At 68.0% G+C, this 57671-nt stretch carries 46 protein-coding genes and 6 pseudogenes (1 of these 52 running past the window's edge); 33 read left to right on the plus strand and 19 right to left on the minus strand.

The window, feature by feature from the left end; translation table 11 throughout:
* Positions 1–517: 517 nt before the first annotated feature.
* Positions 518–685 carry a hypothetical protein gene (locus OHB56_RS00005; RefSeq protein ID WP_406350879.1) on the minus strand — a complete coding sequence of 56 codons (168 nt, stop codon included), beginning with the start codon at positions 683–685 and terminating at the stop codon, positions 518–520.
* Positions 686–876: 191 nt separating this feature from the next.
* On the opposite strand from OHB56_RS00005, the gene OHB56_RS00010 reads away from it, so the two are divergent.
* Positions 877–1740 carry a hypothetical protein gene (locus OHB56_RS00010; protein WP_406350881.1) on the plus strand — a complete coding sequence of 288 codons (864 nt, stop codon included), beginning with the start codon at positions 877–879 and terminating at the stop codon, positions 1738–1740.
* A gap of 204 nt (positions 1741–1944) precedes the next feature.
* Here the strand turns inward: OHB56_RS00010 and OHB56_RS00015 are convergent, their stop codons facing one another.
* Positions 1945–2538 carry a hypothetical protein gene (locus OHB56_RS00015; RefSeq protein WP_406350883.1) on the minus strand — a complete coding sequence of 198 codons (594 nt, stop codon included), beginning with the start codon at positions 2536–2538 and terminating at the stop codon, positions 1945–1947.
* Between the two features lie 348 nt (positions 2539–2886).
* Here OHB56_RS00015 and OHB56_RS00020 point away from each other — a divergent pair, with 348 nt between their 5' ends.
* From OHB56_RS00020 to OHB56_RS00060, 9 genes and pseudogenes are all read left to right on the plus strand, one after another.
* Entirely contained in the window at positions 2887–3024 is a 138-nt protein-coding gene (locus OHB56_RS00020) for a hypothetical protein (RefSeq protein ID WP_406350885.1), read from the plus strand.
* Between the two features lie 432 nt (positions 3025–3456).
* Positions 3457–5910 (plus strand): hypothetical protein, encoded by a 2454-nt coding sequence (locus tag OHB56_RS00025; protein ID WP_406350886.1) that lies wholly within the window; start codon positions 3457–3459, stop codon positions 5908–5910.
* Entirely contained in the window at positions 5907–6431 is a 525-nt protein-coding gene (locus OHB56_RS00030; protein ID WP_406350888.1) for a hypothetical protein, read from the plus strand. The genes OHB56_RS00025 and OHB56_RS00030 overlap by 4 nt, the downstream gene beginning before the upstream one ends.
* A gap of 185 nt (positions 6432–6616) precedes the next feature.
* Positions 6617–9178 (plus strand): DEAD/DEAH box helicase family protein, encoded by a 2562-nt coding sequence (locus tag OHB56_RS00035; RefSeq protein WP_406358858.1) that lies wholly within the window; start codon positions 6617–6619, stop codon positions 9176–9178.
* A gap of 190 nt (positions 9179–9368) precedes the next feature.
* Positions 9369–10555 (plus strand): IS3 family transposase gene (locus OHB56_RS00040; protein WP_406350890.1). Its coding sequence is split into 2 segments (ribosomal slippage): positions 9369–9615 and positions 9615–10555, totalling 1188 coding nucleotides; the frame shifts between segments, so codons are not numbered across the junction.
* A 42-nt stretch (positions 10556–10597) separates the two neighbouring features.
* Positions 10598–10934 (plus strand): annotated as a pseudogene (locus OHB56_RS00045) (cytidine deaminase family protein); the annotation flags it as partial.
* A 354-nt stretch (positions 10935–11288) separates the two neighbouring features.
* Positions 11289–14243, plus strand: coding sequence for a DUF4365 domain-containing protein (locus OHB56_RS00050; protein WP_406350892.1), 2955 nt, complete (start codon positions 11289–11291; stop codon positions 14241–14243).
* Positions 14240–15435, plus strand: a pseudogene (locus OHB56_RS00055) (helicase associated domain-containing protein); the annotation flags it as partial. The gene OHB56_RS00050 and the pseudogene OHB56_RS00055, both read left to right, overlap by 4 nt.
* Positions 15436–15485: 50 nt before the next feature.
* On the plus strand, positions 15486–16358 hold the full coding sequence (locus OHB56_RS00060; RefSeq protein ID WP_406350893.1) for a hypothetical protein: 873 nt from the start codon (positions 15486–15488) through the stop codon (positions 16356–16358).
* A gap of 75 nt (positions 16359–16433) precedes the next feature.
* Here OHB56_RS00060 and OHB56_RS00065 read toward each other — a convergent pair whose 3' ends face one another.
* From OHB56_RS00065 to OHB56_RS00085, 5 genes are all read right to left on the minus strand, one after another.
* Positions 16434–17606 (minus strand): serine/threonine-protein kinase, encoded by a 1173-nt coding sequence (locus OHB56_RS00065; protein ID WP_406350895.1) that lies wholly within the window; start codon positions 17604–17606, stop codon positions 16434–16436.
* A 34-nt stretch (positions 17607–17640) separates the two neighbouring features.
* Entirely contained in the window at positions 17641–17856 is a 216-nt protein-coding gene (locus OHB56_RS00070) for a helix-turn-helix domain-containing protein (protein ID WP_406350897.1), read from the minus strand.
* Positions 17857–18004: 148 nt separating this feature from the next.
* On the minus strand, positions 18005–20440 hold the full coding sequence (locus OHB56_RS00075) for a Helicase associated domain protein (RefSeq protein ID WP_406350899.1): 2436 nt from the start codon (positions 20438–20440) through the stop codon (positions 18005–18007).
* A gap of 269 nt (positions 20441–20709) precedes the next feature.
* Entirely contained in the window at positions 20710–23724 is a 3015-nt protein-coding gene (locus OHB56_RS00080) for an AAA family ATPase (protein ID WP_406350901.1), read from the minus strand.
* 2 nt (positions 23725–23726) lie between these two features.
* Complete coding sequence (locus OHB56_RS00085; protein WP_406350903.1) at positions 23727–24899, minus strand: exonuclease SbcCD subunit D; 1173 nt, start codon at positions 24897–24899, stop codon at positions 23727–23729.
* A gap of 323 nt (positions 24900–25222) precedes the next feature.
* On the opposite strand from OHB56_RS00085, the gene OHB56_RS00090 reads away from it, so the two are divergent.
* The 9 genes and pseudogenes from OHB56_RS00090 to OHB56_RS00130 all read left to right on the plus strand — a co-directional run.
* Positions 25223–25495, plus strand: a complete 273-nt coding sequence (locus OHB56_RS00090; RefSeq protein WP_406350904.1) for a hypothetical protein — start codon at positions 25223–25225, stop codon at positions 25493–25495.
* A gap of 240 nt (positions 25496–25735) precedes the next feature.
* Entirely contained in the window at positions 25736–26191 is a 456-nt protein-coding gene (locus OHB56_RS00095; protein WP_406350906.1) for a hypothetical protein, read from the plus strand.
* Positions 26192–26234: 43 nt separating this feature from the next.
* A complete protein-coding gene (locus OHB56_RS00100) occupies positions 26235–26897 on the plus strand; it encodes a Crp/Fnr family transcriptional regulator (protein ID WP_406350908.1) in 663 nt (220 codons plus the stop codon).
* 128 nt (positions 26898–27025) lie between these two features.
* Entirely contained in the window at positions 27026–27835 is an 810-nt protein-coding gene (locus OHB56_RS00105) for a hypothetical protein (RefSeq protein ID WP_406350910.1), read from the plus strand.
* A 322-nt stretch (positions 27836–28157) separates the two neighbouring features.
* Positions 28158–30122: a hypothetical protein gene (locus OHB56_RS00110; protein WP_406350912.1), complete on the plus strand. Its 1965-nt coding sequence runs from the start codon at positions 28158–28160 to the stop codon at positions 30120–30122.
* Positions 30119–30817 carry a hypothetical protein gene (locus OHB56_RS00115; protein WP_406350914.1) on the plus strand — a complete coding sequence of 233 codons (699 nt, stop codon included), beginning with the start codon at positions 30119–30121 and terminating at the stop codon, positions 30815–30817. The genes OHB56_RS00110 and OHB56_RS00115 overlap by 4 nt, the downstream gene beginning before the upstream one ends.
* Complete coding sequence (locus OHB56_RS00120; protein ID WP_406350916.1) at positions 30814–31044, plus strand: hypothetical protein; 231 nt, start codon at positions 30814–30816, stop codon at positions 31042–31044. Before OHB56_RS00115 ends, OHB56_RS00120 begins: the two co-directional genes overlap by 4 nt.
* A gap of 661 nt (positions 31045–31705) precedes the next feature.
* A complete protein-coding gene (locus OHB56_RS00125; protein ID WP_406350917.1) occupies positions 31706–32023 on the plus strand; it encodes a hypothetical protein in 318 nt (105 codons plus the stop codon).
* Positions 32024–32259: 236 nt separating this feature from the next.
* Positions 32260–33174 (plus strand): annotated as a pseudogene (locus OHB56_RS00130) (ISAs1 family transposase); the annotation flags it as partial.
* A 545-nt stretch (positions 33175–33719) separates the two neighbouring features.
* Here OHB56_RS00130 and OHB56_RS00135 read toward each other — a convergent pair.
* Positions 33720–33860 carry a hypothetical protein gene (locus OHB56_RS00135; RefSeq protein WP_406350919.1) on the minus strand — a complete coding sequence of 47 codons (141 nt, stop codon included), beginning with the start codon at positions 33858–33860 and terminating at the stop codon, positions 33720–33722.
* A 513-nt stretch (positions 33861–34373) separates the two neighbouring features.
* Between OHB56_RS00135 and OHB56_RS00140 the strand changes: the two genes are divergently transcribed.
* From OHB56_RS00140 to OHB56_RS00155, 4 genes are all read left to right on the plus strand, one after another.
* Complete coding sequence (locus OHB56_RS00140) at positions 34374–34634, plus strand: hypothetical protein (protein WP_406350920.1); 261 nt, start codon at positions 34374–34376, stop codon at positions 34632–34634.
* Positions 34635–34982: 348 nt separating this feature from the next.
* The gene (locus tag OHB56_RS00145; RefSeq protein WP_406350921.1) at positions 34983–35816 is read left to right on the plus strand and encodes a hypothetical protein; all 834 of its coding nucleotides are present in this window, start codon (positions 34983–34985) and stop codon (positions 35814–35816) included.
* A gap of 253 nt (positions 35817–36069) precedes the next feature.
* Positions 36070–36324: a hypothetical protein gene (locus tag OHB56_RS00150; RefSeq protein ID WP_406350922.1), complete on the plus strand. Its 255-nt coding sequence runs from the start codon at positions 36070–36072 to the stop codon at positions 36322–36324.
* A 224-nt stretch (positions 36325–36548) separates the two neighbouring features.
* Positions 36549–37331 carry an SAM-dependent methyltransferase gene (locus tag OHB56_RS00155; protein WP_406350924.1) on the plus strand — a complete coding sequence of 261 codons (783 nt, stop codon included), beginning with the start codon at positions 36549–36551 and terminating at the stop codon, positions 37329–37331.
* 1 nt (position 37332) lies between these two features.
* On the opposite strand, the gene OHB56_RS00160 is transcribed toward OHB56_RS00155, so the two are convergent.
* The 3 genes from OHB56_RS00160 to OHB56_RS00170 form a co-directional block, all read right to left on the minus strand.
* The gene (locus tag OHB56_RS00160) at positions 37333–38265 is read right to left on the minus strand and encodes a helix-turn-helix domain-containing protein (RefSeq protein ID WP_406350925.1); all 933 of its coding nucleotides are present in this window, start codon (positions 38263–38265) and stop codon (positions 37333–37335) included.
* Positions 38266–38352: 87 nt separating this feature from the next.
* Complete coding sequence (locus tag OHB56_RS00165; RefSeq protein ID WP_406358860.1) at positions 38353–38592, minus strand: DUF397 domain-containing protein; 240 nt, start codon at positions 38590–38592, stop codon at positions 38353–38355.
* 799 nt (positions 38593–39391) lie between these two features.
* Positions 39392–40477, minus strand: a complete 1086-nt coding sequence (locus tag OHB56_RS00170; RefSeq protein WP_406350926.1) for an integrase core domain-containing protein — start codon at positions 40475–40477, stop codon at positions 39392–39394.
* 654 nt (positions 40478–41131) lie between these two features.
* Between OHB56_RS00170 and OHB56_RS00175 the strand changes: the two genes are divergently transcribed.
* Complete coding sequence (locus tag OHB56_RS00175) at positions 41132–42613, plus strand: hypothetical protein (RefSeq protein WP_406350927.1); 1482 nt, start codon at positions 41132–41134, stop codon at positions 42611–42613.
* A 380-nt stretch (positions 42614–42993) separates the two neighbouring features.
* Here OHB56_RS00175 and OHB56_RS00180 read toward each other — a convergent pair whose 3' ends face one another.
* Complete coding sequence (locus tag OHB56_RS00180; RefSeq protein ID WP_406350928.1) at positions 42994–43593, minus strand: CGNR zinc finger domain-containing protein; 600 nt, start codon at positions 43591–43593, stop codon at positions 42994–42996.
* A 38-nt stretch (positions 43594–43631) separates the two neighbouring features.
* Here OHB56_RS00180 and OHB56_RS00185 point away from each other — a divergent pair, with 38 nt between their 5' ends.
* Both OHB56_RS00185 and OHB56_RS00190 read left to right on the plus strand, forming a co-directional pair.
* Positions 43632–44837 carry an MFS transporter gene (locus tag OHB56_RS00185; protein WP_406350930.1) on the plus strand — a complete coding sequence of 402 codons (1206 nt, stop codon included), beginning with the start codon at positions 43632–43634 and terminating at the stop codon, positions 44835–44837.
* Positions 44838–45123: 286 nt separating this feature from the next.
* Entirely contained in the window at positions 45124–45297 is a 174-nt protein-coding gene (locus tag OHB56_RS00190; protein WP_406358862.1) for a hypothetical protein, read from the plus strand.
* A gap of 8 nt (positions 45298–45305) precedes the next feature.
* Here the strand turns inward: OHB56_RS00190 and OHB56_RS00195 are convergent, their stop codons facing one another.
* On the minus strand, positions 45306–45878 hold the full coding sequence (locus tag OHB56_RS00195; protein ID WP_406350932.1) for a TetR-like C-terminal domain-containing protein: 573 nt from the start codon (positions 45876–45878) through the stop codon (positions 45306–45308).
* A gap of 181 nt (positions 45879–46059) precedes the next feature.
* Between OHB56_RS00195 and OHB56_RS00200 the strand changes: the two genes are divergently transcribed.
* A complete protein-coding gene (locus OHB56_RS00200; protein ID WP_331449507.1) occupies positions 46060–47232 on the plus strand; it encodes an MFS transporter in 1173 nt (390 codons plus the stop codon).
* Between the two features lie 89 nt (positions 47233–47321).
* Entirely contained in the window at positions 47322–48119 is a 798-nt protein-coding gene (locus OHB56_RS00205) for an alpha/beta fold hydrolase (protein WP_055573771.1), read from the plus strand.
* Between the two features lie 121 nt (positions 48120–48240).
* Here OHB56_RS00205 and OHB56_RS00210 read toward each other — a convergent pair whose 3' ends face one another.
* The 4 genes and pseudogenes from OHB56_RS00210 to OHB56_RS00225 form a co-directional block, all read right to left on the minus strand.
* On the minus strand, positions 48241–49203 hold the full coding sequence (locus OHB56_RS00210) for a hypothetical protein (RefSeq protein WP_406350934.1): 963 nt from the start codon (positions 49201–49203) through the stop codon (positions 48241–48243).
* Positions 49200–49739 (minus strand): hypothetical protein, encoded by a 540-nt coding sequence (locus tag OHB56_RS00215; RefSeq protein ID WP_406350935.1) that lies wholly within the window; start codon positions 49737–49739, stop codon positions 49200–49202. The genes OHB56_RS00210 and OHB56_RS00215 overlap by 4 nt, the downstream gene beginning before the upstream one ends.
* 222 nt (positions 49740–49961) lie before the next feature.
* Positions 49962–50711 carry a transposase family protein gene (locus OHB56_RS00220; protein ID WP_406350937.1) on the minus strand — a complete coding sequence of 250 codons (750 nt, stop codon included), beginning with the start codon at positions 50709–50711 and terminating at the stop codon, positions 49962–49964.
* 48 nt (positions 50712–50759) lie between these two features.
* Positions 50760–51185 (minus strand): annotated as a pseudogene (locus tag OHB56_RS00225) (transposase family protein); the annotation flags it as partial.
* A gap of 240 nt (positions 51186–51425) precedes the next feature.
* On the opposite strand from OHB56_RS00225, the gene OHB56_RS00230 reads away from it, so the two are divergent.
* On the plus strand, positions 51426–52235 hold the full coding sequence (locus tag OHB56_RS00230) for a transposase family protein (RefSeq protein ID WP_326757295.1): 810 nt from the start codon (positions 51426–51428) through the stop codon (positions 52233–52235).
* 396 nt (positions 52236–52631) lie between these two features.
* On the opposite strand, the gene OHB56_RS00235 is transcribed toward OHB56_RS00230, so the two are convergent.
* Together OHB56_RS00235 and OHB56_RS00240 are read right to left on the minus strand one after the other, a co-directional pair.
* Entirely contained in the window at positions 52632–53408 is a 777-nt protein-coding gene (locus OHB56_RS00235) for an SDR family oxidoreductase (protein ID WP_055609224.1), read from the minus strand.
* 44 nt (positions 53409–53452) lie between these two features.
* Positions 53453–54292 carry an SDR family NAD(P)-dependent oxidoreductase gene (locus OHB56_RS00240; RefSeq protein ID WP_406350939.1) on the minus strand — a complete coding sequence of 280 codons (840 nt, stop codon included), beginning with the start codon at positions 54290–54292 and terminating at the stop codon, positions 53453–53455.
* 184 nt (positions 54293–54476) lie between these two features.
* Between OHB56_RS00240 and OHB56_RS00245 the strand changes: the two genes are divergently transcribed.
* From OHB56_RS00245 to OHB56_RS00260, 4 genes and pseudogenes are all read left to right on the plus strand, one after another.
* A complete protein-coding gene (locus OHB56_RS00245) occupies positions 54477–55382 on the plus strand; it encodes a helix-turn-helix transcriptional regulator (RefSeq protein ID WP_406350941.1) in 906 nt (301 codons plus the stop codon).
* Positions 55339–55681, plus strand: a pseudogene (locus OHB56_RS00250) (VOC family protein). The gene OHB56_RS00245 and the pseudogene OHB56_RS00250 overlap by 44 nt, the downstream one beginning before the upstream one ends.
* Positions 55682–55745: 64 nt before the next feature.
* Positions 55746–55913: pseudogene (locus OHB56_RS00255) on the plus strand (class I SAM-dependent methyltransferase); the annotation flags it as partial.
* Positions 55914–57346: 1433 nt separating this feature from the next.
* Positions 57347–57671: the 5' portion of a DUF317 domain-containing protein gene (locus OHB56_RS00260; protein ID WP_406358864.1), read on the plus strand. It continues 92 nt past the right edge of the window; the window shows 325 of its 417 coding nt (coding positions 1–325); the start codon lies at positions 57347–57349; its stop codon lies beyond the right edge, outside the window.

Below are 57671 nucleotides of genomic sequence, written 5' to 3' on the forward strand. Positions count from 1 at the left end.
AAGAGCTCGCTGCGCAGGCTCACAGGGAACTTCCGTGCGGAGCACGGAAGTTGAGCGAAGCCCCGCGCTGCGCGCGGGTGATGGGAGTGGAACTCCTCGCGTTGCGAGGAGTTGGCTCTGCGCTGCGCTCCGAGCAGCGTTTCCGTCCGTCAGGACTTTTGCTGTATCCGGAGGTTGGGTTGGTGACCTTCCGGCTCCCTCGTCGCTCCCCTCGTCGCCCCCCTCGTCGCCCCCCTCGTCGCTGCGCTCCTAGAGGGGATCTTGAGGGTCCGTCCGCTGCGCTCCCGGACCTGGCCCGCTTTCGCGGGCAGCTGGCTACAGGGCAGGGCGGCTGGGGGCTGTTTCCTTAGTTACGGAACTTTTGGTGAATCCGGGTTCGGGGTGTCTGCCCCCCTGAGTTGGAGATTGCGGTGGGCGGTGTGGTGTGTTCCGGGGCGAGTGAGGTGATGTCAGTTGGACTTGGTTGCAAAGATATTGAGTTCTTCGTGCTCGGGCGTGTGTCACCGGGCGGCGGACGTCAATCATGCTGCCACCAGGTCACTGCGAGGCCGGCCAGAAGGCCCCCGATGTGGCGGACGGCTCCGGTGAGGAGCGCTACGGAGACGAGGCGCCGCCACGAGGCGGGGGTGGGCGCCACGTGGTTCTGGTGCGGGGTGGTGGAGGGAGTGCGGTTCTTCTTCGACATGGTGATGTCCTTCGTTCGGGCAGGGCGCGGCGGTGCACCGTGCAAGGTTGGTGAGGTGGTGCAGCGGGGCGGTCCGCGGGAGACGGCCGACCGGGTCGTTGTGCTGCTGAATTGATCGTGGCAGCCGGGCGGTGGGCACTGCATCCTCAACAGGGCCCTGGGTGGGGAGAGAACGATGTAATTTCCACCCCGTGTACACCTGGGAGAGCATCACCAAGCCCGGCACCATCGACGATCTCGTCGCGGACGCCCACGCCGCCAGCTATCCGGACATGACCGTTCGGCGGATCCACGACTGGATTACCAAAGGGCTGCTGGACCAGCCGCGTCTGCGTACCCCGCGGCGTGGCTCGGACAAGGCCGAGCGCAGCATCAACCAGCGTCGACTGCTGCTGCTCCTGCTGGACAAACGGCAGCAGGTGGCGCACCTGAACGCGCTCGCGCAGGTGCCGCTGCCCATGTGGCTGTGGTGGGACGGTTACGTTCCCACGCGGCAGGCGCAGCGGGCATGGGTGACATGGGTGGGGCGCGGCCGGCGCAGCCAGGAGGTGGCGCACGAAGGCGCCGTGGGTCTGCTGGAGCAGGTAGGGCATCAGCTGGCCACGACGACCGCGCGGGCCCGGTTCGTGCGGGTGGTCACCGAGCTGGGCAACGGAAAAGCGCTGACGGTGCGCGGGCGGGCCGAGCTGCTGGACGCCGTGCGGGACGTGATGGAGCCGGAGTCGGTGTTCGCTGTCAGCGGTCTCGTCCGCGCACTCGGGCCCGCGCAGACACCGCTGACCGTCGAGGCGGTCGTGCTCCACGTCGAGGCCCTGTGCGCCGCGCTGGGCCGCACCCTGGGCAAGAAGGTGGACGCCGCGCTGCTGGAGCGGGCCCGAGCCGTCCACCGTGCTTCCATGGCCGACTACCTCGCCCAGCGCGGTGACCTCGCCACCGAGGCCGGACAGCTGGCCAGCCTCTTTGATGAGCCCTCCCTCCAGGAGCAGTTCGACCAGGCTGGGCGGCAACTGCTGCTCGTCCTCGGCATAGACCTGATCCAGCGCCGGGCCCTTTGACGTCAGCAGTGATCGTCCCGGCAGGGGCCCGTGTGCTCCTGGTGGTCGGGGACGGTGGGGTGCGGGCGCGGTTCGATCGCCGCGTGGGGTGAAGAGCGCGGGGCGATGCCGGGGCCGGCCAGCCGGGGCGCCTGCGGGCCGTCCGGTCGCCAACCATCGCGGCTTCCGTGCATGAGCCTTTGATCTGCAACCACTGCTGACCCGCTAGGTGCACTCGTCGATAGGCTCACCGGTCCGGTCCAGGCGCCACTTGGCCCGCACCTGCACATCGATGAGCTGATGGCGGAGCCGGTAGTGGGGCGGCGTGCCGTCGACCAGCAGTGTGTACGACACCGTCTCCCCGGCGCCCAAGCGCCCAGGTCCGATGCGCAGCACACGGTCTTGCAGCGTGCACGTGGGTCCCTGGGCGTGCGGCGGCTCAGTCTCCAAAGAGACGATCTCCACGATCGGCAGGCCCAACGCCACCTCGATCGGTGTGCCGTTGTCGAACTGGGCGGTGGCGATGTCTTTCGTCCCCCGGCTCTCCAGCCGCAGGGTAACGAGGCGCGGATCGGCCAAGTTGCGGCCTCCCACGCTGACCCGAATCACATTGGAGCTGAGGTCTCGCTGGTGGCGCTGGATCAGCGGCGCGGAAGTGAAGGCGTACACCAGCCGACGGCGCGGATGGGCGGCGCGATAGGTGACGTACACACCGATGGCCGCCACAAGGACGGCGAGCACCACCCAGAGCTTGTCCGATTCCCAGAGGGTGTCTAAGCGGTCGAGCAGGCTGGCAGCAGCGGACTCGTTCGCGTTCATATCGGTGATCTAAGCAGAGTGCACCATGCGCTTGTGCCCTTCCTTCGGACCCCGTTCCGCACGAGCTTCGCGGCCACCCGCTACTTGTGGCCCGGATGCGGTGGGCTGCTCCAGCGGCACGCGGACGTGCTGGGGCCGGTACAGCGGGCGAGTGATGCGGAGCTGGTGCGGGCAGGACGGTTCTGGTCGGCCTGCGCTGGTTCTACGGGTTGTACGCGATGCACGGGCTCTTGCTGCCGGACACGCCGGCGCTCGCCGTGCTGCGGGAGCGGATCGACGAATGGGGGGATGGTACCTGGATCACGTTATCGTCCTGGGCCCCTCCTGGACGGGTTGTACAAGACGCTCATGGAGCAGCTCACCCGGGACCCGGATGTCTTCCGTGCCCCAGGCGACGACACCGGCGCGGTCGGCTTCATGAACACGTGGATTCGCACCCTGCGCGAACAGGCTGATGGTGGGACGGAGTTGCGTACGGAGGGATGAGGCGTGGGCGGTGAGAACGGTGCGAGCAGAACCCTTCCGGTATGTGATCTTGTCGTTCTACGCGCGTCTTCTATGCGACTTGTCTGATTTACTGGGTAACTGGCACTCTGTCAGGGCACGTCAGTGGTCTCGACGACCTGTCAGCCTCGTGCCGCCGTCGGCGGTGGAGGCGTGAGCCGTGCGCTGCGGAAGCCCGCTGTTGCGAGGGGAGATTTCCGGTGGCGTGCACAGTCTCCGGTGGTGGACTCGAAGGGGCAGACGGTCTTTGCCGGTACGCGCTCTGAGGTGCGTGGCGGTGATGGCGGCCTTCGCCGGTGCTCCCTGGAAGGGAGTGCCTGCGGTTCGGGTGCGTGCCGCATCCGGCGCCGCTGGATGCGCCAGGTCGCACCCGGGGCCATGAGGGCTTCCGGAGTTATGGACCGTCTGCTGCTCATGTCTGCCCGTAAGGCCCCCGAGGGGCCCTACTCGTACCCGACCCACCCGACCTGGGTGGAGCACTTCTACGAGGCCATCACCAACACCTGCAAGGACAAGGGCTTCGCGCCCCTTCCTCGGCAGGCCGTGCTCGACGGGCTCGCACCGGCCCTCGGCCAGAGCGAGGCCAAGCGCGTCATCGAGCGCCGGCGTGCAGGCCGCTTCCTGCGTGAAGCGGCCTGTCACGTCGAGCAGCCCGACACCGACGCGGCGTTGCTGCTGCTGAGGGTGGACCTGCACGGGGCGGCGACGCTGCCCTGGGCCACCAATGACCGCACGCGCAGCGACTGGCTCCACCCGTCTGCCGACAACCTGGAGGGGCTGGAGGAGCTCGTCGACCAGCAGCAGATGGTGGCCGCCTGGACCGTCGGCGTGGAGCGTACGAAGACGGCGCTGCGGATGCTGGCCCCGACCGCGGCGGAGGCTGAGAAGGACGCGGCGGAGGCCGCGGTGAAGATCGCCGAGGACGAGCTGGCCCGTGCCCGGCAGGAGCTCAAGGCGTGCGAGCAGGCGCTGGGCGGCCGGCGTCCGCTGCCCGTGGTGCGGGCCGTCACCGAGGACGGGGTGGCGCTCGCGGCGCTCACGGCGGAGAAGGCCCGCACGGACGTGGCCGCCGAGGTGCAGCGGTACGCCGTGGACAAGCTGCGGCAGCGGGCGCGGCAGCGCCCCTACGATCTGGCCGAGTCCCTCGTGCAAGAGGGTCAGCGGGATTCCACCGTGGTTGTGCTGCAGCGCACCCCGGTGGTCGACCGGGACGGGTCGCGGCGGGACATCTGGCGGGGGCAGCAGGCCACGGGCGCCAATCGTGCCGATGCTCGGCTGGCCGTCTTCGGTCTGTCGGCGCAGCAGCTTCTGACCGGCGTGCCGCAGTCCCTGCTGCGCCTTCCCGGGGAGGAGGAGAACCGGCGGCTGGTCGTGCGGGGGCTGGGCGAGATCCTGCGGCGGATCAGTATCCTGCTGAACACCGAGTGCGCCGCCCCCGAGCGGGACTTGGAGGGACGTGCGGAGCGGGCGCGGCGGATCGCGCAGGTTCCGGCCCGTGTGGTCGTCGGCGCCAGGAGGCCGGAGCGGCTGGAGGAGTCGCTGCGCCAGCTGAACGTGCACGAACACCTGCGCGGCCAGCTGGACTACGACGACATGGACCGCGCCCTGGGGCTGTGGTCGACGCTGGTCAAGGCCTACCAGGCCAAGGGGCTCCTGGGCGAGCTCCTCGCCCAGGAGGTCGCTCAGGGCCGTGTCGCGGCTGGCAAGCTGGACGAGGACGCGATCGCCGACGCCCTGGTCGGGGCCCGGGCACTCGACGAGCTGAAGGTGCTGCTGCCGCCCGGTGACCAGGTAAGTCCCCTGACGTTGCGGGACGTGGCAATCCGCTGCGCCACCGTGATGGTGTTCCCGCCGGTCCCGCCCCGCCCGCAGGAACTGGCGCCGCGCGCCCCCATGCCCACCGGCCGGTACTGGCCGGTGGTACGTACCGTCCTGCAGGAGGCTGCCTGGGCGCAGAGAAACGCCGCCAAGGCCGAGCGGCGGTCGGAAATGTGGGCGGCCGTGGTCGCCCAGCACTTCGTCCACCGCGGCCCCCTTGCCGCCGCCGAGGGCCTGTTCGGCAAGCTCGACGTGCAGTTCGGGGTGCGCCCCGATGCACGCAGCCTGGCCTCGCTGCTGACCGCCTGCCGGCAGGGAGATGCCACGGCCTGGGAAACCCTGGTGCGGCGGCACCTGGTGCCCGGCATGATCAGCGCTGCCAAGCCGTTCATCACGCCCAACCAGGGCTCGCTGAAGGGCGAGGACCGCAAGGGTGTGCGGCGTGCGCCGTCCAACGCGGTCCAGGCGCTGGTGAACGCCTACACCGACCCGCCCGAAGGCGTCACGCGTGAGCTGCTGGTCGCGTTCGCCGAGGCGGTGCTGCACGCCCCGGAATCCCCGACCGCAGGCGATCTGCCGGCAGGTGCCTTCTGGGCGCCCGACGCACACGGCAAGCCGCGTGAGGGGGTCCTCGCCGACAAGCAGTGGTTCGACACCCTGTTTCCCCTGACCTCGTTCCGCAGGAACAAGGTCAAGCAACAGCCCTCGAACGACATCACCGGCACCGAGGCCGAGGACAGCAGCGGAGCCACCGTAGAACTCGAAGAAGAGATCCCGGAGCCACCGCACGTCCGCATGATGCGCCTTCGCGCGGAGCTGGCCTCCACGGTGGCCAGCAACACGGTGAGCGTCACCGCCGTCGCCCAGCAGATCGTCCAGCTCCTGATGACCGTCCAGGAGGCCGTGCGTGCCCGTGAAGAGGCCGGCGAGGAGAAGGAGTCCGCCGAGGTGCGCGCGCTGTACGTCGAGGACTTCAACAAGATCAAAAAGGAGGCGGGGAAGATCGCGACCAAGCTGGACGAGGCCACCTTGGCGGTGATGTCGCTGTGAGCGTGGACTGCTGCGCGGAGCCGGTGGCCGGGCCGGCGGTCGATGCACGGGTGCTGCGCCATGCCTGGACGGCACTGGGTCCGCTGGTGCGCGGCAACTGGCCTGTCCCGTACAGCCTGGAGCCAGGTCGGCGGGAGGAGACTCTCGCGGTGCTGGACGAGGTGCTCGCCGGGCTGTATCTCGTGGTCGACGCCGATGGGCGGCTGCGGTGGCTGGGCAAGGCCCACCGCGACGGCGGTGTCGGCGCCCGGCTGCGAAACCACCTCGGTCACCAAGAGCGGGCCCGCATCTTCGCGAGGGTGTTCGTCATGGCGGCCGACCCGTTCAGCCCGCCCAGGGCGATCGAGGCCGCCGAGGGCCGGGCCGCCGACCTGCTCGGGCTGCGCGGCCGCATGGGGACACGCCGCTGGCCCACGGTCACCGAGGCACAGTGGCTCGCTCTGGTCACGTCCCGCGCCGCGGGTCGGCCGTTCCCGGCCGGAGGGGGTAGCGCCGGGGAGCGGTCGGCGGTGCCGTCCTGACGGACACCCTCGGTGGGTGGTTCCCGGTTGTCGTTGTCGGCGTGCCGGGAAGCGCCCGCCCGGGGCGGGGCGGTGTCAGACCCGCCGCCACGGCCCGGACTGGGCTGGTGTGCGGGAGCCCCGGGCGCAAGGGGCGGGCCGTCGGAGTGCGGCGGCATCGAAGACGAGGAAAGCGGGGCAGCTTGGTGCTGCCCGGCGAGGTGAGGGAGGACGGCGCGATGGCGCTGAATTGGGACCTGATCGGCACGGGGGGCAGCGAGGCGCTGCTGCGGCCCCGGGACATCTACGCGGGGCTGGCGGACCGCCCGTGGCCATACCTGCGGCATGAGCAGGGCGAGGTGCTGGACGAGTGGTTCGACCATCGGCGCGATGACCGCGATGTGGTGATCAAGCAGAACACTGGCGGGGGAAAGACGGCAGTCGGCCTGCTGATCGCGCAGAGCACCCTGAACGAGGGCATCGGCAAGGCCGTGTACCTGACGCCGGACAATTACTTGGTCAAGCAGGTCCGCGAGGAGGCCGCCAAGCTGGACATGGTCACCACGGAGGATCCGCGGGACCAGGCGTTCCTCACGGCTCAGGCTGTGCTGGTGACGAACTACCCGAAGCTGATCAACGGCATGTCGGTCTTCGGTGTCGTCGGTGACGGCAAGGAACCGGTCGATCTGGGCGTCGTTGTCGTCGACGACGCGCACGCCGCGCTGGCCCGGACCGAGGACCAGTTCCGACTGCGGGTGCCGGCCGGCCACGAGGCGTACGGGAAGCTGCTGGAACTGTTCGCCGAGGATCTGCAGCACCAGTCGGCGAACGCCTGGAAGGAGCTCGAGGACAAGGACCCCACGGCTTTGGCACCGATCCCGTTCTGGGCGTGGGCGGACAAGCATGACGAGGTACTGAAAATCCTGCGCCCGTACCGGCAGGATCGGGACTTCATGTTCGTGTGGCCGCTGATCGCCGATGTGCTGCACCTGTGCACCGCGACAGCGACGTCGAAGGCGATCGAGATCAGGCCTTCGTGCCCGCCGATCGACCGCCTCCCGTCGTTCGTGCGGGCCCGTCGCAGGGTCTACCTGACCGCGACGCTCGCCGACGACAGTGCACTGGTAACCGACTTCGGTGCCGACCCGGCGCTCGTCGCCAAGCCCGTCACGCCGGGCAGCGCGGCCGACCTCGGCGAGCGCATGATCCTGGCCCCGGTGGCGCTCAACCCGACCCTGGATTCCGAGGCCGTGCGGGTGCTGGCCCGCCAGTTCGCCGACGGGGACCGCGACGGAGACGGCATTGCCGAGACCGATCCGGTCAACGTGGTGGTGCTGGTGCCCAGCGACCCGGCCGCTGCGGCCTGGGCGTCCCACGCCGACCGCACCTGGCGGGTCGGCGACCTCGAGGCAGGCGTGAAGGAGCTGCAGGGCGGCCATGTCGGTCTGGTGGTGCTTGTTAACAAGTACGACGGTGTCAACCTCCCGGACGGCGCCTGCCGTCTGCTGATCCTGGACGGGGTCCCCAGGCCGCTGGACGGGGTGGAGCGGCGGGAGTCCGTCGCGCTGGCCGACAGCACCGTCCGCCTGGCGAGGGAGGTCCAGCGGATCGAGCAGGGCATGGGCCGTGGCGTGCGGGACAGCGAGGACTACTGCGCGGTCCTGCTGCTCGGGGCGAACCTCGCGGTCGCGATCCACGACCGCCGCCACCTGGCCCTCTTCTCGCCGGCAACGCAGGCCCAGCTCAAGCTGAGCCGGGAGATCGCCAACCAGATCAAGGGCGAAGGATTGGATTCAGTGCGGCAGGCGCTGCGGGCCTGCCTCGGACGGCAGCCCCAGTGGACGCAGCGCAGTCGGCGGGCGCTGGCGGAGGTCCGCTACGCCGAGCACGGAACGGTGCGGGGCGAGGCCGTCGCGCTGCGCGAGGCGTTCGATCTCGCGGTCACCGGCCGAGCTCTGGCCGCGGCCGACCGCGTGCAGCGGGCGGTGAACGAACTCGACGCCAGCGACAAGGCGTTGCGGGGCTGGCTGCGCGAGCAGAAGGCCGTCTACCTGCACCTGACCAATCGCGCCGACGCGCAGCGGGCCTTGGCCGGGGCACTGGATGACAACCCGTTCGTCCTGCGCCCCGTGGACGCTGCCCCGGTCCAGATCCGGGCGGCCGTGGCACAAGCCCGTGCCGCTGCGGAGTTCCTGGCTGGCCAGTACCACGACGGCGTCAGCCTCCGGCTCGGCGTGCAGAAGCTGTTCGAGGACGTGGTGTGGGGCGACGAGGAGCGCTCCGACGACGCCGAGCAGGCGTGGCAGAAGCTGGGACTGCATCTCGGGTTCGTCAGCTCGCGCCCGGAAAAGCAGCACGGCACGGGCCCGGACAACCTGTGGGCGCTGTCCCCGGCGCGGCAGGCGGTGACCGAGCTGAAGACAGGGTGCGGCACCGACACGACCACCATCGCGAAGAAGGACATGGACCAGCTCGGCGGCAGCGTCCGCTGGATGAACGGGCACGACCGGGAGGTGAAGGCCCTGCCAGTCATGCTGCATCCCAGCCGGGTCAGCGACACCAAGGCCACCCCTCTGCCAGGCATGCGCGTGGTCACACCGGAGGCGTTCAAGAAGCTGAAGAAGGCGGTGATGCAGTACGCGGCCGCGCTCACCAGCAGCCCCGACCGCTGGAGCGACGAGCAGGCCGTCGGTGAGCAGCTCGCGCACCACAAGCTGACCGGCGACCGGTTCTTCGACGCTTATGCCGAACCGGTACGCGCCTCCTGACCCCTGCCCGGCACCGCGAACCGGTGGAGGTCTGCCGCTGCTTGTGGCTGGCCGCTACCGGTTCCCCGGAGCGCGCAAGGATCCGCGCGCCGCTCGGGGAACGGCTGGCGGACAGGAGGCTTGAAGTTGCCCCGGTTTGATGGACAACCTTTTGCTTTGGGACACTGGGTCCCGCAAGGAGGAGTTCATCGTGCCAAGGACGCGTCCGGCCTACCCGCCGGAGTTCCGTCGCCAGATAGTCGAGCTGGTCCGGGCCGGCCGGTCGCCGGAGGAGCTGGCGAAGGAGTTCGAGCCGTCCGCCCAGACCATCCGGACCTGGGCCAACCAGGACCGGATGGACACCGGGGAACGCCCCGGCTTGACCAGCGACGAGAAGGAGGAACTCGCCCAGCTGCGCCGCGAGGTGAAGCAGTTGCGCGAGGAGAAGGAGATCCTCCGCAAGGCCACGGTTTTCTTCGTCCGGGAGACCAGCCGGTGATCTGCTACCGGCTGATTGACGAGAACACGGCACACCACGACGTCTCCCTGATGGCCCGGCTGCTGGGTGTGTCACGGCAGGGCTACTACGCCTGGAGGGACCGCGTCCCCTCCCGCCGCCGGCGGGAGGACGCCGAGCTCACGGAGAAGATCCGCGGGCACCACGAGCGGTCCCACGGAACCTACGGAGCCCCGCGCATCCATGCGGACCTGCGCGAGATCGACGGCCTGTCCGTCGGGCGCAAGCGCGTCGCCCGCCTGATGCGCAAGGCCGGGCTGACCGGCGTGCACCGCCGCACCGGCCGGGCCTCGCTCACCCGCCAGGACCGGCAGGCCACGGCCGCCCCCGACCTGATCGGCCGCGACTTCACCGCGAGCGCGCCGAACCTGCGCTGGAGTGCGGACATCGCCTACGTCCCCACCGATCAAGGCTGGCTCTACCTCGCCGTCGTCCTAGACCTGTTCTCCCGCCGTATCGTCGGCTGGGCGATGGCCGACCACATGAGAACCGAGCTGGTCACCGACGCCCTCGCCATGGCGGTCACGGCCCGCAGACCCTGCCCCGGTCTCGTGCATCACAGCGACAAGGGCTCCCAGTACACCAGCCTGACGTTCGGTCAGCGATGCGATGAGGCGGGGATCCGGCCTTCTACCGGCCGCACCGGCTCGTGTTACGACAATGCCGTCACCGAGAGCTTCTTCGCCTCCTTGGAGACCGAACTCATCGACCGGACCGCCTTCCCCACCCGGCACCACGCCGAGCAGGCCCTCTTCGCCTACATCGAAGGCTTCTATAACCCCCGGCGCCGCCATTCGGCGAACGGCCAGCTCAGCCCAGCCGAGTACGAACGTCGTCACGCCGCGAAGACACCACATAGAGCGCTCTACGCAGCCGCATAGATCACAAGCCCATCGGTGTCTGTCAGACCGGGGTAACTCCAAGACAACCACACCATGGCAGCTGCAGCCCGCGCCAGCGACGGCCGGATCATCCACTGCGGTGAACGCCTACCACTTCACGGGAGGCCCCTGCGCCGAGCTGGTCCTCATCGGCGCGGCAGCCGCCCAGGGCGCCTATGAGCTGGACACGATCGTCGCCGTGGGCGACCGCGACCGAGGGGTTGTTCCCCCGTGCGGCCGGTGCCGTCAGGCCCTTCTCGACTACTTCCCCGCCCTCAAGGTCATCGTCGGCGAAGTAGACCGCATCCGAACCGTCCTTATCACCGACTTGCTGCCCGAAAGCTACGTCTGGGCGGACCACCAGCTCGAGGCCGAGTAAACCGCGCCACTCAGCATGGGCTGACACCGCCAGCCGACAACGGGGCGAACGTTGTCTGATGCGGCACTAGTCACCGGAGAAACCGCGCGCTCCGCCACAAAATCGGCATCCACGTGGCAAACACAACCACCACCCACAGCGACGCGTACGGCACTCGCTCGCAGGCCATCCCCGCAGGCGACAACCAGAACAAACGCCCCTCACCCCTGCCCCTCACCCAGATAATCTCCGTGCCTGAGGCCGAGGACCTCCAGAAGGGCCTGCGCTTGCCACTCCGCAAGAGCGTGCATCGCAACGGGAGGACGTCGTTGCCGATGCACGGCAGGAATGTCAGAAGGGGGCTGTGAAATGGGTATGCGCGGCAGCGAGCAGGAACAGACCGGCGGAGCTGGGGTCTCCCGGGTCATAGCCGACTTCACAGATCTTGGCTGGGGTCCTTCAGAGAACACCCGCCATGACCTCGGTATCGATCTGTTCCTGCAGGTACGCGACGAACGGCGATTCGACCGCATTATCCTGATGGCGGCTCAGGTCAAGTCAGGACCTTCGTATTTCGGCGCACCGACCATCGACGATCAGGGCACCTGCACTGGATGGTGGTACGCGGAAAGCGACGCCAGGCACTTCGAGGACTGGGTCCAGCACGCCCTGCCTCACCTGCTCGTGATGCACGACGACGCCACTCGCACCTCGTACTGGGCGCATGTGACGAAAGAAGCGGTTCAGAGCACGGGGGACGGTTTCAAGATCCACGTGCCGATCCACCAGAAGGTAGAGCCAAGTAATCGGGACACGCTGCTGAAGGTCGCCGCCTCAGCAAAACAGCAGCCCGTGCTCCAAGGCACCTCATTCGCGGCAGGAGCCAGGGCAGTCGCTCCCGGACGGGCGCTGCGCCACGCCTTGCTGACCCCCCGTCTCATCGCTCCCCACCGCAACACCGACTATGAACGCACCCTCGCCCCCGAAGAAGCCATCGCCCTGGTCACCCAGGGGCGTGTCCAGGACCTGGAGTGGTACAGCAAGAAGGGCTCCAATCCTCAGCTTGCCGGGGCCGACAGTCGCTCCCGTCTGTGGGAATGGCGGTTCTTCTCCGCCTACTACAGCGCTGCAGTGGATGTGGACATCCAGCCGCTCCTCGACCTCGCCACAGCCACCTGCCCCGCACCACTGGCCACCGGCAAGCGTCCGAAGAAACGGAAAACAGAACAGGCGCACCGGATCGCGGCCAGCGTCGTGACCGGTGCGGTCTTCCTCACCGCCGCCGAGCGGCTGGCAGAAGCAGAAGCCCTCCTGGAAGCGGCGGGCGAGGACCTCCTCCCCATTGACCAAGCCTGGGCATTCATACATCGAGCCATCGTGATGAGTGAGCGGGGAGACCTCGGCACATCCCGTCGCCTGGCCGCGGCAGCACAGCGGACCGTCGCACTGGACCTCGATGACGTCACCGCAGCTGCCATCGGTGCGTCGGCTGCCGACTTCCTCTTCCGCACCTCAGGACGGGAAGCAAAGAACCTGGGTGCCACCATGACAGCCGTCGATACTGCGGCCTCCTGGTGGCGCTCTCAAACCGTCGCCTGGGCTCTCGAAGAGCATGAGGAAAAGGCATTCCGCGCCTGGGGAGCGTGCGAAGACCTCGGCACCTGGCCATCGAACGAAGCGCAGGACCGTCTGCTCAGCGCGTGGCTGAGCGCCTCTCTGGCGGGAACGCGGGGCCCCGCAGCCGCCGCCCTCGCCCAGCATGCCCGGCATGAAGTCATCCAGCACGAAGCGGCATGGCGCAGTGATGCAGCGGCGGAACTCAGCGTGCAGGACAGCCAGCCTCGCCAGATTCCAGCCGGCACTCACGCCCGCGGCCTGGAGGACACACTCGACGAACTGAGACGCTTCGGCTGTACCAAGACACTGGAGACCGCTGTTCAACGTCTGTGGGCGGCAGGGCCTGCCAGCCCGGTACAAGCCGCGATACAGCGGTCGGTGACGGCACCATGGACTCACACCAATGCGCCTGCGAAACTGGCCCTTCTGCGGCACGCCGGAGACCTTCTCCCGCCTGAACTCGCCGATCAAGCCGGACGTCACTGCCTGACCCTGCTCGAAGACCCCACATCCTTCGCGCAACGCATGTGGCCGTTCTTTTCCATCAATCACTACGCGCACAGAGCCCTCTGGCGAGTGTTGTCCGCAGCCACCGACGCCGTCCACGCGGAAACAGCAGACGTGTTCCTGCGCATTCTGCCCGACCGGCCGGGCGAACCTGCGGAGACCGACCTGATAAAACTCGCTGCACACTTGAGGCCTTCTGCCGTCGCAGCCTCTTCCAGCCAGCTGCTCGCCGCCGCAACAGGTCACAGCAGCCCGAGCATGTCTGCCGCACTCCTGGGCGTACTGATCGCCTGCGGCGACTCTGCGGCCGAAGCCGAGTTGCTGCGCCGCACCGAAGCCGGCGACATCGACGCCATCGGCGAAGTGCGTTCACTGGCGGACCTCGCCCCCCTCACCGGCCGGCACGTGATCGACCTGGCCGCATCTCACTGCCAGCAGCAACTCGAGGAAGCTCACCGAAACAGCTGGGGACTCGGCGGCTGGGACTGGGCCCGCCTCCTGACACTGTGCAGTTTCTATTTCCCCGAGCATGCCCGCTGGGACCCCGTCATCGACACGGTGCTCGACCCTCAGGTCGCCCAAGAGCACAAGGCAGGGGCCGTCCGCGCCCTCACCACCCGCGCGGACCAACTCCCCGCCGCGGCTGCCGCTCGTTTGCGGGCTGCCTTCGAGACGGGACTACCCACGATCAGGGGCGTACCGGGCTTGATCGACGAAGCCGGGGACCTCACCGAGGCAGCCTTCACCCTCGGCCTCGCCCTCGGTGCAGTCGACAGCACCACGGCGCTCCACCGCATCCTCACCTGGCTGCGCGGCTCCGCTTCGCAACGCCAATCAGCCTCCCGCCTCGTGACCGCTCTCAGCCACCACACGGACGACCCCGTCATCCAGGGAACGCTGGTCGCTCTCACCGGCGATCCGCAGTACCAAGTCCGCGCCGCAGCAGCCTTCTCCCTCACCCGCGGACTCCAGGAGAACGCCACGCTGGCCGTCGAAGCAGCCATCACCACGGCAGCACACGAACCAGGGTGCCGCGTGCCACTCGCTATCGCCCACGCCCTCGACCACACATCAGCCCTAGAAACCCATCGCACTCTGCGAAATGAGCTCCGACAACACATGTCCGCTCTCGTGCGCTCAGCAGCCACCCCCACATCCAGCCCGCCATCCACAACAAACACACCACACCCTGCCACCACCCCTTGATAAAAGGCCTGCGCTCGCATGATGAACAACTCGTGGAGCAGTTCGCCTCGCGTGCCCTCACCAGCGGGCAGCGCAAGGTGCATGTCCGACGCGATGAGGACGAGCAGATCGTCGGGGTCGGCGGCGAGGGTGAGGGCGAGGACCAGGAGCAGGACGGCACCGACGCCGCTGCCGAGTCCGCCCTGCTCCATTCCTCCTCTCCCCGGGACGCGGCGACGATCGCCGCGTTCCTGCGCACGCGGGTCTACCGGCCGGAGTCCCTGGTGTGGCTCGAGGGCTACCAGGCCCTCATCCGCTGGCGAGCCGAGAACGAGATCACCGGCCTGCACGCCGTCCCCTACGACACCGAGGTCGAAGCGGGCGTGACGAAGGACTTTCCCCTTGGTCGATGGGTGCACCAGCAGCGCAAAGCGCTGCGGGCGGGGAACTGGAGCCACGGCGCAAGGAACTGCTCGACTCGCCCGAGGCCGGGATGGTCTGGGAGCCCGGCGAAGAGGCGTGGGAGACCAAACTCGCCACGCTCCGCTCCTACCGACGGGCCACCAGACACCTCGCATCCCGCCAGGACGCAGTCTGGGGCGAGGGCGAGGCGATGGTGCCCATCGGGCAACATCTGGCGAACCTGCGGCGCAAGGGCGGTCTCGGGAAGGACCCGGAGCGGGCCGCCGTACGCGCCAAGCAGCTGGCCGCGATCGACCCGGACTGGAACTGCCCCTGGCCACTCGACTGGCAACACCACTACCGCGTCCTCGCCGACCTCGCCGCCGACAAACCCCACGGCCACCTGCCCGACATCCAGCCCGGCGTGACGTTCGACCGTGACGACCTCGGACGGTGGCTCCAGCGGCAGGCCAATTCGTGGGCGGAGCTTTCGGAGGAGCAGCAAGAGCGGCTGTCGGCGCTGGGTGTGAAGCCCACCGAGCGCTCCGTCACGGCCCCGGCGGCGAAGAGGGTCGGGAAGGCGTCCGCGGCCTTCCAGCGCGGCGTTCAAGCCCTCGCACAGTGGGTCGAACGGGAAGGCGCCCATCGGCCCGTACCACGCGGGCACAGCGAAGAGATCGTAGTCGACGGCGAAACGGAACCGGTGACCGTGAAGTTGGGCGTATGGGTCTCCAACACCAAGCAGCGCCAGGCCAAGCTCACCGCGGAGCAATTGGACGCGTTGCGGGAACTGGGCATGCAGTGGACGTAGAAGCAAGCGAGCCGGGCGTGGTTGTCAGCGGCGGACTTTACAGTCGCCCTGTGACGCATACATGGCGACGGCTGACTGACCGTCTGGCGGGAAAAACGGAGCCGGAACCTCTGTGGGCAGACGGCGTGCCGGACCACCTTGACGTGCCCATCCGCGAATGGCTGTACGAGGTGCTGCGCACGTACGACATGGCTACCCCCGTGGCGGTGCGGTTGAAGCTGCCGTCGAGGATCCTCAAGGGTCGTGACCCGTACGCCGAACTGGCGGTTCTCGACGACCGGATGAACCCGATGCTGCGGTTGGAGGTCATCGACGCAACGCTGAGCTGCCTTCAGCAAGCGCTGCAGGGGGCGGACTGGCAGGACCGTCAAACCGTTGCCTCTTACGCTCTCCAGTTGGACGGCATCCTGCGCGAGGGCGACTCTGCTTTCACTGTTTCCGAAGACTGCAGCAGGCTTGAACGCCGGATGGACGAGACGGTCCATGCAACCTTCGACAAAGCCGTGGAGGCTGGAGTCTCGAAGGCGCAAACGGCGGCTGATCATCTTCGTGCGGCGTTCAGTGAGGCGTACGGGATCAAACCCGACCCGAGCGCCGCCTACTCCCGTGCCATCAAGGCTGTCGAGGCCGTCGCCAACCCGCTCTTCCTTCCCAACGAGGCCGAGCCCACCCTGGGCAAAGTGCGCTCTCATCTGGACCAGGGACGACACAAGTACGAGATGGCCATCGCCGACAGGAAAGGGGCGCCCGCCGGCATCGACGCGGTCGTTGCAATGATCAGCCTGCTATGGCACGGACAGCGAGACCGTCACGAGGGAGGACCCACCAGCGCACCCGTGCCCCAGGAGGCCGCAGAAACGGCCGTACACACGGCCGCGGTCCTGGTCCATTGGATCTCAAGCGGCAGCATCCGAAAGAAGTAGGCGTGTGACGCCTTGCCCGGCCGGTCGCCCCCTACCCGATGTGCAGAGAGACCCCGGCAGTCACGGCCCGGGCTCTCATACTGTCCGCGGCGGTAGGAAGTGTTCGCGGACCAAGGTCAGATGGTCGATCCAGTTGTCCAGTTCCTCTTCGTCGCGGGTGGTCACCCGGCAGGAACGGGAGGTGCCGTCGGCGAGGTGGACAGTCACCGTCAGTCCAAGGCCGCGGCCGGATTCCACGTGGACGATGTCCCGGACCGCGTACCAGGGGAAGTCGGTCGGGTGGCCGTTGATGCCGAGGGAGATGCCGTCGGCGTCGGCCACGATGGCGTTCTTGCGGTCCATGGCCAGGAACTGTGGGCTCTCCTCAGCCGAATCCACAGTGGGCGGCAAACTTGGCGGCCCGGGTGGGTGCGGAGGCAGGGGAGGGAGTACCGGGGAGGGCGCGACCAGCGTGGGCTCATATTCCACAGGTGGTTTCTGGGGAACGAGCAGGTCCAGCAGCTGCTCTGCGGTAGGGCGCTGCTGTGGATCTTTGGTCATGCAGGTGGCCACAGTGTCGCGCAATGCAGACGGCAAGGTGGTGAGGTCTGGTTGGTGATGGACGGAGCGGTACATCAGGCTCGCCGGGGTGCCGTCTCCGAAGGGGCTGCCGCCGGCTGCCGCCACGAGAACGGCGCCCAGGGCGAAGATGTCTGCGGCCGGCGATACCGGGAGTCCTTCGGCCTGTTCCGGCGCCAGGAAACCTGGTGTGCCGACGGCGATACCTGTCATCGTCAGGCGTGCGCCCTCGATGGCGCGTGCGATGCCGAAGTCGACCACGCGGGGGCCGTCATCGGCCATGATGATGTTGCCTGGCTTGAGGTCTCGGTGGACCAGGCCGCACCCGTGGATGGCCTGCAGGGCCTCGGCCAGCGCCAGGCCCAGCTGCCGCAGTCCTGCTTCCGGCATCGGTCCCTGAGAGGCGAGGAGCTGGGCAAGGCTGGGGCCGGGAATGTATGCGGTGGCCAGCCAGGGTGTCGGCGCGTCGGGGTCGGCGTCGACGACCGGTGCCGTGTGGAAGCCTCCCACCGCGCGGGCGGCGGTGATCTCTGCCCGGAACCGCTCCCGAAAGCCGGCGTCTCGGGCCAGTTCGGGTTTGGCCACCTTCACCGCTACAGGGCGCCCGCCTCGCGAGCGGGCGAGATAGACCGTGCCCATCCCGCCTTCACCAAGCACCCGCTCTATCGCATACGAGCCGATTCGCTCCAACGCCCCTCCCCCGCAAGTACTGCCGCGCGCCACCCTAAAGCAGTCCTCCCCACGCTCGCTGCCAGGCCCGGCGCCACCGCTGAACCGAGCGCACGCTCGCCCGTAAGTCCTTGGCGCCCTCCGCGTTGGAGGCGCCGGCGCCGAACCGTTCGGCGGCCTCTATCCGGAGCTGCTCGCGAAACGTCTGCCGTTCAGGCGTCAGCCCACCACCTGCGGATACCTCATACAAACGGCATACCGCGACGATCACACGTCGTAAGCCCTCAACGACAACACGCCAACAAGCTCAGCAACCACCACTCCGGCCCCTGACTGCATGCTGCAAGCCCGCCTGCGCTCTGTCGAAGGACTCAACCAGCTCAGCCACGAGTCATGGTGAAACGACTATTGATCCACTTCTATGCAAGGACGGCCGGGGTGGCATCGTCCGTGGCCCAGTCTCCGTCGAAGAGGGCGGCGACCAGTCGGGCGTACTCGTCGGGGAGTTGGCCTGTGCGGTGCTTGGTGCGGGTTTTAGCGAGCCAGGCGCCGATCTTGACGGTGTCGCCGTCGACCCGGATGGTCTCGCGCGCGGCGGGGGCACGCCCTTCGCGGTGGAGGAAGAGTTCCAAGAGCTGGACGGTCTGCTCGAAGGTCCGGCGGGCGCGGCGGGCGGGGGCGAGCGGGTTGCTGTCCAGGGTGAGGCCGAGGGCGGTCATCAGCTGCTGCTGGCCGGGGTGGAGGGTGGGCCAGGTGGTGAGCTGACGGTGCAGCCAGGAGCCGATCTTCACCCCGGCGAGCATGGTGTCGCGGGTGAGCGCGGCCGGGTTGGCGCCGTCGGCGAGGTGGGTGCGCAGCAGGTGGTATTTACGGTGCCAGTCCGCGCCATGGGGCAGACGCCAGTCCGGATCGAGGGCGGCAAGGGTCTCGGCACGGGCCGCATCAAGGGTGTTCTTGGCTGCGAGGTGGCGTTGTTCGGCGAGCCACGCGCCGATGGGGGTGGTGGAGGGGACGGCGAGGTGACCGTGGGCGCGCAGGTAGTCGGCGGCCTCGGTCAGACGGGCGCGCCAGGCGGCATCGTGCTTGTCCCAGATCATGCCGAGGGCGTCGAGTTCGGCGATCCAGTCCGCTTCCAGGCGGCCGGCTTTGGCTGCGTCACGCATGGTGGTGATGAAGGTGCCCAGCGTGTAGCCGGTGGGGTCGGTGTAGTCGGCGGGGACGTCGAGGTGGCCGTGTTCGTCGCGGTAGGCCTGGGCGGCAGCCAGGCCGAGGCGGCGGGAGCGGGAGACGGTCTGGTCGCGGGGGTCGAAGGAGGCCAGGTCCATGGCTCGGGCGATGCGTTCGGGGTGGACGGTGAAGTCGAAGTGCCAGCGGCGTTCGATGACGTCGCTGGTCTCCTTGGGCAGGCGGTTGGCCTTGTCGGGCAGGCGTTCGAGGATGCGGTGGTCGTGGCTGGCCAGTGCGGTGGCGATGGCCCAGACGGGTTCGTAGGCGGTGCCGAGGATGTTCTCGCCGTCGGCGCCGGGCGGGACGTAGACGGGGACGATCAGTGAGGCGGTCTTGCCGCTCACGTCGAGGCGCAGGGCGCGGCCGAGGGCTTGGACGCAGCGGATGACGCTGCGGGTGGGGTCGGCGAAGACGACGGCGTCGACGCTGGGGATGTCGACGCCTTCGGCGATCAGGCGGGAGTTGGCCAGGATCGCGCAGTCGGCGGCGGCGAAGTCGGCGAAGGTGTCGGCGCGTTGGGCGGTGGTGTGCTCGCCGTGGGCGAAGAACAGCTCGGGGGTGATGTCCGGGCACAGGCCGGGGTCGGTCTTGGCGAGCTGGCGCAGGGTGTGGGGCAGTTCGCGGGTGAAGCGGCGGGCGTCGGAGACAAGGTTGAAGTAGACCAGGACCTTCTTCAGGTTGTGTTCGGTCATGGTGCGCAGGACGGCCAGGTGCAGGGCGGTGGTGCGCAGCGCGCTGTCCCCCTCCTCGTCGTTGCCATCGTTGGAGTGGGGGGTTCCAGGGGCGGGGAGGTTCAGGCGGCGGCGCAGGTCGGCATCGGTCAGGGTGGGCACCACGATGCGGTAGTCCGCCGCTCGGCCGTCCTCCACCGCTTGGGCGAGCGGGTACTCGAAGACCTTCTTCCCGTACACCTGCTCGTTGTCCATGGAGTTGGTAAGCACGTCCGCTTCGGGGGCGTGGTGGGAGCGGCGGCGTGGGCGGGCCGTGTCGGCGGAGTCGGCCAATTCGGGGGCTGCGAAGATGCGGGGGGTGGCGGTCATGTAGAGGCGGCGGTCGGCCAGGATGCGCTTGGCGTCGTTGACGGCTGCCCACTTTTTGTCGGCCCGGCCGGCAATCCGGTGTGCCTCGTCCATCACCGCCAGGTCGAACGGCGGCACCGTGTACCCCGTGCTCTGGGTTTCCTCGATCTTGTTAAGGGAGTCGTAGGTGCAGATCACCGTCAGCGCCGGGATCTGGTCTGTCTCCTCCCCCACCACCGACATCAGCGCAGCCAGTCCGCGTGGGTCGCTGGTCGAGCCGATCCGTGCGGCCCTTAGGTCTTCTCGGGCCGAGCTGTCCAGGGAGGAGACGATCACCATGTGCTCGCTGTGTCCGTCGCTGCGCCAGGCCAGAGCGGTCTGTGCCGCCAGGTCGAGGGTGGGCACGACGAACAGCACCAGCCGGGCATCGAGTTGGTCCGCCACGCGGATGGACACCAGTGTCTTGCCGGTTCCCGTCGCCGATACATACAGCCCCCGGCTCCTTGGGCGCCGCAGATGGCGCACCAGCCGCTCGACCGCTTCTGCCTGGTCGGGGAAGAGCGTGCGCGTCGCGGGGTCCTGGGGCGTGGGGCGGGTGGCTTCCAGCATGCAGTGCTACCTCGACACGGTTGGCGCAAGCAGGGCGGGCCCGCGTTCCGGGACCGCTGGGGACATCCTGGCGCACTGGCATGGGGCGAAGACGGTCGGGCTGTTGCGGCCATGGCGCGAGATCGAGGGTGCCCGTTGCGCGGCGGGTTCTGCCGCATGGTGGCCGAGCGCGTGACAGCAGTCCAGTGCAGGGCACTGTGCTGTGGGCCGACCGGTGCTGTCGGCCCGGTTCGAGGTGGCGGCAGTGCCGTTCAGGGAGGGGCTGGATGTCATTCGGCTGCTTCGGTGACGTGGACGAGGGTGGAGCCGACGGGGCTTTTGCGGACGTGGAGGCGCTGGGTGATGCGGCGGCGCATCTCGGCGACGTGGCTGATGACACCCACGGTGCGGTCGTGGTCGCGCAGGGAATCGAGGACGTCGAGGACCTGGTGGAGGGTGTCGTCGTCGAGGGTGCCGAAGCCTTCGTCGATGAAGAGGGTGTCGAGTGCTTGCCCGCCGGCTTCGGCGGTGACGATGTCCGCGAGGCCCAGGGCCAGGGACAGGGAGACGTAGAAGGATTCTCCGCCGGAGAGGGTGTCGGTGTGGCGCTGGTGTCCGCTCCAGGCGTCCAGGACTTTTAGGCCTAGGCCGGATTTGGCGCCGCGGGCGGCTCGTTCGTCGGAGTGGACGAGCGTGAAGCGGTGGTTCGACATGTGGGTCAGGCGGGTGTTGGCTGCGTCGACGACGCCTTCGAGGCGGGCGGCCAGGACGTAGGACTCCAGTTGCATGCGGAGCTGGTTGCTGAGTGAGCCACCGCTGATCAGGCCGTGGAGGTGGTCGACGGTGCTGTAGGCGGCCTCCAGCGGCTCGAGGCTCTTGGTAAAAGCGTCGAGTTGGGTGCCGAGAGCGGCGAGGGCGGTGAGGCGGGTGGTGGCTTGGGTTTCGACGCTCGTGGCTTGGGAGTGGGCGGTGGTGGCTTTCTCCAGTTCCGCCACAGCGTGCTCCAGGCCTGCGGGAGGCTGGGCGGCGGCGTTCTTGAGGTCGGGCTGATCCAGGTGGGCGGCCAGGACAAGGCGCTGTTCGCGCCAGTTGGTGAGTTCTTCGCTGATGCGGGCTAGGTCGTCGTCGGGCAGCAGGGCGCTGGTGGCCTCGGCCGGTGACGCGAAGCCGACGGCCTGGGCTGCCTGTTCTGCGCGCTGGGTGGCGGTGCGCAGGTCCGTGGTGGTGCGGGCTGCGGCGGCGGTGCACTTGGCTGCGCTCTCGAGCTGCTCGGCGAGCTGGGTGAGGTGGGTGATGCGGTCGGCGAGCGTGGTGTGCTGATCCAGGGCGGCGGCCAGGCGCCGGCTGAGGGTCTCGCGCTGGGTGTGCAGGCTGTCGTAGGTGGCGTCGATGGCGCCCAGGCGCTGCTGTGCGGTGTTGCGGGTGTGTTCGTGGTCGGTCTGCTGCTGTTGCAGACGGGTGAGTTCTTCTTCGGCTGGACCTGCGTCCGCGGCTTTGGCCAAGGTCTGGTGAATGCGGTCGGTCAGCTCGGTGCGCTGGGCCGTGAGGTCGGCCAGAGGGGTGTCGCCGCCGGCCCGGCCGCGTGCCTCAGCGGCCTCCTGCTGGAGGCTGCCCAGCCTCTGGCTGGCCTCTTTCTCCTTTTGCTCCGCTGCGGTGTGGGCGGCTTCGGCGGCCTGTTCGTCGGCGGCCGTGGGCTGGCCCGACTGGGGTGTGGCGGGTGCCGGGTGGGTGGCGGAGCCGCAGACGGGACAGCTTTCACCGTCCTTGAGGCGGCCGGCGAGTTCGGCGACGATGCCGTCGGTACGGCGCCGGCGGATGGCGATGTAGGCCGTGGCAGCCTCGTTGAGGACGCCGGTGGTCCTGGTCAGGACTTCGTCGGCGGCGGCGGCCTGGACGAGCAGGTCGTCGCGGCGGGTGGCAGCCTCGCACTGGGTCGTCACCGCGCTGAGGGTGGCTTCGAGTTCCCTGCTGGCTTCCTGGGCGGTGCGCGATGCCTGCAGCCGTGCGGTCAGCGTCTCGCGCAGCTGGGGCAGGCCGTCCAGCCAGTCCTGGGCGTCGGTGACGGTGGCGGCCAGCTCGTCGCGTTCTTTTGAGAGTGCGGCAAGTTCGTCGGTGTGCTTCTGCAGTGCGGCTTCGTCCGGGAGCAGGGCCTGGGCGGCGCCGATGTTGCCGCGTACCTCTTGCACGGCCTCGGCGAGACCATTGGCGTCCTGGGCGGCGTGTTCAATCGGCAGGAGGGCGCGGGCGTTGGTGTCGGCGGCCAGGGCGAGGCTGTGGTCGCGGTCGGCGGTGTGTGCGTCGTCGAGGACGGTCTCAAGTTGCCTCGCCGTGCGGGCTCGGCTGTGTCGGTCGCTGAGCTGTGTGTAGTAGTCGGTGCGTTCGTCGAGCCGGGTCAGTTCCTGCGTCGTTGTGTGATGGGTCTGCTGGAGGCGGTGCAGGTCACGGGTTCGCTGCTCGGTGGTGCGGCAGTCATCCAGCAGATGGCGGGCGCTTTCGGTGCCGGCGGTGGCCGCCTGCTGGAGCGTGGCGGCCTGCTGGTGCAGGGCGGTGGCCCACAGGCGTGCCTGGTCGGTGAGGGTGGCCGGGTCGTCGGGGCGTGGGGCGCCGATGGCGGGGCCGAGTTCGTCGCCAGCGGCCTGCTGGATGCGTTCGGCCAGGCGCATGACGTCGGCGCGGGCCTCGTCGCGGCGTTTGGCGGTCGTGTTCTTGCGTTCGGCGAGGAACTCCTCGATGCGGCCGAAGCGGCGGGTGCCGAACAGGGTGCCCAGCAGGACGCGGCGTTCGGAGGCGTCCGCTCGCAGAAACTTGGTGAAGTCGTTCTGCGGGAGCAGGACGACCTGGCAGAACTGCTGCCGGTTGAGGCCCAGGAGGGCTTCGATCTCTTTGCCGGCCTCTTTGCGGGCGCTGCTGATGCCCTCCCACTGGCCCTGCCCGTGCTGGTCTTCGGTCCACTGCTTGAGGTCGGTTTCAGCTTTGTGGTCGACGAACTCGCCCGGGCGGCGTGAGCGGGGCTTTCGCTGTGCGGGCACGCGGCGGATCTGCAGGCGTTTGCCGGCGATGGTTGCTTCCAGGGTTACTTCGGTGAGCAGGTCGGCGGGTGCGTGGTCGCTGCGCAGCCGTGCGTTGCGTTCGCGGGGCGGATAGCCGTAGAGGGCGAAGCAGATCGCGGCGAACAGGGTGCTTTTGCCCGCTCCGGTGTCGCCGTGCAGGAGGAACAGGCCGTCGGCGGTCAGGGCGTCGAAGTCGATGCTGTGCCGGTCGGCGAAGGGACCGAAGGCCTGCAGGTGCAGGGAGTGCAGGCGCATGGTCAGACGGTTTCCTTCTGCTGGGCGTGCAGGTTCATGTGGTCGACGGCCTCCCGTAGCAGGGCCTGCTCGTCGTCGGTGGGGGCGGTGCCGCGGACGGTGGTGATGAAGTCGTGGGTGATGTCGAGGTCGCTGCGGCCGCGGACCCGGTCGCGGTAGGTGGGGGTGTCGGTCGCCTGGGCGGGGATGGTGGCGGGTTCGTGCTTCATGTCGAGGGTGCGGGCGAAGCGCTGGCGAAGGCGGCTCATCGCCTCGTACGGCCGGGCGGGGTCGGTGAGGGTGACGTGCAGCCACGCGTCGGCCAGCGGCGCGTGGGCGGGGTCTGCGAGCAGGTCCTCCAGACGCCCGATGAGCCGGGCCAGCGGCAGGTGCAGGCCGGCCGGGATGTCCTGATGGGTGACGGTGGGCGTGCCGTCGGCGGCCAGGTCGACCAGGGCCAGGGACTTGGTGTGGCCGGTTTCGGAGAAGGAGTAGGCCAGCGGGGATCCGCTGTAGTGGATGCGGTCGCTGACGGCCTGGGGTCGGTGGAGGTGGCCGAGTGCGGTGTAGTGGATGCCGTCGAACACGGCGGCGCCGGCATGGGCGACGCCGCCGACGCTGATGTCGCGTTCGCTGTCGCTGCTGTCGGCGCCGGTGATGAACGCGTGGGCCAGGACGACGGCGCGGGTGCCGTCGGGGCGGGTGGCGAGGTCGGTGCGGATGGCGTCCAGGGCCGCGGTGAGGACGGCCTGGTGGGAGGGGGTTTCCACCTGCAGCTGTTCGCTGACCAGGGTGGGGTGCAGGTAGGGCACGCCGTAGACGGCGACGGGTCCGTGGGCATCGGATAGCAGGACGGGGCGGAAGGCCTCGGCGGGGTCGGTCCGCAGGTGCACGCCGGCCTTGGCGTACAGGCCTGAGCCGATGCCGAGGCGGTGGGCGGAGTCGTGGTTCCCGCTGATCATGATCGTGGGAATGTTGAGGTCGGCGAGTTCGTGCAGGGCCCAGTTGAACAGGCGCGCCGCGTCCAGGCTCGGGATGGCGCGGTCGTAGATGTCGCCCGCGATGAGCAGGGCGTCAACTTGTTCGGTGCGGGCGGTGGCGCAAATGTGCTCCAGGATCTTTCGCTGACGGTCAGTCAAGTCTTCCCCGTGGAACCGGCGGCCCAGATGCCAGTCCGAGGTGTGCAGAAACCTCATGACGCCAGACCGTAACGGGTGAGGTGACAGCAGCGGATGGTTTTTCAGTTAAAAGCCCTACTTCAGGTGCAGGAAGTGACAGGCCAGGATGACAGTGCTGTCAGTGTATGAAAGGGGTCGCTGCGCACAGGAGTTCGGCTCACTCGGTCTCCGGCGACGGCCAGGTTGAAAGAGCCCCTGCCAGGCGATCTTGAACTTCTTCGGCCCACAGCTTCGTCATCCCCCTGTCGTCGACCGATGGTCCGAAACCGTGTGGTGGGGCTACCTCATGGTTTTCCTGCTGGTGACAGCGCATGTAATAGCGGTAGGTATCTGGGGGTGGAGTGACTGGTTGCTGGATCGAGTCCGAACAGCGCGTCTCCTTGTACGGCACCGTCGGCGGCGTCGTCTCGGCCATCGGCGGCCTGTGCTCTATCACGGTCTACCTGTCCAGCAATGGCGACCGGATCCGGGCCGCGCGCTCGCGCGGCCAGAGCAAATTACGCCACAGCTGGGAAGCCCTCCTCGTCGCCGCCGCTCTCATCTGCATGGGCTGTCTCGCAGTCCGTGGCCTCGTCGACAAGACCGACTGGCACCGATGCAACCGAAACGGATGACAGCACGGGGCACTGCCCGACGAACGCGGCTTGCGCCTTGGGGTGTGTCAGACAAGCCAGATCGGTGTGCTCAGCGAAGTCCGTTGGCATGTCTGACCTTGGTGACAGGCGTTGCACTGTCTGAGCCCTCTACTGGGCAGCGGTGGTTGCTCGTAACGAGCACGGTGAACCTGGAACTGTGCCGTTCAAGGAGGGAGCGCGGTTGTGGGGTGCGGAGCGGGATCCAGCTGCCGTGTGGACATGCGTTCGCTTCGAGAGCGTGCTGCTCAGGCGTTCATCGAGGTACAGCGGGCGGACACGAAGGCGACGGCGCTGTGCGGTGTGGCCGGTGGTTTGCTGGCGCTGTCGGTGGCAGTACTCGGGCAGACAGGCGGTGTCTCGCGGGCGGTCGGATGTGTGCTGGTCTCCGTTTGCCTTGTGCTTGCTGCCTCTGTCGGTGTGGCGCTGCTGGCATTGCGTCCCGTAATGCCGGCAGCGGGTTTGCAAGCAGAGCTGGCTGATGGGTGCGAGGGCTGCGCGCCGGGCGGGGCGCAGGCCGGTACGGAGGCGCAACGGCCGTGGGAGGAACGCCGGCTGCGGGTGCTGTCCCGGCTGGCTGACAGGAAGCTGCGGTTGATCCGTTTGGCCGGTGATCTGGTCATTGTGGCACTACTGTTGGCCGGAATGGGGCTGTTGAGTGGTTACGCATTCAATTGAGAAGATCCCCCGTATGTGACAGGCCGCGCGCCACATGGGGGGGATGGTGTATCAGCCGCATATCGAAGTGATGGGCGAGGCTTTGTGGGAGGGTCTGCGGGCGCTCGCCCCCCTGCGCGTGCGACCGGCACGCAGTGTGCTGTTGCGTCAGGGGGACGCTGCAACGCATGTGATCCTGCTGGATTCCGGATCCGTTCTGGTCACGCTGGCCGGGGCAAACGGGGAGCGCGCTCTTCTTGCTATACGGGGCGCTGGCGAGCTACTCGGGGAGCTGGCCGTCCTCGACGACAAGCCACGCTCGGCGACGGTCATCACCGCCGAGAAATGCCGCGTGCACATCGTCCCCGCCCCGGACTTCCTCGAGTTCGTGAACGCGCACGGCCTGCTGACTTCGTTGCTGCGCCATGCCATCACCCGGGTAAGAGAGTCGGAAGCGGTTCGTTTCGAGCTGGCGACCGCCTCCGTGCCGGTGCGTTTGGCCTCGGCTCTTTCTCGTCTGGTCGAGGCGGCTTCCTCCCCTGCTGTGGAGCGCGTCATCCGCCTGACGCAGGAGGAGCTGTCCCAGATGATCGGCGCGTCACGGAACGCTGTGGGAATGGCGCTCAAACCGTGGCGGGAGCAAGGTTGGGTGCGCACCGCGTCCAGCGGTGGGCTTCTCGTCTGCAACATCCGTGCCATTCAGTCACACGCGCGTATGCAGACGTGATCTGGGGCACGCCGGGCGTGCCCACTGGTGGGCATCGCCGGCACCGCCATCCGGCCAGCATGGGGCGCTCATCCGACCGCCCGTGCTGAAAGGCGTCCCTGATGCCGTCATTGCCGTCCTCGAAGAGCTTGGACATTCCTGCCGAGTACGCCCTGCTGGCCTTCGACATGGAAAAGTACAGCCGGATCCCAGAAGCAAAGATGGAGAGCGCGCGTTCCGAGGTTGACGACCTCTTGACGAACGTGCTCGCCGACTGCGCTCTTCCCGACCCTCAAGCCCTCCCCGAAACCTACAAGGACGCCGGCGACGGGGCCATCCTTCTGTTTCCGCCCTCGGTCCTCGCCAGGATCATCGACCCGTTCCTCGGCCGGCTCAGCGCGGCATTGCTGCGTCATGAGCAGCACCGGCTGGCCAGCAGTCCCGTCGTGCGGCTGCGTGTGAGCGTGCATGCCGGTCCTGTGCCCTCGTCCAGGCTGAGGGGCGGCAACGCGCTCATCGACGCCAACCGGCTACTCAACAGCCAGGCGGTACGCCAGGCGTTGAAGGCGGCGAAGGCCACCGACACGCTCGTCGCTGGTGTCCTGTCGGAGACCGCCTACCGGCGGTGTGTCCACGGGGGCTACACCCCTCAGCTGACACCGGTCCACTTCCTGCAGGCGACCGCGCGCGTCAGCGACAAGCCCGACTTCGAGGCCCCCTGCCACATCCATGTACCCGGCATGACGGGCGCGGCCGTCGCGCCATATCTCACTGATGAGCCGGATCCTGGCTCATCGGTCGCTGGTGTGCTGCCGGAATCCTCACCTCCCGGCGCTGGTCCGTCTTCCGCCGCTGCTGCCCCGGACAGCGGCGGCGCTATCCAGTTCCTCGCTCCGGTGTATGGGGCCACGGTGGGCGCTCACATCGGGCAGGTGCACAACACGTATCCGCTGCGCTGACACCGCTCGATTCCCGGCATAGCCCCCTTCACTCTCCTGGAGGTCCCTCATGTCCGAAGCTCCGCTCGATCCCTCCCGCCCGCCCCACCCCGCTGACGGCGGTGAGACGCCCGCGGCCGCTCACAGTGCGTCCCATGGCTGGAGGTCCCCTTGGCGCCGGGCCAAGGACGCCCCGGAGGGCAGCACCGGCGATGCCGGTGCGCCCGCCGGCCCACCAGATGCACCTCCCGCAAGCCGGGGGGACGGGCCCGTCCTGCTCACCGCAGACGGCCCGATCCACCTGCACAGCCGTGCCGATGTCGTCGCGCAACACATCGACGAGGTGATCCTGGAAACCCGCAAACAGGACGTCCTGGACGGTGAGATCCAGGATCGCACCGCGCTGCTGCAGCAGCCGTTCGTCCGCAGCAACCACTGGACCGAGGTATGGGGTCAGGTCCTCGCCCCCGCCACCGGCCGCCTTCGCCAGCCCGTGCTCATCGTCGTGGCACCGCGGTCGTCCGGCTCCACCACCTTCGCCCTGCGCCTGCTGGCGGAGCACACCGCCGGCCGCACACACCTGATGAAACTGGATGCGGACTGGCCAACCCCCAGCAAGGGGCGCCTGCCTCTGGAGAAGGACCACGCCTACCAGCTCGACTTGAAGCATCCCGTGCACGACGCCCTGTCGGCCGACTTCCTCGGCGCGCTGTCCAAACATGCCGAGAACCTCAACGCCGCCCGCTCCCATCTGGTCCTGACCGTGGCGGAGGGTCTGTGGACCGATCATCACCTGGGCGAGCGGGACGGCATCCAGGTGGTGCGGCTACGCCAGGCCCCTGACGCCCAGCAGCTGATCGAGGCACGCCTCGACGCCAGCGGCTACAGCCGTCTGGTCACCGTACTGCGGTCCTCCCCTACCGCCCAGGCCAGCGTGCGTGGGCTGAGTGCCGTGGCTGCGGCTCGCGCCGCACGTACCGTGGTAGAGGCATGGCAGGAACACAACCATCACGAGCAGCAGCCCGGACCGCCGGATGACGACGGCCTCGAGCCTTTGACACTGGCACAGCGCATCGAGGCAGCGCTGACCGACTGGCGCGAGGAACTCGACACCCGGTTCGGGGAGACCACCGTCCGGCACAGCAGTGACAACCCCTCCCTCACTCTGGAGGACCGCTGCCTGCTGCTGGCCCTCGCCGTATGGCAGTCCGCCCCTATGCCCCAGGTCACGCGCAGCGCGAGCAGGCTGCAGGCGTTCATCGAGGACTCCCCCGCCGGCACCGCGGCGCTCTCCCCGGCGCACAGCGTGTTCGCCAGCCGGGGACTGCGCCGCCGGATCAAGGACGTCGGAGCCGACGTCGACACGCGAGATGTCGTCGTCTTCGACAGGCCCACCTACGGCCGGGCCGTGCTGGAGTATGTCTGGGACAACTACGACGTCATGCGCGAGCCATTGATCAATTGGCTGGTCAGCACAGCAGTCGAAGCCTCACCAGAGGACCGAGCGGTGAACATGCTGACCGACCTGACAGTGCGGCACGGGACGGTGGAGCATCTCGACCGCCTCGGCAAGATCGCTGGCGGTGTCCGCCCGGACGTGCTGGGCACCGTCATGGACAGCGCGGTGCGCAACGAGCACATCGGCCGCCTGGCCTGGAGCATGTTGTACCGGTGGGCAGCCCAGCAAAACTACGCCCTCGTCGTGATCGCGGTGTGCCGGCGCATCCTCGCCGAGCCCGATGTCACCACCTCGGCAGCCAAGATGGCGATGGTACGGCTGCGCCGCGTCGCGCAGTCAAGCAGCGACAAGGACATCCGCAGGCACATGCTGGCCTCCTTCGAGGAGCTGTCCCGGCACCCCGCCGTCACTGCCCGACTGGTCGCCGAAGTCAGCAACTGGCAGCAGAACAAGGTCTCCGCCCACAGTGGCAGCCTCGCCTTCCTCGCCCTGATGACCGCCAGCGACGACAAAAAGCCCTGGCTGATCGCCACGCCCCCGCCGGATATCGACATCGTCCGTGCCGTGCACGACCTCCTCGGCAACCCGGACACCGCCAAGGAGCTCATCCCGCGCCTGACCGCATGGATCCGCAGCTGCGCCGATGATCCCGACGCCTACGCGCACCTGCGGGAGCAGCTCCTGCCGGCCCTGCGGGGACACAACATGTTCCAGGCCGGCATGTCCCTCATGCAGGAACTGCGGGGCATCTCCACCACCCACGGCACCAACGTGGCGGACGACTTCTACCAGCACCTCGTCGATCCCCGGCTGCGCACCGTCTTCCCCATCCCGGGAGACGCCGCATGAGGTGGCCGTGGCAGTACGCTGCGCGCACCAACACCTGCAGCCAGCCCCGCCTGCTGCCCAGCGCCACCGCCGGCATCAGTTTCGAAGCCGTCTACACCATCCGCTGGCGCCCGCACCGACGCAGCCCCTCCACCGTGGAAGAAACTGTCCGCGCCCATGTCCACAGCGCAGCGTTACGCACAGCCGCCCACCTGGAGGCTGCCGACCTTGCCGCCGCCCAGGACGCCGTCAACGCCGCCCTCCCCAACCGGCACCGCAACCCGCACTACCGGCTGATCGACGCCCGGGCAACCCTGTGTCTGCCCGCCGCAGCACAGGACATACTCCTCCAACGGCAGGCGGACGAACACCGCATCCGCCGGCTGCGCTTCCTCAAAACCCACCTCTACGACCACCCCGACCTCGTCGTCCTGGACCGGCTTGAACGCCACTCCCCCCAGGAGCTCGGCGACGACTACGTCGCCGAACTCCAGCGTCTGGCCCGCCTGATCACGTCCTGCGACCGGTGGTGGACCCCCCTGATGCAGCAGTGGGAACAACTTGGCCAGGGATTTACCGACACCGAGAAGCAGCAGCAAGCCATGCTCGCCCTCCTCGACGCGCTCAAAACCCTCAACGGCGGAGGCCTGCTCACCGGCACGGACGCGCCCGATTCGGCGCTTCCTCTCACCATGGAGCGGAGGGCACACCCATGAGACTCATCCTCTGGCGAACCCTGCTCTCCCCTCTCACCAGCATCCGCGCCATCCTCGAGCTGCAGCGCAGCCCCACACCCCTGTCCTACGACACCGCCTGGCGCCGGACCCGCCTGCTCCGACACCCCGACGAAATGATCTACCAGCTCCACCACCGCGCCGGCCCCCTACACGCTCCGGACACCACACGCCTGTCCGCCACGCCTACGGCGACCGACCCCGCCTGACGGCGCCCCGCCTCTGTGTTCAACAACGGCATCCCGCAGACACCGCAAACAGACCGCAACCGTCATCAAGCCGCGGCGCCCAGTCACCCAAGAGACGGCAGCCTCATCCGGCCCGGAACACAGAGCCGGATGAGGCAGGACGACGACGGCGGACACATCAGCGGCACGGCCAACGGAGAGCACGCTGCCCGTAGTCCGGGACGGCCCTCCCTTCTTGTACGCGGCGACGGTGCACCGGGACGGCCTCCATCGCAGGATCAGGAACTCAAGGAGGCTCGCCGTTCCCCGCGACACACGATCAGCCGTTGCTCATCCGGTCGTGTCGCGGGACGGAACTTCAGCGCCTCCCGGATCTACTGGCGGTGGTGCTTAGCGGAACAGACTCATCAGGTCACACTGCGCGAACTCGGCCGCCGGCACCTTCACCAGCCCCGGACGTACTCCACGGCGCCCTGCGGAACCTGTGGGGCTCGGATAATCGTCACCGCTGGCCAAGAGGCTTATCGCTGCTCGCTGATCACACCGCCGAGGACGCAGGTGCGGAGCAAGGCTTCGGCGTAGTCGCGTGATGTCCGGTTCACGCTGATTTGCCGCGCCTCGCGGTGCGCCGAGAGTGGGGTGGGTTCATGCGTCCAGACCTTGACCCGCGACAATGATCTTTATGGACATTGTCGTTGAGATCCATGTGCCCCTGAGGGAAGCCGCGGGCACTCCGGAAGGCGCCGATCCCTTCCCGTGGATCGACCAGGTCGAGGACTTCCTCGCCGAGCAGGAAGCGGCGGAGGTGTACGACGATGCCGAGGAGTACGAGGAGGCGTACGTCTTCTCCATCGCCGGGGCCGCTGAGGAGGTTCTCCTGGCCGTGGCGTCTGACCTGGCCAGGCTTCCGGGCATTCCGAGCGGAGTGTTCGCGATGGTCACGAACGATGAGGCGGAGGAAATCGGCCTCGGACGTCGTGTCGAGCTGCCGCTCGGTTAGCCCTCTGCAGAACCGACGGTCGACCAGGATCTTTGCTCTGCCGGTTTGGACGGCTCCTGGCGAGCAGGGCAGGCACAGGCTTCCAAGATCATGGAGTTCTCTACGCCCCGTGACCTGCCTGGAAGACCGTGCCTGCCGACGCATCATCGCTGATCCCACCTGCCCTTGACCAGCTCCGCGAGCGGCCCCAGGTTGTGCCAGGGGAGGTGCCGGGCCTGCTGGAACGGCTGGCCGAGGTGCCGGATCCTCGCGACCCGCGCGGGGTTCGGCACGGCCTTGCCGCTGTGCTCGCGCTGGCCGCGTGTGCGGTGTTGGCCGGGGCGACCTCACTGCTCGCGGTCGGCGAGTGGATCGTGGACGCACCACCACAGGTACTCGAACGGCTCGGCGTGCAGCCTGATCCGGTACCGCCGCGGCGGCCGGTGCCGGCGGAGGCGACGGTCCGCCGGCTGCTGGCCCGCATCGACGGCGACGCGCTGGACCGGGCCGTGGGCGGCTGGCTCGCCGACCGCCGCCCCGAGAGATCCGGATTGCGCGGACTGTCAGTGGACGGCAAGAGCCTGCGCGGCGCGGCCAGGGCCCGCGGCCGCAAGGTGCACCTGCTCTCCGCCCTGGAGCACACGTCCGGCTTGGTCCTGGCCCAGCTCGACGTGGGCGAGAAGACCGGCGAGACCACCTGCTTCCAGCCACTGTTGGACACTGTCGCCGACCTGGCCGGAACCGTGGTCACCAGCGACGCGCTCCACACCCAGCGCGAGCATGCCGGATACCTCCTGGGCCGCCGGGCCCACTACATCGCGATCGTCAAGGGCAACCAGAAGAAGCTGCGCAAGCAGCTCAACTCCCTGCCCTGGAAGGAGATACCCCTCCAGGGCCGCACCCAGGGCAGCGGCCACGGCCGCTCCGATATCCGCCGGATCAAGGTCGCCACCGTCAGCAACCTGCTCTTCCCCGGCGCCCGCCAGGCGGTCCAGATCAAGCGCCGCCGCACCGACCGCAAGACCGGCAAGGTCACCATCGCCACCGTCCATGCGGTCACCAGCCTGACCGCCGAGCAGGCCACCCCGGCCCAGCTCGCGAAGCTGATCCGGGACCACTGGAAAATCGAGGTCCTGCACCACGTCCGCGACACCACTTTTGCCGAGGACGCCTCGCAGCTGCGGACCGGGAACGCTCCCCGGGCCATGGCTACCTGGCGCAACCTCGCCATAGGCGCCCTCCGGCTGGGCGGCGTCAGGAACATCGCCGCCGCCCTCCGCCACAACGCGCGTGACGCCCGCCGCCCTCTCACGGTCCTCGGCCTCGCATGATCACAAAACGGAAATCAGCCGACTACGACGAAGCCCTGAGGTGCGGAGGACTCTGCGGGCTGCCGACGCTGGCGTCGGAGGCGGTTGTTCCTGGTTTTCGAGCGGTAGTTGGTTTCGGCTGCGGTGGGGCGGTGCGCGTTGTAGTGCTTCTGGTATTCGGCCAGGACCTGACCCGCGTGGGCTTCGCCGAGGATGAGGAATGGTCGAGGACCTCTCGACGGAGGGTGTCGATGGCTCTCTCGCAGTGAGCGTTCGCCCGCGGCGCTCGAACCGGCGCCTTGATGATCTCCACGTCCTTGGCCTGGAACACCGCGTCGAAGGTATCGGTGTACTTGCTGTCGCGATCTCGGACAAGGAAGCGCAGCGAGCCCCCGCGCATGCCGAGGTCAGTGGCGACGTTGCGGGCTTGCTGGGCGGCCCTGGCAGTTGTTGGGTGCGGTGACACCAGCGACGTGCAGCGTGCGGGTGTCGTGTTCGAGGAAGACCAGGGCGTACAGGCGTTGCAGGCCGATGGTGTCGATGCTCAAGGAGTCGCAGGCGATTACGGCGGTGGCCTGCGCGGACAGGGACTCGCGCCAGGTCGGGCCGGCCCGGCGCGGGCCGGATCAATGCCCACGGCGCGGAGGATCTCCCAGACCGTTGAGGCGGCGCTCGGGTGTCTTAGCCGTGCCTGGCCGGTAACAAGCCTTTCTCATTTTCACCGAGCCCGAAATTTACAGCCTCAGGTTCACTCGATTGGGTAATTTTCAGAGGTTCAAATAACCATGTATTCCCGCCGCGCCGAGCTGTTCTGGACACTTCTTCACCTCTCTGCATGCAAGAGGTGCCAGTTTCAGACGTGACCTGATCGTTTTCTGCCTTTGATGGCGTTCCAAGGCGCCGAGCGACCGGGCATCGTTCCGTTTTCACGGCAGCCCGGTGACGTGCGCGCCCTGGGAGGCGGGCTATAGCGTTCCGCGCACATGAGTCAGGGCCCCTGTGAGAGAGGGGCCCTGACGAGTGAACCATTGTCCGACTCAAGCCAGTTGAGGAGACCGAACATGATTCAGGTGCGCCGATTGCTCGCGAAGGTGCTCCCGGCGTCGACAGAAACTAGCATTCCGCTGGTTTTCACGGCGCAAACCCAGTCGATGAGTTTTCTGGCCGTCAAGCTGCGCTGGGGCGCAGCACTGATGACGACTCTCAGCGTGGTGACGGCCATCCACGGTCCGGTCGTGCCCGAGAAGGTGTGGTGGGGACTGCTGCTGGGGGCCCTCACGGACGGCTCGGTGGTCAGCTACCAGCGCTTCCGTCGCCGTTGACGTAATCGGACTGGGGTGGGGCTGCCTGCTGGCTGTCTCACCCCGCTTCGGATGCACAGGTCAGCCCTGGGGCGGAGGCAGGCAAGGGTTTCCGCCCCAGGGCGCCATGGATTCAGCGGATGGGTCAAAAAGATGAAGCAGGATGGAAGTCGCGTCGGACACGGTGCTCGCTACGAGTACAGCACGTGCGCGTTCATGCAATGCGGACGGCGGTTCCGGCGCGTGAAGCAGCCTGGTCGTCCTCGCCGCTACTGCCAGGACGCCTGTCGCCGCCGTGCGCAGCGGGTGCGCAGCCGGCAAAGCGACGGGGAGTCAGCGGTGGTGTATTCGCCGCGATGGGGACCTGGGGTGGCGCAGCGGGTGCAGGCGCTGGCGACGGAGCTGGTAGAGGCGGAGGGCAGAAAGAGCGATCTCAAGGAACTTGTCGAACTCGCCGCGGCAGTGGGCGCTGAAGTCGCTCATTATGTCGGGGCGGCTGTGCACGACGCCCGTTCCCAGGGTGCCAGTTGGGGCCAGGTCGCCGAGTTGGCACAGGTCAGTGAAGCTACGGCGCGTGCGAGGTGGGGGCCCAACGCGCTGCGGCGGCAGATGAGGCGCCGCGCGCGGCGGACCATCGCACCGGCTGTCCTGCCTGCGGAGACAACTGCGGGTCCCGGTCCGCTGGAGCACCGCAGGCGTCTTGGGGCGGCGATCTCTTTTCTGCTGCGAACGCGAGGCTGCGCAGTTCAGGAAGTGGCACAGAAGGCTGGTGTGTCACCGTCGTGCGTGTCCCGGCTGCTGGCCGGGCAGCGGGTACCGGACTGGCCGGTGGTATTCACCGTCGTGACGGCGGCCGACGGGCGGCCGGAGGAGTTTCGGCTTTTGTGGGAGTGGGCGCGGGGGCACCGGCAGCCGTCCCGGCGCTCGGCGACTGCTGCGCTTGGCCGTTTCCACAGTGCTCTGTTGGGGTTGTTGTGGGCCACGGGGCAAGCCAACGGTCAAAGCACGAGCAGTGGCACGCTGTCCGCAGTGCTGAGCGGGGAGCTAGTGCCCGACTGGGCGACGACGCATCAGATCGTGCTGCAACTGGGTGGTGACCCTGAGCAGGTGCGGCCGCTGTGGGAGGACATTCAGTACTCGTTCCTGCTGGCGCACGACTTTTTTCCGGTGCAAGGGGTGCGCGGCGCTAAGGACCTGGTCTGACGTGGTCTCGGACGGCCGGGGCCGGCACGAGTCGCGTCCACTGCGGTGGCAGGCCCTGCCTGAGATTCGTTCGACACCGGGTGTTGCCGTGGTGGCATCCGGTGGCCGGCCGGAGGTAGAGAGCGGGATGCCTCTTGCTTTCGCCGCCTTCTGCCTTTCGCGTCTTGAGATCTGCAACCGATACATAGCTTTGCGGGTCGGGGATGAGATGGAGGCGCAGATGCTGGTTGGCGCTGCCTTTGGAGACTTGGCCGTGACCTGGACGGAGGCGCTGGAGAGCGCTTCCCCGTCCGCATTGGTCCGGAGGCTGCTCGCCGCCCGAACCAGCCGGGTGGCCACCTCTCGGTGCTTGGATCTCTACAGGGTCCTGTCCGTGTCCCAGGCGGACGCTGTGCTGCTGCGCTACCGGCTGGAGATCTCGGAGGTGAGGGCAGCCGGCATCGCGGGACGGCATCCGGAAGATTTCACCTGTCTGCTGAGATCCGCGGTGCGCAGCTTTGCAGCGTGAGGGCGTGCTGATGAGGTAGTGCGCCCGCGCACACCAGCGGTCCGGGTTCCCTCTTCAATGGTGATTTTGCTGGGTTTCACTCCTGCGGGGCATCCGAAAAGAGCAGGCGGGGTGGATAGTGTGGTGCATAACTCCTAGCATGGCCGTCTACTTGACGCGCAATTGCACGGGCTGTCCTGTGCGGGGGCGCAGCTGCGAGCTACGGTATGCGGGGGCACGCGTAGATGATCGATGTCAGACAAGCGAGCGACGCGCGCATCCACAACTTCTTGTTGGGCGGCAGTGACCACTATGAGGCCGACCGCGCAGCCGCTCGACGTCTGATCGACCTGGCCCCTAACGCCGGGATTCTTGCCCACATCAGCCGCCAGTTCCTGGTGCGTGCGGTGCGCTACCTCGCCAGCGAGCGCAGGATCAGCCAGTTCTTCGATCACGGGTGTGGTCTGCCTACGCGCGACAACGTGCACGAGATTGCCCGACGCGTCAACAAGGCCGCTCGAGTGGTGTATGTCGACAATGATCCGGTGGTGCTGGCGCATGCGCGGATGATGCTGGCGGGAGAGCACACGCTGATCCTCGACTCGGACATGCTGGACAGCGCGTTTGTCTGGTCACGCAGTGAAGGGGCTGGCTTCCTTAAGAGCGGAGCTCCGGCCGCTGTGCTGTTCGTGTCTGCTCTGCACTGCGTTTCCGACGATCAGGCCCCTTTGCAGCGTTTGAGGGCCTTGGTCGACGGGCTGCCGTCGGGCAGTTACCTCGTCTTAAGCGATCTGGCCAGCGACAGTGCCGCTTTGCGTGAGGAAGCCTCCCTTCTGATGCAGGAGTTGACCGGGCATGAGTGGGCCAGGGTGTGGTCACCTGTCGAGATGGACCGGTTCTTCGAGGGCTTGGAGCCGATAGGGGGACCCGTCGGTGATGTGTCCTGCTGGCGACCTGGAGCCAGCCTCAAGCTCAGTCCGGCCAATCAGATGCTGATGGCTTACGGCGGTGTGGCCCGCAAGCCATAGGTCAGTCGGAAAGCTGTTGGATGTAGTGCTGCAGGAGCTCGAGGGTCTCGTCGCGGGTGGCTGCCTTAGACCACAGTACGGTCAGGGCCAGCCGGTATCGGTCGACGTCCTCGGGGTTGGTGACGTAGCTGCCGCCGTTACGGACTTCCAGATACACCATGTCTTCCTCCCGGTCAGCTGGGAAGGAGAGGTGCGTGATGGAAGGAGCTGGCGCCATCGCTTCATCGCCGACGCTGAAGGGCAGGACGCGGATGTGGATCCGCTCCACGTTCTCTTCAAGGCTGTAAAGCTCGCGTAGTTGCTGCCGCATCACAGAGGCACCGCCCACTGGCCTCGCCAGGACTGCCTCGTCGACCAGCGCGTAGAAGTGCGGCGCGCTGGCCTCGTTCAGCAAGGCCCGGCGCCCTTGGCGTACCTTAACGGACCGTTCGATCCGCCTCTGCCTCTTGTCGGGGTCTGCCAAGGATGCGTCTGGGAAGGCTCGTTGCATGATCGCCCGCGAGTAGGCCGAGGTCTGCAGCAGGCCCGGGACATACTGCACCTCATAGGTGCGGATCTCCTCGGCGAAGCTCTCCACACTGATCAGACGCTCCAGCCAGCCGGGAATGGCGTCACGGAACTCTTCCCACCACTGGGCGTCGTGCGAGCGGGTGGCCAGCTTGACGAGTGCGTCCAGTTCACTGTCCGTGGTGACCCCGTAGAACCGGGCCAGGCTGAGGACCTTCTCGGCCTTCAGCGGGGTGGCACCGTTCTCAATGCGGCTGAGCGTGGGTGCGGAACCGACCAGACCCGCCTTCACGACGTCCACCAGCCGCAGGCCCTGCTCTTTGCGCAGCCGGCGCAGGTGGGCGCCCACCACCCTGCCCGCGCCGGCAGGAAGGCTGCTCGGACCCTCGCCGTCCCCGACAGCCGACAGGACTTGACCGCCCGACACCCAGACTCCTTGGTCACCCGTAGTTCAACATGAGGACCCCAGAGTGGGGACTGCGCACGGGCGATCGCAAGCCTGCAGTGTCGAAATTCAGTCGATCAAGCAGTCGAACTCACCCTGCTTCGCGCCGATGAGCATCGCCTCGATTTCCGAACATGTGAACACCAGTGCCGGACCCGCGGGGAATCGCGAGTTGCGCAGGGCTGTGTCGCCGTTCGGTAGGGCTGCAAATTCTACACAGTTGCCGCCCTCGGGGTTGCTTGCCGAGCTTTTCACCCACCGCGCGCCTGAGATCGCGTGGGCTGACACTCCGTTTTCGTAGCCTGTCAACTGTGGTCCTTCCGTTGTTTTTCTCAGTGCGCTCCCGCACGCCTGGCTCCGCACAGGCCGGTATCGATCACCCAGGTCGGGGCGTAGCAGGTGGTGAAATTTCACAAGCACATGGAAGCGAGTAGATCTTAGGAGGTTTTTTTCACGCACACCGTCCCTCGAAAGAGGGTTCTCTTTCGTGTGGTCATCAGACAATTGGAGGTGGGTGACAGTGACGCAGCCGGGTGGCATGCAGTTTGCGAGCTTGGCCGGATCAGCATGGGTAGCGAACTCTGGCGAACCACAGGCGTTGGACTGGGGCTTGGCCATGGGGATCTCCTTCAACAACTTCGCCGCTGCCAAGATCCACGCAAGCACGGAAGGGCTCGCCCGAACCCAGACGTTCACCCGGAGCTGTCTACAGCGGTGGAACCTGGAGGCGGTCAGCAGCGACGTGATCACCGTGACGGGTGAGCTCACAGCCAACGCTGTCCGTCACAGCCCCTCTGTGGAGGAAGACCCCTGGCTGGCACTGGCTACCTCGCCACGTTCTGTCATGTGCATCGCGTGGGATCCCAATCCAAAATTACCCGAACCACGAACAGCTGACCTCATGGAGCCGGATGGAAAAGGGCTGGCCGTTGTAGCCAGCCTGTCCGCTCTGTGGGGGTGGAGCCGGGAGGGCATCGGCAAAGCCGTTTGGGCTCACGTACCCATCTGATTGTTCTGGGTCTGCCGGATGCAGGTCGCTAACCAGCGGCCCGCACCAGAAGGGTGGCAAGCGCAGGCCCTGTGCCGTTCAGAAACGCGTCGCTGCTGGTCAGGCTGCGTATCCGTACTCGTTGATAACGCCGCCGAGCACTCGGGTGCGGAGGAGTCGGCGCGCGGCCAGGTCGGTCGGGGGCGCTGGGTGCTTGTGGGCGAGGGGTGGAAGCTGTCCCCGGGCCTGGTGCGGGCGATGACGGTTGTAGTGCCGGGCGTAGGCGTCCAGGGCCTGTCGGGCGTGGGCCTCGCTGCATATCAGCAGGTGGTCGAGGACCTCGCGCCGCAGGGTGCCGATGACCCGTTCGCAGTGCGCGTTCATCCGAGGAGCTCGCGGCGCGGTCCTCACGACCTCGATATCGTCGGCCGCGAAGACTGCATCGAAGGACTCCGTGTACTTCGCGTCCCGGTCGCGGAGCAGGAAACGCAGCGAGTCGGCCCGCACACCCAACTCGATGGCCAGGTTTCTTGCCTGCTGCACCGTCCAGGGCCCGGTGGGATGGGCGGTCACGCCGGCGATGTGCAGGCGGCGCGTGCCGTGCTCGAGGAAGACCAACGCGTACACCCGGCGCAGGTCGACGAGATCGATGTGCACGAAGTCGCAGGCGATGATGCCCTCGGCCTGCGCGGTCAGGAACTCACGCCATGTCGGCCCGCCGCGGCGCGGGGCGGGATCGATTCCGGCCGCCGTCAGGATCTCCCAGACCGTCGTGGCGCCGATCGAATGCCCCAGACGAACGAGTTCACCTTGGATCCGACGGCATCCCCACCGCGGATTCTCCCGGGCCAGCCGCAGCACCAACGCCTTCACCGCGCTCGCGGTCGGCGGCCTGCCCGGCCTGCTCCGGCGCTTGCTGTAGTCCCACTTGCGCACGATAAGTCTGCGGTGCCACGCCAGCACAGTTGCAGGCGTCACCGGGAAAACGCGCGCCCACCGACGCCGCGGGATCAGCGCAGACAACGCCGCGAACCACAGCCGGTCCGCCGGCGCATACCGCACCGGTCCCTTGAGCTGCCTGCGCAGCACCGCGTTCTCATGCCGCAGCACCAGCAACTCAGCATCCTTTGTCGCGCGTCGGCGTAGCAGCGCCGCCGGGACCGACAGCAGCTTCCGCGCCACGTGATACACCAGTGAGACGAGCATCCGGACAGGGTTCCAGGAGCTCATAGTGGCGCGCCAGACCCACTCCGAGCAACAGCGATGAGTTTCCGAACGGCACAGGCACGGCCACCTCGTCCACGACGGAAACTACGAGCCTCTCCTGCCCGCGATCGCAGGAGCAGATCTCCTCATCCGCCCAGACCTGTTCACACGCCTGTGCGACACGATCGGTCTCTCCCGCTGCCGAACGGGCATCAGCGTCCGCCACATGCCAGCAACCCACGACGACGCCCCCGACAGCGGAGATTGAGAACACCTCCCAGAGAGGCTCAGATAAACCCGGTCAGCCATCGCGAGCCACATCCGGCAGTACCCCGCCCCACCTCTCAAGATCAACTGCATCGCGGCCGCAACTTACGTCCAGCCATAAGATTGTGCGTCTAGTTACGACATCCTCTGTCTACTCACAACACCGCAGTTCACAGGCCTTCCAACTGCCCCTGCGCATGACGCTCTTGACGAGGCACAGCAAACCACTGCTGGCCAGATGCCATACCAGACAAGATCACAGAAACTCTCTCTATACCTCCAACACTGCAGTTCACTGCCATGTCCTTGTCGTAATTAGACGGAAGACCGACAGCCGGGCACGTCGCCAACTCGCTCGACACCCGGCAGCGCACCGTCGGCGAGCCCTTGCTGCAAGACCTCGGACGCCGGATCCGCCTCCTGGACCGGCTTGGCCTGGCCCACCTGCAGTTGTCCCGCAGCGCCGCCACACTGTCCGGCGGTGAGTTGCAGCGCACCCGGCTCGTCGCTCAGCTCGGCACCGAGCTGAGCGACGTCATCTTCGTCCTGGACGAACCCGGCGCTGGGCTGCACCCGGCGGACAAGAATCACCTCCTCGGCATCGCCCTGGAGTTGCGCGAAGCCGGCAACACCGTCCTCCTCGTCGAACACGACCCCGAACTGATCGCCCGCGCCGACTGGATCGTCGATATGGGCCCCGGCGCGGGCCGCCTCGGCGGCGAGGTCCTGGTCTCTGGCTCACCCGCCCTGGCCGCCGCCAACCCCACCTCGGCCACTGGCCGCTACCTGGCCGGCAACGGGCCGCGGCTGCGCCGTACCCCCCGCCCGGTCCGCGATGACGCCGACTGGGTGGAACTGCACGGCCTGCGCGCCCACAACACGGCCGCGGAGCTGCTGCGCCTCCCTGCCGGGCGGCTCACCTGCCTGACCGGGGTCAGCGGCAGCGGCAAGAGCAGCGTCCTGGGCGCACTCGCCGCGGGCGCGGCGGCCGCCCTCAAAGGCACGGCCGCCGACACCGTGCGCGAGGTGACCGGACTCGACGGATTCGGCTGGGTCGCCGTGGTCGACCAGGAACCCCTCGGGCGCACGCCGCGATCCAACCCGGCCACGTACAGCAAGGCGTTCGACATCGTCCGCAAACTGTTCGCCGCCACCGATACGGCACGCGCGCGCGGCGTCGACGCCTCCTGGTTCAGCTTCAACACCACCGGCGGCCGCTGCGAGACCTGCACCGGCTACGGCCGCAGGCTCGTCGACATGCACTTCCTCCCCGACATGTGGGTGGTGTGCGACACGTGCGACGGCCGGCGCTACGGACCCGAGGCCCTGGAGGTCACCTACCAGGGGCTGTCCGTCGACCAGGTGCTGGACCTGACCGTCGCCGAGGCCGGGGAGGTCTTCACCGAACCCCGGCAGCTCGCGGAGACCCTCACTGCGCTCGACCGGGTCGGGCTCGGCTACCTCCGACTCGGCCAGAGCGCCACCGAGCTGTCCGGCGGCGAGGCCCAGCGCCTCAAACTCGCGTCCGCGATCCAGCGCGGCGCGGCGAGCCGCAAGGCCGGCCTCGTCATCCTCGATGAACCCGTCTCGGGCCTGCACCCGTCCGATATCCAGCGGGTCGTCGACGCGCTCGACATGCTGCTCGACTCCGGCAACACCGTCGTCGTGGCCGAACACGACATCCCCGTCGCCGCGTCCGCGGATTGGGTGATCGACCTCGGACCGGGAGCCGGCCCCAACGGAGGCGCAGTGGTCGCGCAGGGCACCCCCGACACCGTCGCCGGCGCGGACACTCCCACCGCGGGATACCTGCGCCGGTACGCGGCCGGTCTGCCACTCCTGGACGCCTCGGAGGACGCACGGCGCTGACGTACGGCGTGCCGGCGCGACCGGCAGGGTCGCATGCGTGGTCCGCGGCGGCTGTCCGTTCGCCACGGGCCACGCATGGCTTGCACCGGGACCGGGGCAAGCCCGAGCCGCCGCGTATCTCCGTACACGACCACAACTCACAGTCGCCAGACCATGGCTCGCCGACTACCGATCAACGTCACACGTGTGACTTCGATCGATAGATGGCCCCGGGCCCTCGGGCGTCGACGAGGTCGGCGGGTTGCGAGGATCGATAGCTGGCCCTAGCGAGTCCCTGGTGCGGGTCGTTCAGCCCGACGTTCGGCGGCGCATGATCGGTTGCAGCGAAGTTTGAGTGATGGTCATCGAATTTCGAGTGGTCGATTTTGCTCCTGCGCGCCCTACTTGATTCCGCTCGGCTGCTGGCCGGCGGAGTGCGAGCGCCGATGGGCTGCGACTCGTTCTCGGGTTGCGCATCGGCGGGAGCAGTAGCGGCGTTCCGGGCCGCTGCCCTGGGTGATGAAAACGTTCTGGCAGCTGGGTGATGCGCAAATCCTGCCCGGCGGGCACTGACGGTCCCAGACGAGGACGGTCAGAGCCATGCACGACGAAGCGAGGAGCCACTCATCCCAGGGCGCGTTGTCGTCGTGGTCGAGGTGAGGATGCCAGGGGGTGCTGCCGCCGTGCGAGGTCAGGCGGAGCGGGCCGGTGTGTTCCTGCAGAAGGCGGTTGAGAGTGGCTGCGGCGTCATCGGCATGCTCGGCGGCAAAGACTTGCCGCAGCAGGGCGGCGGCTGCGCGCATCCCGGCGACATCGCGGGTGGTGAGGTCGAGGGGGTCTGTCTCGCCGTAGGTGCGGAGCACGTCAGCGACCTCAGCCAGGTCTGGGCGGTCGTCAGCAAGAGCATTGATCAGGGCGGCGGTCCGCCGCGCCGTGGTCAGCACGGAGTGCCGGCTGGACCAGTCGTCGCTGTTGGAGGACACCGAAGGAATGTAACGCATCTTGCTGAGTTTTGGGTTACCTCCGTAACGTCTTGCCAATGAAAAAGCGTTACTCACTCCCCTCATATCTAGCCGGAGCCGTGGCAGCCCGTGCCGGGGATGAGATGTCAGGACCGGCGCTGATGCTGGCAGGGTTCGCCCTGGCCGGATCGGCCACCGACGCGTCGACGCTGCTCGCGGGCATAACGATCTCCGCCGCGGTAGGCGGGCCGGTGCTCGGGGTGCTCCTCGACAGGGCAGCACGGCCGGGACGCTTGCTGGCTGGAGCCCTCGTCATCTATGCGGCGGGGCTGGGGACAATTCTCGTGGGCCTCAGCCGGTTGCCGTTCACTGTCACCGTCCTGATCGCCGTGGTGACGGGGCTGCTGGGGCCGGCCCTGTCGGGCGGATGGACCTCCCAACTGCCCCGAGTGGTGCATGACGACCGCCTGCTCCGGGCGAACGCGTTCGATTCCATGACGTTCAGCGTGGCGAGTCTGGCCGGTCCGGCTCTCGCTGGAGGTATGGCAGAGATGCTGGGAGCCCCAACAGCCGTGGTGGTCTCCGCGACGCTCATCACGCTGGCGCTGCCCGCCGCGTGGATGCTGCCCACCCGTCCCGATCGGGCTCGGGGCGGCGCTCAAACAACCCCGCTGATCAGCGACCTTGCTGCCGGAATGCGGATCATCGTCGGAAAGCCGGCCTTGGCTCGAGCGACCCTCACTTCGGTCATTGCCTGTATCGCTCAGGGCATGCTGACGGCGTGCGTCCCGCTCCTGGGCGAGCGTGCTCTAGGTGGAGCCGGTCGCGGCGCGATGCTGCTCTCCTGCACGGCGGTCTCCGCACTGGTGGCTAACGCTGTACTCGCCCGGTTCCCGCGTTCGGTGGCCCCCGACACGATCATCTGGGCCAGTGCCCTCGTCCAGGCTGTCGCGCTGGCGCTGGCAACATGGAGTCAACCCGTCGTGCTCATCGTGGCCGCAGCCATAGTGGGGATCGGGGACGGACCTCAACTGGCCGCCTTATTCGCCATCCGTCACCGGGAGGCCCCAGAACGCCTGCGCGGCCAGATCTTCACCACCGGCGCCAGCCTGAAGATCACCGGATTCGCTTTGGGGGCAGTAGTTGCCGGACCGATCGCGGTTTGGTCCCTTCCAGGCACCTTGGCGCTCGCAGCGAGTGTGGCGGCCCTCGCGGCACTGGCGTTCTTCACGATCCCGTCGACTACCGCGAACAGCCCTAAACGATCGCTCAACCTTCGATGACAACGCTCAACCTTCGCTGCGGCAGATCACGACAACCTGGTTGATGAGTTCGGCATGGCTCAGGCGCGGGTCAGTCGGGTGTCAGGGGGTGGTGTTGAGATCCTCGGGAGCGTTTCCGTGGTGCAGGGTTTTCGTGCTCCCGAGCAGAGAGGTCTGCGATGGCTGTTCCCTCACCGACCCGGTTCGGCGTCCTGCTGCCGACCCGTGAACAGGCGATTCTCGGCCGCTTCGCTGCTCTCCCCTGCTCGGATTCGCCCGGCAGGCCGAAAGGCCGGGCTTCGGCTCGCTGTGGACGGGCGATTCTCTGACGGCATGTCCCCGGCTCGACCCGCTGGTGGTGCTGCCCGCCGTCGGCGCGGTGACGAGCGCCGTCACCCTGGGGACCGCCGCGCTCACTCCGGCGCTGCGGCATCCGCTCGTCCAGCGGGTGTGTTCGGCGGTCTGCGACTGGTGGTGTTGAGTACTCCATCAGTCCGGCAGCAGGTGTGACACGAGGGTGCGTGCCCATTCGGGGGTGAGCGCCTGGTCGGTGAAGACAGCCCTGTAGTAGAGGGGGGCGAGCACGGCATCCATGACGCGTTCGACGGTCGGGATCTGATGGCCCCGGGCCTGTTCCCGTTCGAGTATGGCCTGGAGCTGTTGCCTGCGCTCTCTGGTGCATGCGCTGGCGCCTTGTCCGCCGGCTGTGCCGATGGTGGCGCGTACGAGGGGGAGGGTGTCCGGGTCGTTGAGGTCCTTGGCGAGGTCGGAGGCGTAGCGTTCCAGGTCCTCACGGAGGCTTCCGGTGTCTGGGACCACTATGTCGCCGGAGAAGCGGCTGGTCGCGACATCGGTGAGCAGTTCCCCCACTGAGCCCCAACGGCGGTAGACCGTGGTGGCGTGCACGCCCGCGCGGGCGGCCACGACCGGGATTGTCAGCAGTTCGCCGGTCTCGTCGGCGAGTAGTTCCTCGACCGCGCGGTGGACAGCCGCACGGATGCGGGCGGACCGGCCGCCGGGTCGGCTGCCGGTGCGGGGCAGAGGGGAAGTCGTAGCGGACATGTGATCAGTATCGCACTGATCATTGCCTTTTAAATGCAGTGATCGCTGCCTTTATGTTACCTTGAAGCCGCTAACGCAAAGATCACTGCGAGGCCCTCGTATGTCAGTTGAGTCTGTCGGCACCGCCGCACCGCTCGTCGGCGGTCCGCAACGCGCACGGTGGAAGGATCCCTCCCCCTGCGTGACCGCTGCCTTTGTCCTCTTCTTAGCCGCTTCCAGCGCACCTTCCCCGCTCTACGTGATCTATCAGCAGCAATGGAAGTTCACGGCGTGGGTACTGACCGTCGTCTTCGCCCTCTACGTGGTCGGCCTGTTGGGCTCGTTACTCGTCGTCGGCTCGCTGTCGGACCATCTCGGCCGCCGGCCGGTGCTCGCCTTGGCGATCGGACTAGAGATGGTCGCGCTCGTCCTGTTCTATGTGGCCGGGGACGTGTTCGTCTTGTCCGCCGCCCGGGTGCTGCAGGGCATCGCGACTGGGGTGGCGACGCCCGCCCTGAGTGCCGCCATTGTCGATCTTGAGCCGCCGCATGCCCTCGGGCGTGCAGGCGTCGTCACCTCGGTGGCTCCCCCGACCGGGCTCGCTCTTGGTGCTCTCGGCTCCGGTGTGCTGGTGGAGTTCGGTCCCGCCCCGACCCGGCTGGTCTACGCACTGCTGTTCGGCGGAATGGTACTGGCGGCGGTGGTCGTCGCCCTCATGCCGGAGACATCTCCCCGTCGGCCGGGAGCCGTCGCCTCCCTCCGCCCGCGGGTCGCCATGCCAGGGCACCTGCGCGCGGACATCGTCCCGGTGGTGCCGGCGATGATCGCCACCTGGGCACTGGCTGGGATGTACCTCTCGCTCGGCCCTTCCGTCGCGGCCGAGTTGTTGGGGCTGCACAGCCATCTGGTCGGCGGCGTCGTCGTGACACTCTTGGCGGGCACCGGAGCGCTCGCAATCTTCCTGCTCCGCTCCCGGTCCGCGTCCTCGCTGCTGGCCCCCTCGTCCGCACTGCTCGGGCTCGGCACCCTGATATCGCTTGCCGGGACGGTGGAGGGCCTCGGCTGGCTTTCCGCTGTCGGCACCGTCGTCGCGGGTCTCGGCTTCGGCGCATCGGTGCTGGCGACGTTCGGCACCTTCGCCCGGATCGCCAAGCCGCACGAGCGCAGTGCGGTCTTCGCCCTGGCGAACGTCATCAGCTATCTCGGGAACAGCGTGCCCGCCGTACTCGGAGGAATCGCCGTCACCGCCCTGGGGCTGAGAATCGCCGCCGTGATCTACGCGCTGGCGATCTCGGTGATCACTTTCTCCGCCCTCGTCCTGCGCCTGAACCAGATACGGGCGCAGCGCCGTGGAGCCGTGGCAACGTGCAGGTGAGGCGCCGGCCGGCGACAGAGGACCCAGCGACCTCCATTTCCATCACACCGACCATTACAGCGTTCCACGATGCGTGACAAGGGGACCCCGTGACCACTGCAAGCAGGAGGAAAAACCTTGAGGTTCAGCGATCGGACCACACGACGATCCGGTACACGGCCAGCGGTCCGGCCGGAGGACCGACTCTGGCTCTCATCCACGGGTGGGCGTGCGACCGCAGCGACTTCGACGCGGTGACCGACCATCTGCCCGAGGGCTACCACGTTCTCGCGATCGACCTCGCTGAGCATGGCGAGTCACGGTCGACGCGGAACGTCTGGACCATGGAGGAGTTCGCTCGCGACGTGGCGGCAGTGCTGGAAGCCGAGTCGGTGGACACGTGCACCGTGGCCGGGCACTCCCTCGGCGGGGCGGTCGCCGTCGAAGTCGGCCGACTGCTCCCTGACACGGTCTCGCACGTCGTCGCACTCGACGCGCTGCACTACCTGTCCCTGTTCCCGGCGCTGAGCGAAGAACAGACCGACGGGATGCTGCATATGTTCCGTGAGGACTTCGCCGGAGGCGTGCGGGCCCTCGTCGAGGCAGGTTCGCCGGCAGGAACCGACACAGGCCTCAAGGAGTCGTACTTCGAGAAGATGGCCGCGGTGCGGCAGCCCGCGGGTCTGCGTTCCATCGAAGGGCTGGTCCACTGGGACATGGACGCGACGCTACGCGAGACACAACAGCCGATCACCGTGTTCGCGATACGTGACCTGGTGACGCAAGAAGCGGTCGACCGCTACGGGGACCGCTACGACCTCGTGCTCGTCGATCTGGGCAGCCACCACTTCCCTGTGGAGGCACCCGAAGGCACGGCGAAGCTTCTGGCCGGCGTGGTGACCAAGTAGTCACGAGCGTGTCGGTCATGGCTTTCTTGACGTAAGGGAAGAGCCCCTTAGTAGTCCTTCGATGGGTACGGCAAGGTGACGCCACGAAACATGATCACCTTTGGCGTGTGGAGAGAGCCATTTACCAGCGGTGCAGGTCTTTGCGTAGCTCGTTGTGCCAGTTGCGGCGGTGCCGGTTGGTGTCTGACGGCTCGGGGCCGAGGGCGACGACCGGGTCGGTGATGTCGTAGGTGAGGCGATACAGCAAGACGCGGGTAGCGGTCTCCAGCCACTGTTCCGTAGCCCGGGCGGGCGGGGCTGCTCCGAGGACGGTGACGAACCAGGCGGGCAGGAGCGAGCGGCTGCTGATGGCGTCGGCCAAGCGGCTGCGCAGGGCCATTGTGAGGCGTGTGTCAGCCCGGTCGCCGGCCGCTATCACCGGCTGCTTGTCGGCGCGGGTCGCAGCATCGTTGGTCAGGACGTTCGCAGACTCCTCGGCCCCGGGTGCCTGCCGGGTGAGGTCCTGGCGCAGTCTCTTTTCCTCGGCGATGGCCGTTCGGAGCCGATCCGCGGCCTGGGAGTGGTCGGTGGTGCCGTAACGGCTGGCGGTGAAACCACCGACGGTCTTGACGACCGCGGCGAGCGCCGTCCGGTGCTTGGCCGCGGTGTCCCGGTGATGCCGCACCCGCACCTGGTGGGTGACGCGGTCGTGGTCGCCAAGGAGCAAGCTCCGGGCGGTCCAGCCCCGTTCCATGGTGTGGGCGAGGGCACGCTGGTCCGCGGTGAAGGTGTCCAGGTCCGTCGCAGGCACGCCGTGGGCCACCTTGATCTGGCCGTCGAGCAGCCGCACGTGCTGCGTGAGGCGCTTGATGGCCTGCTCTGTGTCTGCGATGCGGTCGCCGAGTTCCTCTTCGGCCTTGTCAATCCTGTCGTCGCACTCGGAGACGTCGCCGCGGATGTCGCGCAGTTCGTAGTCAAGGTCTTCGGTGTAGCCGAACTTCCGGCTCAGGCTCTGATGGTCGGTCTCGAGATCGTCGAGACGGCTGTCCATGTCATGTAGGCGGTGGTCGGTGTCCCGAAGCCGGCGATCCAGGTCCTCCATCACTTTTTAACCCCCTGGCCTGCGGGCCCGTCTTGCGAGAACGCCCCGATGCCGAGCCAGCCGAGAACAACGGCGATGACCCACCAGGGGGAGAGCATCCCGAGAACCACGAGGACGACCAGGACACCCTGGGCCTGGAGCACGAGTGCGATGGCGCGCTGCTGCCGGTGACGCTGGGCGGTCACCGTGATCGACCAGCCCATCAGCGTCGCCAGCAGGTGAGGTATGAGAAGCACGAGCCACCACCCGGTGTGGCCAAGGGCGAGCGCGGCGATGATGAGCGCCGCGGCCAAGGCGGTCTGGGCTCGCCACGCCCAACGCACGATGCTTGCACTCCGCAGCCGCTGCGGCTCCGCCAGCCTGGCCGGCAACTGCTGCTCGAACGCCAGCAGTTCCTCCGCGCGTTCCACCAGCGCGGTGTACTGGCCGTCGAACTCCGCGTTATCGGGGTCGAATGCCTTGACGCGGCCGTGCTGGGCGGCCAGGTCCGTGGTCATGGTCCGGTGCTGCTCGTGCAGTTCGCGTTCCGTCGCGGACACTGGCTCCCCCTCGTTCTCCAGCGTGGCCGCTTCCCGCCCGTGCCGTGATCGCGTGCGGGCATGCGGCAGATCGAGTATCACTTCCGCTGATCCATGACGCTGAAACTTAGGCGAGGCTGGCGCGATCTTTGTGCTGCAAGACTGGTGACGTGCCAGCTCGAGGTGTACGCATGCGCGTGCTGGCCCAGCCGCTGGCAGACACCGCGCGAACAGTGAGCTTCTTCAGCGTTGCCGCTCCAGGGTGAGGACGGCTTTGGCGATTGACATCATGCGGTTGGGGCTGCACCGGGATCTGCGGAAGATCCGCCAGGACTTCAGGCGGGCGACGCCGCGTTCGACCGGCGCCCGCGCTGCGGCCAGGGCCCGGTTGACGGTCCTCTCGGTGGGGGTGAGTTCCTGCAGGGGCCTGCGTTTGATGCCCGTGGTCAGCCAGGGACCGCCGCCCCGGTAGGCGAGACCGGCCAGGATGGGAACGCCTTGGCGTTCGCAGATCCGGATGATCCGGCGGGTGCGGGCGGCGGTCAGGTCGTGCGCCCGGCCCGACAGCGCGGGTGAGAGCCACAGCAGCCGGCCGTCCGGATCGGTGACCACCTGCACGTTCACCCCGTGCCGGCGGTGCTTGTGGAAGTAGTCCGCGCGTGCGTCGCCGACCCGGTCGCACTCGGCAAGGGTGCCGTCCAGCAGGACGAAGTCCGGGTCGGCCTCGCGCAGAACCTTCAGCAGGCCCGGTGCACGTTCGGCGAGCAGGTCGACGACCGCGCTGGTGTAGGCGTGGGCGGTGGACTCGCTGATCCCGAACCCGGCGGCGATCTTCGCAAGTGTGGTGTGCTCGCGCAGGTACACCAGTGCCACCATCGCGCGCTGGGACGGACGGAGCTTGCAGCGTCGGTCGCCCTCACGGGTGACGATCAGCATGGTGACCCACTCCACGAGTGCGTGGGGCAGGTCGAGTGCGGCAGGATGGATGACCAACGAGGCCCCCGAGCAATGTGATTGAGACGTCAGACATCTCGATCAACAGCCCGAGGGCCTCGCTCGTTGCGCTTCACGGCCCATCACCCGATCGGTGGCCAACTCGAAGAAGCTCAAGGTGCCGTCAACGATGACGTGGTCGCCCTCACCGAGGCCGGTGAGGGCTTCATGAAGGCCTGGGGCCCAGGAAGCCAGCACCTCCAGGGCCTCGTCGACGTAGCGCCAGGCGGTGGCCTGCGATATCCCGAACCCGACGCCGAGCTGGGCGAACGTCTCGTTCTTGCGCAGGTGGACCAGCGTGAGCAGCGCCTGGTCGAAGCAGCCGAGCTTGCGCCAGCGGGTGTTGCGGGTCCGGCGGTGCTCGTACAGCAGCCAGGCAACATGCTCGACGAGCTCGCGCGGGACGTCGAGCGTGGCAGGATACGGAACCAACAGGGCCCCTTCGGTCGCCGGTGTGCTGAGTGGAATCACCACGCCAACGACGAGGGGCCCTGCCTCGTCACCACACCCGCTGACCAGCCCATTTCACCCGCCAGCACAGGATGAAAGAGGCTCAGTGACGTTTTCTCAGCGAAATGATCTACGCGAAGCGGCATGAACCGCTCCATGCGTGAGCAGGCCGGACGGACTGGGCCCGGCCGTGGACAGACGTAAAGCCCCTGGTAGGACAGGTCTCACCACAAGATCATGTCCGTAACCACCAGAGGCTTCACGTTGGTCACCTATGTTGCCACGCTCGATGTCCCGCGCCACGTCGTGGACCACCTCTCGCGTCTGCTCGCCGCCCACCGCCGCCGAATCGGCACTCCGCGAGGCAGCCGGGCGCTCGGCCCGTTCCGCCAGGCCGTGCTGGTGCTGCGTTGGTTCCGCGAACGCGGCTGCGTGCACTGCCTGGCCCGCGACGCGGGCGTCTCTCAGGCCACCGGCTACCGCTACCTGCACGAGGGCATCGACGTCCTCGCCGCCCAGGCCCCGGACCTGCACGCGGTCCTGGACCACTGCCGACGCGCGGGGATGACCCACGTGATCCTCGACGGCACACTGATCGAATCGGACCGCCTCGCCGGCGTCCGCGACAACGGCAACGACTGGTGGTTCAGCCAGAAACACAAGGCGTTCGGCGGCAACGTGCAGTTCCTGGCCGCTCCGGACGGCACCCCGCTGTGGGTCTCCGACGTCGAACCCGGCTCCACCCCCGACGTCACCGCCGCCCGCATCCACGCCCTGCCCGCCCTCTACAAGGCGGCGGCCGACGGGCTGCCGACCCTGGCCGACAAGGGCTACATCGGCGCCGGCATCGGCATCCTCATTCCCGTCCGCCGCCCCAACAACCAGTCCGAGCAGGCACTTTGCGCGGACACCCGTGCCTTCAACACCCTCGTGCGGAGCGTTCGGGCCCTGGGCGAGCGCACCGCTGCCGAGCTCAAGCAGCGCTGGCGCACGCTGCAGCACGTCACCCTCAGCCCCAGCCGGATCGGCGACATCGCCCGCGCCGCCCTCGTCCTCAACGGAATCTGGAAGTGACCATCGTTGAGAAAACCTCAGTGACACTCAGATAAGAATTGCCGGTGCCATCGAGATGAGAAGTCGCAGCAGTCACCGACGACAGGGGGGTGAGGAACGTCGGAGCGAAAACCGGCGCCGAGCCCTTGGCGGGCTTGAGAGCGTTGACCTGCGGTGCGGTCCCCGGGTTGTTCCTGGACGATCCGACGGACGGGCGGGCGGAGGTGGTCGGCGGCCTCGCCGAGCGGTTGGGCGTCGCGGACGACGAGTGGACGCCGGGAGCCGGCAGGCCACGGGACTCAGCCTCTGCACACTCGGAGGCCGAGTCCCGTTGACCAGAACGCATGACCGCCGTGCCCCGACCGGTGTGAGCCCGGGGGCGGCCCAGCAGCACACGCACGCCGCCTGTTTGTTGCGCTAGACGGGCTGGGCCGTGGGCAGGACGGTCAGCTCGCTGATGTTGACGTGTCGGGGAAGGGCGGCGATGAAGGCAACGGTTTCGGCGATGTCGGTGCTGCGCAGGCACTCGATGTCGCGGAGCAGGCCGGCCATCAGGGCGCTGGCGTCGGGGTCCGTGACGTGGTCGGGTAGTTCGGTGTCGACCATGCCCGGCTCGATGGCGCTTACGCGCACGTTCTTCCGGCCCAGTTCGACCCGGATGAGACGGGTGAGGTGGCTGATGTACGCCTTGGTACCCGAGTAGATCGAGAACTTCTCCAGGATGCGGGTCGCCGCGATGGAGGAGGTGTTGATCAGGTCGGCGGGCTTTCCACGCTCGGCTGTGGCGGTCAGGTGCGGGAGGAAGGCAGCGATCACATTCATCACTCCCGTGACGTTGAGATCGATCTGCCGCTGCCAGTCGTCGACCTTGAGCTCGTCGATGGCGGAGATCAGCTGGACGCCCGCGTTGTTGAACACGAGGTCCGCCGGTCCCAGTGCGTCCCGCACTTGGTCGGCGGCCGTACGGACGGCTGCTCGATCAGTGACGTCGACGGGCAGGCATACGGCCTTTCCGCCGGCCGAGGCGATATCCGCGGTGAGGGCTGAGAGCTTCTCCTGTCGACGTGCGACGACGGCGACAGCGGCGCCGAGTTCGGCGAGGCGGCGTGCGGTAGCCGCACCCATTCCGCTGGAGGCGCCGGTGACGACAGCCACGCGGCCGTCCAGCGGTCGCCCGGTGAGCAGGGATGTCATGGCTAGGGGTCCTTCCTGTTCTTCTCTGGGATCGGCCGGGGTGGTCACAAGGCGTCGTCGCAGGCTGTGGCGGCGGACTTGTCCTGCCAGGCCGCAAGGTCGTCCTGAAGGCTGCGGATCTTGACCAGCTGGCGTTCGATCGCGTCGCGGCCCAGGGCCAGATGCCCTGGGAGCTTGTCCTCGCTGGTGACCTCGTAGATCAGGGCGGCGCCCTTGACGGGGTCCCCGAGCTGCGTGTGGTTGGCGGTTTCCCTCCAGTCCAGGGTGGCGTGGGCGGGTGTGCCGTAGTAGGCGGGCATGCGCTGGGCCGCGGTCGACAGGGAACGGGTGTCGAGGAAGTCGGTGCGGAAGACGCCGGGTTCCACGACCATGCTCTGGATCCCGAACGGCGCCATCTCGCCCGCGAGCGCCTCGCTGATGCCGGCCACCGCGAACTTCGAGGCGTTGTACATGCTCACTCCGGGCTCCCCCTCGAATCCGCCGCGGGAGCCGATGTGCACGATCTTGCCCGCTCCGGCTGCTCGCATGACGGGCAGGACGGCGCGGGTCATGTTGATCAGCCCGAAGACGTTGAGGTCGAACAGGGAGCGTGTTTCGGAGTCGGTGATCTCCTCCAGTGCTCCGAGCAGGCCACGGCCCGCGTTGTTGACGAGGACGTCGATGCCGCCGAAGTGGCGCACGGCCATCTCGACGGCGCCCGTGATGTCTTCGGTACGGGTGACGTCGAGGGTGACGCCGAGGACCCGGTCGGACTGGCGCAGGTCGTCCGGCAGGTTCCGCGGGTTCCGAGCGGCGGCCACGACCGTGTCGCCGTTGCGGAGCGCGGCCCGCGCGATTTCCAGTCCCAGTCCGCGGGATGCGCCGGTGATGAACCACGTCGACATGAGATGCCTCCACCTTGTGTGTTCACGAAGTGCCCCGGACCGCCGCTTCCGGCGGCGAGGCCCGGCTTCCACTGAACCAGCTCCGAGAAGGCAAGAGAGGCCGCAGAATGGCCCGCCGTATCGGGGGACAAAGTGGGCCACCCTCTTGCTGTCGGATCGTCGGCGGCTGCGCGATCCTGGACAGATGGACCCTGAGCACCCCGACAGCACACCGATGGCGGAGTTCCTCCGCTCTGCCCGCTCCCGCCTCACCCCGCAGGAAGCCGGGCTCGACGACCCCAGCCTGGGCCGGCGCCGGGTATCCGGCCTGCGCCGGGAGGAACTCGCCCGGCTGGCCGGGGTGAGCGTGGACTACTACACGCGCCTCGAACAAGGCCGCAGCCGCAGCGCCTCCGCAGAGGTCCTCGACGCACTCGCCACCGCCCTGCACCTGGACGACGCGGAGCGCAGCCATCTGCACGTCCTCGCCCGGCGCCGGCCCGGGCCCGCCCGCCGACGTCCCCGCCCCCAGCGGGTCCACGCCGCCACCTGGGACCTGCTGGAGACCCTCCAGCAGACCTGCCGCCCGGGCTTCGTCCTCGGGCGGCGCCTCGACGTGCTGGCCCACAATCAGTTGGCCGGACGGCTGATCACCGATTTCCGGGCGCTCCCCGCGGCCGAGCGGAACCAGGCCCGCTTCGTCTTCCTCGACCCGCACGCGCGCGAGCTGTACCGGGACTGGAACCGCGTCGCCGCGGACACCGCCGCTATGCTCCGCCTCGAAGCGGGCCGCCACCCGGACGACCCGGCTCTGAGCGCCCTGGTCGGTGACCTGTCCATACGCAGCGAGGAATTCCGTCGCTTCTGGTCGGACAACAAGGTCCACAGGCGCACGACCGGCACCAAGGACTACCGCCACCCGCTCGTCGGCGACCTCACCGTTACCTACCAGGCCCTCACCCCCGGAGACGACCCGGACCAGATCCTCTTCGTCTACGGCACCGAACCCGGTAGCCCGTCCGAGACCTCCTTGCGCCTGCTGTCCCAGTGGAGCAGTGCGGAAGCCGATACCCGTAGCGTCACAGCGCAACGCCCAGGGGCCCCCGACTGATACGAGCCCGGCGGCGAAGTTCTTCCAGGAGCTGGGCTACGAGCGGGAGTTTGCGACGGACCACAACTCCGGCCAGCTCCGCAACGGCAACGGTCCCTACGTGTTCATCGCCGAGGTTGCCGAGGACCAAGAGCCCCGGACGCAGATCGTGCTGAAGGTGCCGGACGCAGACGCGTGCGTCCTGATCCCGTCTCGAGGTGGTCACGCCGTTCGAGGACACCCATTACGGGACCAAGGAGATGACCGTCCGCGACCCCGACGGGCGCCTGTGGAGCCTCCAGGCTCCCACCAAGAACTGACCGTGACGAAGGGGGAACACCATGGCCCACGAGCAGATAGAGACACCGGACAACACCGCAGTGTGAACTCGGCTACGGCATCCCCGACTGGCTGCACCTGGTGCCGGTCGACTTCGAGGGCGGCGCGTCCTGGCCCGAGCAGCTGTCCACTGCCGGCTTCGATCCCGGCCGACCAGCGGACATCGTCTCCACCGGCGTCACCATGTACCTCACCAAGGACGCCACCGCTGCAGATGACCAGCACGCGCTTGTGCCCGAACAACCGCACGGCGACCTCGCCGCTGGCGTGGGAGTAGGCTCCCATGCCTCCTTCGACATCGCAGTCGAGTTCGTACGGCTTCTCGCCCTCGACCTTGAACCCGGCCGCCCGTACCACGTCGGCCACGTACCAGCTCTGTAGGCCTTCGGCCGCACCCAACCGGCCAGCGGGCAGGCAGGCGGCCGACGGCTCACGTGAGTGGACGAGGACCTCGACGTCCTGGCCAAGCTCATCAGGGGCGCTCGTCGCGGAGCTGCAGCCGGGAGTCTCCCGCCCATCCTGCTCGCGCTGACCTGGGCCATCAACATAGCGGACGCCCAACCGGCCCAATCCCCTGCTCGAAGGTCACTCTCCCGCTCATGAAGAAGCTCGCGGACCCGGCCAACTCCACTGCCTACTGCCGCCCGGGCGGCCCGCTCCTTCTCCTCGCGGGCCGTCCGACGCTTCTCCGCGGCCGCCACACTCCGCCGCGTCTTCTTCACGGCCGCGGCCTTCTCCGCGGCGCGCTGCTCCTGTTCGGCGGCCCGCCTCTGCGCCGCCCGCTCCTCGTACTCCTCGAACGACAGGTGCTCCTCGCACCGGCCCGTGTGTTGGGCCTCGCGGCGGCCCACGCCCTCCCGGACAACGACCAGGCGGGCGGACCCGGGCGCGACCGACCCGCCGCACCGGACGCAGTACGTACCGGGCTGAGCGGGCACGGACGGGCACTTGCGGCGGTGCTCGACCTGGGCGTCCTCGCTGCGGCCGACGAGGACGCCCTGGCCCTTCTGCAACACGGCCGCGCACCACCGGCACGGGCCGGCCCGAAAGTTCGGACGGCCGGGGCCCGGGTCGATGATGTCCAACAACAGCTCCTCGACCGGGGGTGCACGGCCAGGTGCTTGCGGAGCTGCGCCAGGCCAGCGGAGCCGAACGCGCCCTTCGCTCTCTTGAAGTGCCGGGCCCACAGCCTCCTGAGCAACCCGTCCTCCTGGACCAGGTGCAGCATCACCGCGGCGTCTGTCAGCGGGTACGGCTCGCCCGTGCGATACGCCTCGCCCCAGCCGGTGACGTGCTGGTCCACGACCAGGAGCAGCACCCCGGGCACCGTCTCGACGACAGCCCCGTGCCCCACCTCGGGCCCGAGCACCGCGGCATTGCCCTCGGCTTGCTCGCTCAGGCCGGTCAGGACGCGCCTCCAAGACCGGTGCACGTCCGCACCGTCTGGCACTGCGGGCACCGTGGTTCCGCTGTCGGCCACGTCAGCCCTCCCGGTTCCACGCCGCCGTCGCCTCGGCCTCATCGGTGTAGAGATCATCCCGCACAACGTCGAAGTCCCGCCGGCCGCCGAGCCGGTGAATGTAGCCACGGACCACAGCACACAGGAACGATCGTCGGGGAAGTCGTACGTCACCTTGCGGACCGCCATGTCGCCGTCGTCGTCGAGGATCTCCTCGCTCACACATCCCTCTGTCGCGCGGCGTACGTCCTCCTCGCTCAGGTCGGGTAACTGCTGCAGGAGGAGCCCCTGCGCCCGGCTGTCGACCCGCTTCGCCCCCAAACCCGAGGAGCGAGGCCAAGGAACGTGGCCCATCGGCGGGGACCGTGTCCCCTTTGGCCCGCGGGCCTGGGAGATCGTCTTCGACGCCACCACCCCGCCGAATAAGGTCTTTGCGTGGAGTGATCTTGACCGGGTTCATCCGGTGAGGCCGTGGACGGTCACGGGCTGGCTGGTTCGTGGAAGGGTGTACC

It is taken from the genome of Streptomyces sp. NBC_01635 (genome assembly GCF_045209715.1).
Lineage (GTDB): Bacteria > Actinomycetota > Actinomycetes > Streptomycetales > Streptomycetaceae > Streptomyces > Streptomyces hirsutus.

Bases quoted from the DNA above. Each gene is read 5' to 3' on its own strand.
- OHB56_RS00005 (WP_406350879.1), bottom strand. From the start codon at position 685: ATGTCGAAGAAGAACCGCACTCCCTCCACCACCCCGCACCAGAACCAC.
- OHB56_RS00015 (WP_406350883.1), bottom strand. From the start codon at position 2,538: ATGAACGCGAACGAGTCCGCTGCTGCCAGCCTGCTCGACCGCTTAGAC.
- OHB56_RS00020 (WP_406350885.1), top strand. From the start codon at position 2,887: ATGGAGCAGCTCACCCGGGACCCGGATGTCTTCCGTGCCCCAGGCGAC.
- OHB56_RS00025 (WP_406350886.1), top strand. From the start codon at position 3,457: ATGTCTGCCCGTAAGGCCCCCGAGGGGCCCTACTCGTACCCGACCCAC.
- OHB56_RS00050 (WP_406350892.1), top strand. From the start codon at position 11,289: ATGCGCGGCAGCGAGCAGGAACAGACCGGCGGAGCTGGGGTCTCCCGG.
- OHB56_RS00075 (WP_406350899.1), bottom strand. From the start codon at position 20,440: ATGCTGGAAGCCACCCGCCCCACGCCCCAGGACCCCGCGACGCGCACG.
- OHB56_RS00080 (WP_406350901.1), bottom strand. From the start codon at position 23,724: ATGCGCCTGCACTCCCTGCACCTGCAGGCCTTCGGTCCCTTCGCCGAC.
- OHB56_RS00085 (WP_406350903.1), bottom strand. From the start codon at position 24,899: ATGAGGTTTCTGCACACCTCGGACTGGCATCTGGGCCGCCGGTTCCAC.
- OHB56_RS00095 (WP_406350906.1), top strand. From the start codon at position 25,736: ATGCGTTCGCTTCGAGAGCGTGCTGCTCAGGCGTTCATCGAGGTACAG.
- OHB56_RS00100 (WP_406350908.1), top strand. From the start codon at position 26,235: ATGGTGTATCAGCCGCATATCGAAGTGATGGGCGAGGCTTTGTGGGAG.
- OHB56_RS00115 (WP_406350914.1), top strand. From the start codon at position 30,119: ATGAGGTGGCCGTGGCAGTACGCTGCGCGCACCAACACCTGCAGCCAG.
- OHB56_RS00120 (WP_406350916.1), top strand. From the start codon at position 30,814: ATGAGACTCATCCTCTGGCGAACCCTGCTCTCCCCTCTCACCAGCATC.
- OHB56_RS00125 (WP_406350917.1), top strand. From the start codon at position 31,706: ATGGACATTGTCGTTGAGATCCATGTGCCCCTGAGGGAAGCCGCGGGC.
- OHB56_RS00140 (WP_406350920.1), top strand. From the start codon at position 34,374: ATGATTCAGGTGCGCCGATTGCTCGCGAAGGTGCTCCCGGCGTCGACA.
- OHB56_RS00155 (WP_406350924.1), top strand. From the start codon at position 36,549: ATGATCGATGTCAGACAAGCGAGCGACGCGCGCATCCACAACTTCTTG.
- OHB56_RS00170 (WP_406350926.1), bottom strand. From the start codon at position 40,477: ATGCTCGTCTCACTGGTGTATCACGTGGCGCGGAAGCTGCTGTCGGTC.
- OHB56_RS00180 (WP_406350928.1), bottom strand. From the start codon at position 43,593: ATGCGTTACATTCCTTCGGTGTCCTCCAACAGCGACGACTGGTCCAGC.
- OHB56_RS00185 (WP_406350930.1), top strand. From the start codon at position 43,632: ATGAAAAAGCGTTACTCACTCCCCTCATATCTAGCCGGAGCCGTGGCA.
- OHB56_RS00195 (WP_406350932.1), bottom strand. From the start codon at position 45,878: ATGTCCGCTACGACTTCCCCTCTGCCCCGCACCGGCAGCCGACCCGGC.
- OHB56_RS00235 (WP_055609224.1), bottom strand. From the start codon at position 53,408: ATGACATCCCTGCTCACCGGGCGACCGCTGGACGGCCGCGTGGCTGTC.
- OHB56_RS00240 (WP_406350939.1), bottom strand. From the start codon at position 54,292: ATGTCGACGTGGTTCATCACCGGCGCATCCCGCGGACTGGGACTGGAA.
- OHB56_RS00245 (WP_406350941.1), top strand. From the start codon at position 54,477: ATGGACCCTGAGCACCCCGACAGCACACCGATGGCGGAGTTCCTCCGC.